The organism is Brevibacterium metallidurans, from assembly GCF_037101285.1.
Taxonomy (GTDB): domain Bacteria; phylum Actinomycetota; class Actinomycetes; order Actinomycetales; family Brevibacteriaceae; genus Brevibacterium; species Brevibacterium metallidurans.
Genome location: NZ_BAAAAF010000001.1, coordinates 112,871 through 170,541 on the forward strand (window position 1 = coordinate 112,871; position 57,671 = coordinate 170,541).

Here is a 57,671-nt window from a genome sequence, read left to right on the forward strand (position 1 = left end):
CCTGCCGACTGCGTGGGAGCCGCGGACTGGGTGGAGGCCGGCTGTGCGGTTGCGGGTGGGGAGGCGGCTGGACGCGCAGGCACGGCCGGGGCTGCACTCGTCGCACCACCACCGCGCTTCGCGCCGAACGAGCGCTTCTTCCCCGACCGGGCCTTCGGCTCCGAGGTGCCGTAGCCGATGAGGTTCGCGCCGCCGCCCTCGATGCCGCCGCCTTCGACCCCGACCGGATCCTCCGAGTCGTCGACGGCCGGCGGCTCGGTCGCAGGCGCCCCATCGTCGGTGCCCCCAGCACCCGACCCAGCAGCGCCGGAGCCCGCAGCCCCGGCAGAGCCACCCGACCCGGCACCCGCCTCGGCGACGGAGAGCAGAGCCTGACCGGCCTCAACGGTGTCACCGGCATTCGCATGCAGCGCGACGATCGTCCCGGCGAAGGGGCACGGAAGTTCGACGACGCTCTTGGCAGACTCGACCTCGACGACCGTCTGGTCGACGTGGACCGTATCGCCCACGGCGACCTTCCAGCTGATGAGTTCCGCCTCGGTGAGGCCTTCTCCCAGGTCAGGGAGGATGAAGTCGCGGGCGCCCGCGTTCGTCACGGCACTCATCACAGCTCCCAGTCCCACGATTCGAGGGCGTCGAGCACACGTTCGGCGGTCGGCAAGTAGAACTCCTCGAGTTTCGGGGACGGGTAGGGCACGTCGAAGCCGGTGACCCGCAGGATCGGGGCGGCGAGGTACGTGAAGTTGCGTTCGGTGACCCGGGCGGCCACCTCGGCGCCGTATCCGCCGAACTGCGCGGCCTCATGGATGACGGCGGCGCGCGAGGTCTTGCGCACCGAATCGGAGACGGTCTCATCGTCGAACGGCGAGAGCGTGCGCAGGTCGATGACCTCGATCGACAGTCCGTGCTCGCCCCCCGCCTCGGCGGCGGCGAGCGCGGTGCGCACGGTGGGCCCGTACGCGAGCAGGGTGGCGTCGGTGCCCTCGCGGACCACCTCGGCGCGGTTCATCGGGGCCGTCGTCACGGGCAGGCTGAGCCTGTCCTTCATCCAGTACCTTGACTTCGGCTCCATGAAGATCACGGGGTCGTCGGAGGCGATCGATTCGCGCAGCAGCGAGTACGCGTCGGCCGGATTCGACGGGGTGACGACGGTCAGACCCGGGGTCGAGGTCCAGTACGCTTCGGAGGAGTCCGAATGATGCTCGACGCCGCCGATGTCCCCAGCGTAGGGGATGCGAATCGTGATCGGCAGGGTGACTCGACCCTTCGTGCGGTTCCGCATCTTCGCGATGTGGGAGACGATCTGCTCGAACGCGGGGTAGGCGTACGCGTCGAACTGCATCTCGATGACCGGGCGCATCCCCGCCATCGCCATGCCGACCGCGGTGCCCGCGATCCCCGACTCGGCGAGCGGGGAGTCCCAGACCCGTTCCGGTCCGAATTCCTTCCGCAGTCCTTCGGTGACCCGGAAGACCCCGCCGAGGCGGCCGACGTCCTCGCCGTAGACGACGACGTTCTCGTCCTCGGCCAGGGCATCGCGCAGCGCCTGGTTGAGGGCCTTCGTCATGGTCACCGAGGTGGGCGCAGAGTCCGTGGGCGCCGAGTCTGCGGGGGCCGTGCCCGTCGGTGTCGTGGTCGTGTCCGTGGTCTCGACGCTCATGCCTCGGATCCTGCGAGTGCTGCGAGTTCGGCCTCGAGCTGGCCCTGCTGCTCGATGAGCGCGGTGCGCTCGGCGGCGTAGACGTAGGCGAAGAGCTCGGTCGGGTCGATCTCGGCTTCCGTGTTCATCGCCTCACGGACGGAGGCGGCGAGGGTCTCCGCCTCCTCGGCGATCGTTGCGACATTCGCGTCGTCGAGGACGCCGCGGGAGCGGAGGAAGGCCTCGAGGCGGGTGATCGGGTCGTACTGCTTCCAGTGCTCGACCTCCTCGGCGTCCCGGTACTTCGTGGGGTCGTCGGAGTTCGTGTGCGACTCCATCCGGTAGGTGAGGCACTCGATGAGGGTGGGGCCGTCGCCTTCGCGGCCGCGTTCGAGGGCTGCCGTGACGGCGGCGAACACGGCGGCGACATCGTTGCCGTCGACGCGGATGCCGGGCATGCCGTAGCCGGCGGCGCGGTCGGCGAGCATCGTCGCGTTCGACTGCTCGCGCAGCGGGGTCGAGATCGCGTACTGGTTGTTCTGGAGGACGAAGACCGTCGGCGTCTGCCACACCGAGGCGAAGTTGAAGGCCTCATGGGTGTCGCCCTCACTGCTCGCCCCATCGCCGAGGAAGGTGAGCGTGCACGCGTCACGGCCCTTGAGCTTGGACGCCATCGCGAATCCGGCAGCGTGGAGAGTCTGCGTCGCCAACGGCGTCGCCGCAGGTGAGGTGTGGTATTCCTGCGGATCGAAGCCGCAGTGCCACTCGCCGCAGAAGGCGGCGAGGATCTCGCCGACGGGCACGCCGCGGGTGAGCAGCGCCGCGGAGTCGCGGTAGGTAGGGAAGAGCCAGTCGTTCGGTGCCAGGGCGGTCGTCGCTCCCACTTCGCACGCCTCCTGACCGGCGGCGGACGGATACGTGGCGAGGCGTCCCTGCCGGGTGAGGTGGGTGACCTGAGCTTCGAACCGGCGCACGAGGACCATCTGACGGTAGAGGCCCGCCAGGGTGCGGTCGCTGGGGATCTCCAGCCCGTTCGTGTCGGTGTCGGTGGGCTTGCCGTCCGGGCCGATGAAGCTGAGGGGCTGCAGCTGCGGCAGCGCGCGGCCGGTGGTGGGAACGTCGATGGTCATGACCTCATGATGACGTGACCGCGATCACCGATCCAGGCCCTGGGAACCGTCACGGACGGGGGCGCCGATCGTCGCGCCAAAGGTGGACGGTGTGCACGATTCGAGGCGGTCGGGGTGGACGTTTGGCAACGGTGTCACGGTGGAAGAAATCTGTTGCGGCGGTCGGATGGTTAGGTTAGGCTGACCTATGAGGCCAACGGGCTCGCCGGCAGTTGACACACCTGCTTGGAGTTCCGTCCCGAGGCCTCACTGTTTCATTCGCACGGAACCCTCGGAGCCGACGTATTGCGCCGTGCCCTCCGGTCGCTGCAGGTGTTGCCGATTCACTGCATCCGACGGGAGGCGACGGTCGTCGCTCCGGGGGTTTCAGCGACTCTCAGCCGTGGGCGCCGGGCCGGTGGCCTTCGGCTTCGTCGAGGATGAGCAGCGACCGCGACGATGTCACGCCCGGCACCTCGTGGATGCGGCGGAGGATGACCTGCGAGAGTGCGGTGTTGTCCGGGGCGTTGACCGTGACGAGAGCATCGATGTCGCCGCTGACCGCCTGGACCTTCTCGACGAAGGGCAGCTCGGCGAGCTCGTCGCGCACCTCGGGCCAGGGGCGCTCGCCGATCTTGACGACGACGACCGCGGTCACGGACATGCCCAGGGCGGTGCGGTCCACCTCGGCGGTGAAGCCCTTGATCGCCCCCGATTCGATGAGCGCGGTGAAGCGTTTGTGCGCCGCCGACCGGGAGATGTGGACGCGTTCGGCGAGCTGCCGGACGCTCAAGCGCGAGTCCTCGACGAGCGCGGCGACGATGCTGCGGTCGATGTCGTCGAGGTCGAAGGACACGGGTGCTCCTTGATGCGCTGTCGCTGGTGCGGTGGGTGGACACCATTCTAGGGCGGACGAGGGTGAGTCCGGGGCGGATGGGGTGCGGGCGCGGAGAGGATCGACCGCCTCGGCGAGGGCGGGATGACGACGATCCGTGAGCTCAGGGGTGCACGGGACCTCGATCCCACGTACACTTAAGTGATCGTTCGTTCAGTACGAGCGATCCGCCGTTCGACGGGGCGACCCGCTGTCGGCGGTGTGGTCTCCACCACGTACCATGGAGGGCGGAGCACCGTCGGGTTCCGCGCGAACCTGACTACCAGACGGCAGTTTCTGAACTGTAGATTATGGTCAGAGACGACTCGCAGCAGGCCTGCCTGCCAGGCGGCGGACCTGCGTCACGAATAAGGAGCCACGTTGAAGATCGCTGTGTTGGTCAAAGAGGTCCCGGACACGTACGGGGATCGCAAACTCGATCTCGAGACCGGTCTGGCGGATCGTGCCGCCTCCGAGGCCGTGCTCGACGAGATCGGCGAGCGCGCACTCGAAGTCGCACTCTCCTACGCCGACGGCCACGACGGCACCGAGATCACCGTCATCTCGATGGCCCCCTCCGGTGCCACGGCCACGATCCGCAAGGGCCTGGCGATGGGCGCCGGCGACGCCGTGCACATCGCCGACGAGGAACTCCTCGGCGCCGACCTCGGCCTCACCGCCGAGGTGCTCGCCGCAGCGATCCGCCGCGGCGGCTACGACCTCGTCGTCACCGGCAACATCTCCACCGACGGCAACGCGGGACTGCTGCCGGCGATGCTCGCCGAGCACCTCGACCTGCCGCACCTGACGAACCTCTCCGCCGTCGAGATCACCGACGGATCCGTCTCCGGCACCCGCGCCGTCGACGGCGGCCAGCAGCAGGTAACGGCCGAGCTGCCCGCGGTCATCTCGATCACCGAGGCGCTTCCCGAAGCCCGGTTCCCCAACTTCAAGGGCATCATGGCCGCGAAGAAGAAGCCGTTCGAGGTCATCGGCCTGTCCGACCTCGACATCGACGCCGCCGACCAGTCGAGGGCTCGCTCGATCATGGTCACCGTCGCCGAGAAGCCCCCGCGCGAAGCCGGTGAGAAGGTCGTCGACGACGGCAACGGCGGTGCCGAGCTCGCCGAATTCCTCATCAAGAACCGTCTGGCCTAAGGAGATCACCCATGTCTGAATTCCCCCAGGACACCATCCTCGTCGCCCTGACGGTCGATCCCGAAGGCGCACTCGAGAAGCCCGCCGCCGAACTCCTCGGCGGTGCCGCCGCGATCGGAAGCCCGGTCGCCCTCATCATCGCCCCCGCCGGAACCGGCGACGCAGCCGCTGAGAAGGCCGCCTCGCTCGGTGCCGTGCAGACGCTCGTCGCCGAGGTGCCCGACGGCAACTCCGCGCTCGGAACCTTCGCCGTCGACGCGCTGACCGCTGCGGCCGAACTCACCGCCCCCGACGCCGTCCTCGTCCCGAACTCGATCGACGGACGCGACCTCGCCGGCCGCTTCGCCGTGCGCACCGGTTCGGCGCTGTCCGTCGACGCGATCGGCGTGAGCCGCGACTCCGAGGGCATCGTCGCCGACCACTCGGTCTACGGCGGCGGCTACACCGCCCAGTCGGCCCCGACCTTCGGCGCCCCCGTCATCACCGTGCGCCTCGGTGCGATCGAGAACCGCGGAGAGGCCCAGGCCGCGAACTCGCAGGTCCTCTCCGTCACCGACTCCGGCAAGCGCGCCGGCCAGGTCACCGCGTTCGAACCCATCGTCGAGACCTCCTCGCGCCCCGAGCTCCGGGGTGCGCAGAAGGTCGTCTCCGGTGGTCGCGGCGTCGGCTCGGAGGAATCCTTCGAGCTCGTCGGCGAACTCGCCGACGTCCTCGGTGCGGCTGTCGGCGCTTCGCGTGCCGCGGTCGACGCTGGGTTCATCGCCCAGTCGCACCAGGTCGGTCAGACCGGTGTCTCCGTGTCCCCGCAGCTCTACGTCGCTCTCGGCATCTCCGGGGCGATCCAGCACAAGGCGGGCATGCAGACCTCGAAGACGATCGTGGCCGTGAACAAGGACGCCGAGGCGCCGATCTTCGACATCGCCGACTTCGGCGTCGTCGGCGACCTGTTCAAGGTCGTTCCGCAGGCCATCGAATCACTGAACGAGAACAAGTCCTGATATGGCAACCTATTCCAGTTCGCTGCGCTCGGGTCTGCCCCGGGTCGAAGGCGGAGACCCCTGGCCCCCGGAGGGCACCATCGGCGAACCCTTGGAAGAGGGCGCGTCGTGGCTGCCGGAGACATCCGACACGGAGGAACTGGATGAAGGTTCCCCCGCCGAGGCGGCCGAGTCCGATGTGACCGAGGCTGAGGAATCGACGGAGACCGTCGCTTCCGCCGACGCGGAGGACTCCGTCGAGGGCTCGACTGAGGAAACAGCTGAGGATTCCTTCGAGGAACCGGCTGATGATTCTTCTGATTCCTCGACCGGTGCTGCCGTCGCCGCGGGTGCCGGTGCTGCCGGAGTCGCCGCTGGCGCTGCGGGTGTTGCCGCGGCCGGTGACGACGATGCTGAGAATTCGGCGGATGCATCTGCTGTCGCTGAACCTGCCGCTCCTGCGGCCGAAGTACCTCTGCGTCGTGGTCTGCCGCGCGTCGAGGGCGGAGAGCCGTGGCCTCCGGAAGGTCTCGCTCCTGCCGGAGCCAAGGCCACCGGTGCTTCTGCTGCGCCCGCAGTGTCGGCCGAAGCCCCCGCTTCCGAAGAGCCAGCTGCCGAAGAGTCAGCGTCCGTCGAGTCGGACGAAGAGTCCTCGGCTGCCCCGGCTGCCGCCGCAGCAACGGCTGGAGTCGGTGCCGTAGCTGGCGCTGCCGTCGCCGCCTCTGCCTCCGACGATGAGTCGACTGCAGAAGAAACTGCCGCCGCTCCGGCTGCTGAATCTGCCCCCGCCGCCGAAGTTCCGCTGCGTCGCGGTCTGCCGCGCGTCGAAGGCGGAGATCCTTGGCCTCCGGAAGGGTTCGCACCCGCCGGAGCCAAGGCCGCAGGCGGTTCGACCGCCGGTGCTGCTCCGGCAGCGGCTGCGCCTGCCGAGAGCACCGCAGAGGAAACCGTTGCTCAGGCCGAAACTCCTTCGGCCGACACTGCAGCCGATTCCACTTCCGAGTCCTCGTCCGCTGCTCCCGCGGCAGCCGCCGCGGCCGGCGCAGGTGCTGCCGGTGTGGCCGCAGCTGCCGTAAGCGGCTCGGGCTCGGGAGAGCTCTCCGATGTTCCGCTGCGTCGTGGACTTCCCCGCACCGCCGGGGGAGACCCCTGGCCTCCGGAAGGCTTCGCTCCGGCAACGGCAGTGAAGACCGCCGGCGCCGGACAGGCCGCCGCCGCAGCACCCGCTGAGGCAGCCAAGCCTGCCGATGATGCTCAGTCGACGGCTGAGACGAAGCAGGATTCGAAGCCGGCCGCCGGTGACGAATCAGGCGAGAAGAAGCCACAGGGTCGACGCACCGGAATCGGTGGTGTCGGTGCCGGGGCGGCAGCCGCAGGTGCGGGAGCCGCTGCAGGTGCGGCGGTCGCTGGTGCGGGAGCCGCCTCTGCGTCGGAGAAGAAATCTGACGAAGCCGAGAAGAAGCCCGCTCAGCGCAAGCCGATGGCGAAGCCTGCGGCGAAGACCGCGGACAAGCCCGCTCAGCGCAAGCCGATGGCCAAGCCCGCCGCGACGAACGACGACAAGGCCGCGGCACGCACCGCGGACAAGCCGGCCGCGAAGACGGCACCGGCCGCAAAGGCCACGTCTTCGGGTTCGGGCAGTACTGCCTCGGCGAAGCCTGCAGCGAAGAAGGAACCGATCATGATCGGTTCGAAGTCGCTGGGGCAGTGGTCCAAACTCGTCGGGCTGGGACTCGGCGGACTCATCGTCGCAGCCGGGATCCTCATCCTCGCCGCGCGCGGAGTCACGACCCTGCCGGGCGTGCCGGAGTTCCTCGAACGCTACCCGGGCGAATACCACATCCCGGACTTCGTCGATCCCGGCTTCCCGGGCTGGGTGCGGTGGACGCACTTCCTCAACATTTTCTTCATGGTGCTCATCATCCGCTCGGGTCTGCAGGTGCGTCACCAGCAGAAACCGCCGGCGTTCTACACGCCGAAGAACGGTGGGAAGAAGATCAGCATCAACCTCTGGCTGCACACGAGCCTCGATCTGCTGTGGCTGGCCAATGGTGTGGTCTTCGTCGTGTTGCTCTTCGTCTCCGGACACTGGGCACGCATCGTGCCGACCAGTTGGGAAGTCTTCCCGAACGCTCTGTCGGCGGCGCTGCAGTACGCCACGATGGAATGGCCGATGGAAGATGCGTGGGTCAACTACAACGCGCTCCAGCAGCTGATGTACTTCATAGTCGTGTTCATCGCCGCTCCGCTGGCCGCGATCACCGGTGTGCGGATGAGCGAATGGTGGCCGAAGGACGCCTCGACGCTGAACAAGATCTACCCGGCGCCGCTGGCTCGGGCGATCCACTTCCCGACGATGCTGTTCTTCGTGTTCTTCATCCTCGTCCACGTGTTCCTCGTGTTCACGACCGGACTTCGACAGAACCTCGGGTACATGTTCGCCGGCACGGACGTGGTCGGATGGGCCGGTCTCATCTGGTTCCTCATCGCGATGGTCGTGGTCGTGGCCGGTTGGTTCGCCGCCAGGCCGCTGCTGCTCGCCCCGATCGCGAATCTCTTCGGACGCGTGTCGAGCAGGTAGGCGGAAGCTCAGGGAGCTTCCGCACCCCGAGCTTTCCTGACCGAAGAGCCAAACTACATATCCTCATGATCGCCGCAACGCCTCGGTTGCGGCGATCATGACGTTTCGCGCGAAATAGGACTACTCGTTGACATGTCGCAATAGTTGACCAACCGATGTGAAGGCCCGTTCGGACGCTTGCACACCCACCAGGAGTTGTACCTATTCGAAAACTGCTCACTACCCATTGGGCGAGCTCGTGCCACTACCGCATGTGCTTATAGCCCAAATTCGTTTGTGATCGCAGCACTCATTCGAGCACTCGCGTGTTGTAGAAGCAGCTTGCCTTTTTCCGCTGTGGCGTCAGCGCCGGACGAGAGGCATCCTGATGCAGGAGTGAGCTCGGGACGGACGGGAAGAATATCGTAATTTGGCAATATGGCCGGAGGGCCGTCGTCGACTTTGGTCATATCAACCTGCTCGGGGAAGAGATGCAACATTAGCGAGGTCTCTAGCACACCGCCATGCTCGAGATCCCACCCAGCGAACCCGTCGGGGTATAGCCTGTCGATTGTGGCATCGTCGACGAAATCCCAGTAGGATAGAAGCATTATCCTTAAGTCCTCGACGCCGGCGGACTTCAATTCTCGGAGTGCTAGATCGGCACCTTCATACAAGAACTGATAGTTCTCAAAATGGCCGTTTATGAAACAGATGTTTGTTGCGCCGTGGCGAGCGAATTCATTTACTAGAGACTTCGCTATCGTTGTGACGACTTCGCCGTCGAGGCTAGTTGTACCCGGCAAATGATTGCCGCCTCCCGACCTCTGCTGAGATTTATATCCGTAGGTGATTGGGGCTGAGACAACGGCCCCGACCTCACGTGCGGTTTCTCCTGCGATCCTCCGAGAAAGAATGGTGTCGACGTGCAGTGGCATGTGTCGACCGTGCTGTTCGATCGAACCCGCAGGTATAAGCACAGGAGCGCCAGCTCTGATCTTTTCTGAGTACGTGAAGGCGTCTAGTTCTTCCATGTATACAGTCAAGTTTTATCCCGTCCTCTATCGTCTTCATGGTCGCAATTGTGTACAAGGGCAACTACACTTCATCGCCGATCTACTTCTGCCCATCGTCATCAAGAGGGATCCCATTCTTGTCAACGTGGTCATCTTCCGGAAGATGTGAAGCGTAGTTGATCGCGATTTCTTCCTGCTCGGTCCGCGCGTTGCGCCCACGTAGTCGTCGAACGAGATTCATGAACATGAGCAAGAGGACGAACGTGAAAGGAAAAGCGCCGATAATGGTGCCCGTCTGGACTGTGTCGACCACAGAAGTGCCACCGACAGTGAGCAGGACGACAGCTACAGTGCCTATGCTTGCAACAAGGACTACTCGAAACCATGGGCCGGACTTCATTGGAGCAGTGACGAACTCTGAGAGCGCGTAAGTCCCTGAATCCAGGCTCGTGACATAATAGGTCGCCACCAATACAGTTGCGATTATCAGAAGAATGCCACCGACTACTGGAACGCCTTGAATCATGGAAAATAGACCGGTAGACGTGTCTTCAGCAACATCAGCTGAGATTGCTCCCTTCGACGCATCGTCGTAGTAGACCGCCGCGCCCCCTAAGATCGCCACCCACACCATGACGATCAAGGACGGGACGATGGTGACTCCCAGGACGAATTCACGAATACTGCGGCCGCGGGATATTCGTGCGATGAACCCTGCGACAAATGGTGAGAAGGCGATGACCCAGCACCAAATGAAGACTGTCCAAGGTCCGTTCCAAGCATCCTGCCAGCTGGGCAACGCTTCTGCTGAGGCCTGAGCTTCCGTCCAGAAGCTCATTGGGACGAAATTCGAAATGAACGAGCCGAATGATTGGGTCATCGTTGAGAGGATGAAGATGGTGGGTCCGAATACCAGGACTCCTACCATTAAGGCAATGCTGAGTATTGAATTTGCCTCACTGACTCGTTTCATTCCTTTGTTGACGCCGAGGAATGCTGACACCATTGTCAGACCTCCGAGTACGGCAATGACAATGAGCCAGACTGCAGCATTGCTCGTTATCCCTGTGAATGATGAGAGGCCAGAAGTGAATTGGAGAGCTGCAAAGCCAAACGAGGTCGCGAGACCGAGAACAGTTGCGATGATTGCGAGTAGTTCGACAATGACCCCGGCGGTGCGACGGGTGCGCAACGGTAAGATATCGGGCTCTTCGCAGCTGAGAGTGTAGTCGGGTTGGGCGCGTCGGTGCCTGGATAGGGGTCGAGGCCCTCCGAGGATGGAAGTTCTGACACTGCCCATCCTGAGGACCTCGACATGGATCACGCTACCTTCGTTCGCCCTGACCTGACCACGTTCTGCCGTCTCGACGAGCTCGGACGGCCGACTCGAACACCTCCGCGGCTCCGCCCTCGGCTTCCGCAACCTCACCCACTACATCGCCCGATCTCTACTCGAGGCCGGCGGATTCAGACCCCGACTACACCCTCAACTGCGATGAGCCACTTTTGTCATCGGACTAACCTGCGGAACGCATCCGATTCGATGACGTCGGGTCGTGGGCGATCCCGCGGTGACGCACTCGACCACGTCCGGGGCGAGGTCCGAGCCGGCGTGCGCGGCATCCGGGAGTCCGGGACACACTGCGTCCCGAACACACTGTGGAAGGAAGTGACATGGTCATCATGGCGATGGGGGCCTCCCCGCGAGAGGCGGCGATCGCAGGGAGCACGTTCCTGCACGACTTCGGCTCGGTCTGGGATGATGCCTGCATGAAGGGTTCGGATTTCCTCTCCCTCGATCCCGCCGCCGCGCCGGTGCGCGGCCGGACCGGATGGCTGGCCGAGCGGCTCCGCGAGGCCATCGCCGCGGGCGCGCTCACCCCGGGAGTCCGCCTGCCCGCGACGAGGGATCTCGCCTCCGAGCTCTCGTTCTCCCGCGGCACCGTCGTCGAAGCGTATCGGCGACTCACCGAGGAGGGACTGCTGTCGACGAACCGGGGCGGGGGCACGGTCGTCGAGGCCCACCTCGGCGCCGGGACCCCGATGCAACCGGGCCCGGGTCAGAGGACACGCCCGGGATCGGGGACGAGCGGAGGTCCAGGGACGGGCGCCAGCTCGGGGGCGGGCCCAGCGCCGACGGGAGCACCGGGCACGGTTCCCCCGGCAGGCCACCTCCTCGACATCTCGAAGGGCGCCCCCGATCTCAGCGCCTTCCCCCGGGCCGCGTGGCTGCGCGCGGAGCGGGCGGTGCTCACCGGGGCCTCTCCCGAGGACCTCGGCTACGCCGACCCGCAGGGAGTGCCCGAGCTGCGGGAGGCCCTCGCCGGCTGGTTGGCCCGCAGTCGCGGTGTCACGGTCGGTCCCGAGCGGATCATCATCACAGCCGGGGTCACCGGCGCCCTCAGCCTCCTCGCCCAGGTGATGCGGGAGCGCGGGGTGAGCGAATGCGCTGTCGAGGACCCCGGTGCCGAGGGCAACCGCCGCATCCTCGGCTTCTGGCTCGACCGCCTCCACCCGGTTCCCGTCGACGCCGAGGGCATGGACGTGGCTGCCCTGACCGCGTCCGACGCCCGCATGGCGCTCGTGACCCCGGCCCATCAGTTCCCCACCGGGGTCACCCTCTCCCCTGACCGTCGCCGCGACCTCATCGCCTGGGCTGAGGCCACCGAGGGCCTCGTCGTCGAAGACGACTACGACTCGGAGTACCGCTACGACCGTGCTCCCGTGCGGGCGATGCACGCGAGCGCGACGGAGCGGATCGTCCACATCTCGAGCCTGTCGAAGGTCATCGCCCCGGCGCTGCGGCTCGGGTGGATGATCGCCCCGAGGCATCTCCACGACGATCTGGTCCGCAGGCGCTGGGCCACCGACCTCGGATCCCCCGCGCTCCCGCAGCTCACGCTCGCCGAGCTCATCACCTCCGGAGTCCTCGAACGACAGCTGCGCAGTCTGCGCAGGCGCCACCGCGACCGCCGCGACGCCGCCGTCGCAGCGATCGGACGCTGGCTGCCGGGCTCCCGCATCGAGGGCATCGCCGCCGGTCTCCATCTTCACGTCGGTCTCCCCGCCGAGGTCGACGACGCCGAGGTGTCCGCCCGTGCCAGGGAGCGCGGCATCGCCGTCCAACCGCTGTCGGCCCTGCGGTTCTCCCCCGGGTCTCCGGGGCTGATCATCGGCTACGGTCCGCATTCCCCGGCGACGCTCGAGCAGGCGATCAGGACGCTCGGGGAGATCGTCTCAGGTTGAGACCGGACCCTCGGGCGATGGGTCACGCTGCGTCAGCCGCACCGTTCACTGCTGGGTGAGCGCGAGCATGGCGGCGAGGCCGACGAAGGTGAGCGCGAAGCCGATGTCGATGCCCCGCATGACGGCCGGCCGTCCGATGACGAAGCGCCGCAGCCAGCCGGCCGCGAAGCCGTAGACGGCGAAGATGCCGAAGGTCAGCCCCATGAAGATCAGTCCGAGCCCGGCCATGAGACCAAGGGTGTCGGAGCCCGTGGGGTCGACGAACATCGGCAGGAAGACGAGGAAGAAGAGGGTGAGCTTCGGGTTGAGCAGGTTGACGAGCACAGCCTGACGGATGATCCTGAGCGGCGCGTCCACCCGAGGAACGCGGTCGACGGCGATCGCCGAGGCGGGGGCGGCGCCCGTGCCGGCGGGGGCGGTGCCGGCGGGGGCGGTGCTTGCAGGGGAAGTCCCGGCGGGGGCGGCGGGGGCGCTGTCTGCAGTGTCTGCCGTGTCGAGGGCGCCCGACCCCCTCCACATTCCCCACGCGACGTAGAGGAGGTAGGCGACGCCGAGCCATTTGAGGACCTGGAATGCGATGGGACTCGCCGCGAGCAGAGCCGCTGCGCCGGTGAGCGCGAGGATCAGGTGAGGCAGGATCCCCAGCGCACACCCGAGGGCCGCGATGAGGCCGGCGCGCGGTCCGCGGGAGAGCGCGGCGGCGATCGTGAACAGGGCGCCGGTGCCCGGCGTTGCGGTGGCGACGATCGACGTCACCCAGAACTCCATACTCATACGTCCAGCGTGCGCGGTTGTTGGACCGGCGAGAAGTGCCAAGCACGTCGCCTCCAAGTGGACCAAATACAGGAAGGCCGGGAGCGCTCGTTGGGGTGGGTCCCGGTCGCGGGGGACGGTGTTCAGCCGAGGTCGCGGGCGACAGCAGCGGGTACCGGAGCGGCGGGAACCGTTCCGTCTGGCGGCGGCGAATAAGCACGGTCGAAACCGAAGCATTTCCCCCGACCGTTGGCCTACGGTCGGTGCCCGAGGAGGGTGACATGGCCACGAAGTATTCGCACGAGCGCATTGAGGCGATGACCGCGGAGGTCCTCGCCGCCGCTGAGGCACTCGGCGTGCCGTTTCTCGCGCCGCATCCCCAGCGTCCCGGTAGGGAACCGGTCGGTCTCACGACGGCCGACGACGGCTATCCGACCGACGACCACGGCCCCACTGCCGGTGACCTCAGCGTCACTGACGGCGAGGACGCAGCCGCGGCCCAGGACCTCGTCACCGCTCTGCTCGAGGCGAGCGCCGAGTGGGGCACCACGACCGGGTGCCGCGCCGTCGGACCGTTCGGGACCTTCCTCGCCGGCATGGTCTCGGGCCCCGAATGCTGCGGCCTCGCAGCCGTCTCCGACCTTGTGCACGCACTCGAACGTGACGACCATCCGGCCGCGGTCAGCTCCGGGCCGGAGACTCTCCACCGTCGGGCCGGGTGAGGGCCTCTTCGACCCGGGCAAGCGCCTCGGCGATCGAGGTGTCCGGGTAATCCGCACGGAGCCGGCCGGCGAGGAAGGCCGCGACGACGGGACTGACCGTGGAGTCCGAATGCTTGATGTGGGAGGCGAACTCGAGGACGGCCGCGACATCTGCCTCCGAGATCGCCAGCTCTGCACCGGCGAGCTCTGTTCCGGCGAGCTCGCGCACCCTCATCACCTCGGCGGGAACCGGACGACGGGCTGAGCGTACGCCTTCGGTGTCGACTGTGCCGCCACCGGTATCGGCCGCGCTGCCGACGGCTGCTCCGTCTTCCCCCGCGAAACCGCCCACGGGTGCTCCGTCCGCCTCGCTGAGCCTCCGGGCGATGCGTTCGTACTCCTCGCGGGTGTCGAAATCGACGACCTCGCTCGGGTCGATGTCGACCGGGGTCACTTCGAGCCCGTCGAAGAGGAGCCGGACCGCCCGGTCCTTCGTCTCCCCGATGTCGTCGAGGCGGTCGATGAGCAGCGACGTCGGCCATGCGGCGCAGAGGAACTGCAGCTTGCCGCGGTCGTCGCTGCCGGCGGCAGGCAGCCCGGACTCCGTGCTCGCGGTCACGAGATCACGCAGATGCGCGGCCGGGATGAGGGGCATGTCGCCGGCGAGGATCACCGTGGTCTCCGCCTCACCCATCGCCCGAACCACCGCATCGATGCCGGCCAGCGGCCCGGAGAACTCCGGGACCTCGCGCACGCTTCGCACTGATCCGGCCTCAGCGTCGGTGAGCCCGTCGGTGGGGCCGGCGACCCACACCTCCGCCTCAGGCAGCGCCGCACGGACGGTGGTGAGGATGCGTGAGATCACCGTCTGCTCGCCGAGGCGGACGCCGGGCTTGTGGACGCCGCCGAACCGTGAGGATCGGCCGCCACTGAGAATCATCACCGTGATCGACATGGCATGATCATACGCTTTTCTACATTTCGTAGAAGAAGGATGCAGGTCAGCTCTGCGGGCGCCGGGGAACCACCTCGGCGGGCACCGAATAAACACGGTCGAAACGGCTCCGCGCGCGATGACTCTGATGACATCGGAGGCGGAGGACCCCTACCTCGAGAAGGACTCACGATGTCTCAGCCCCATCCCCACCCCATGGCCGGAGCACCGGCCGCAACGACCCGCGCGCAGCGGACCAAGGCCCTGGTCTTCGCGACCCTCGGCTTCACGGTGACCTTCTGGGCCTGGTCGCTCATCAGCCCGCTCGGCCCCCGCTTCGTCGAGGAGAAGCTCACCGACGACGCGGCCCTCATCGTCGCGATCCCCGTCCTCGTCGGCTCGCTGGGACGGATCCTCGTCGGCGCCCTCACCGACCGCCTCGGCGGGCGCCTGATGATGCCGTTCATCGCGATGATCACCGTCGTCCCGGTGCTCTTCGTCGGCTTCATCGGACAGTACAACTACACCACCCTCATCATCGGCGGCTTCTTCCTCGGCGTCGCCGGCACGAGCTTCGCCGTCGGCGTCCCCTACGTCAACCGCTGGTTCCCCAAGGAGTCCCGCGGCTCCGCGATCGGCGTCTACGGCATGGGCATGATCGGCACCGCGATCTCCGCATTCACCACCGTGCCCCTGCACAACATCTCCCCGCAGCTGCCGTTCATCGTCGCCGCCGTCGTCCTCGTCGTCTACGCGATCCTCGCCTACACGATGATGCGCAACCCGCCGGACTGGCAGCCCGTGCGCCAGAGCCTCATCGCCACGCTCGGTCGGACCCTGTCGATAAAACTGACCTGGCAGGCGGCCTACCTCTACGCCCTCGCCTTCGGCGGCTACGTCGCGTTCTCCGTCTACCTGCCGACGTTCCTCACCAACGCCTACGAACTCGAACCCGCCGACGCCTCCCTGCGGATGGCCGGATTCGTCATCGTCGCCGTCCTCGCCCGCCCCCTCGGCGGCATGCTCTCCGACCGGATCGGCGCGGTCAAGACCCTCGGTGTGGCCTACTCGCTCATCGCGATCTGCGCGATCGCCCTGTCCTTCGACCCGCAGCACATCGTCGTCTACACCACCGAGTTCATCCTCATGTCCGCCGGCCTCGGCCTCGGCTCGGGAGCGACCTTCGCCCTCATCGCCCAGCGCTCCGACCCCGCCCGGGTCGGCTCGATCACCGGGTTCGTCGGCGCCGCCGGCGGCCTCGGCGGCTTCGTCCCCCCGATCCTTCTCGGCGCCATGTGGTCAGCGACCCAGAGCTACTCCCTGGGTCTGCTCCTCCTCGCCGGCTTCACCGTCCTCGCCCTCCTCGTCACCCTCTGGGTGGGAACGGTCCCCGCCTCCGACCCCACCCCTGCCACCGAGCACCCGGACACCAAGGAGACACGGTCATGACCCCCGAGCACAGGCCGCAGACCGGCACCGACAACTCGCTCATGGATGCGCTCATCGGCAGCCGGAAGCTCTTCACCCCCAGGGCCGCGGTGTCTAAGGACAAGCGCGAGATCCACCTCAAGGGCGGACGCCAGGGCGACTCCTTCTACCGCAACCGCTGGGCGCACGACAAGGTCGTCCGCTCGACCCACGGCGTCAACTGCACGGGTTCGTGCTCGTGGCACGTCTACGTCAAGGACGGGCTCATCACCTGGGAGTCCCAGGCCACGGACTACCCGAGCCCGGGACCCGACATGCCCGAATACGAACCGCGCGGCTGCCCGCGCGGGGCATCGTTCTCGTGGTACACCTACTCCCCCACCCGGGTCCGCTACCCCTACGTCCGCGGCGCCCTGCTGCGGCTCTTCCGCGAAGCGAAGGCCAGCCACGGCGGCGACCCCGTGCTCGCCTGGCAGTCGATCGTCGAGGACCCGGAGAAGGCCCGGCGCTACAAGTCCGTGCGCGGCAAGGGCGGACTCGTGCGCGCCACGTGGGAGGAGGCCGTCGAGATCGTCGCCGCCGCCTACGTCTACACCGTCAAGCACGTCGGACCCGACCGGGCGACCGGCTTCTCCCCGATCCCCGCGATGAGCCCCGTCTCCTTCTCCTCCGGCGCCCGCTTCCACCAGCTCATCGGCGGCTCGATGCTCTCCTTCTACGACTGGTACGCAGACCTGCCGCCCGCCTCCCCGCAGGTCTTCGGCGACCAGACCGACGTGCCCGAGTCCGGGGACTGGTGGAACTCCTCGTACCTCATGATGTGGGGCTCGAACGTCCCCCTCACCCGCACCCCCGACGCGCACTGGATGGCCGAGGCACGCTACCACGGACAGAAGGTCATCGCGATCGCCCCCGACTACGCGGAGAACGTCAAGTTCGCCGACGAATGGCTCGCCCCGGCCACCGGCACCGACGGCGCCCTGGCGATGGCGATGGGCCACGTCATCCTCAAGGAGTTCTTCGTCGAGGAGACCACGGAGTACTTCGACGGCTACGTCCGCTCGTACACCGACCTGCCCTTCATCGTCGAACTCGAGAAACGCGAGGACGGCGCCTTCGTCCCCGGCCGCTTCGTCACCGCCAGCGACCTCGGACCGGAAGTCACCGCCGAAGCCGACACCGAGCACGCCGACTTCAAACCCGCCGTGTGGGACCTCGCCGCCGACGGTCCCGTCGTGCCCAACGGCACCCTCGGCCACCGCTTCTCCGCCGACGGCGAGGGGCGGTGGAACCTCGACCTGGGCGACATCTCTCCCGCCCTGTCGCTGCGCGAGACCCAGACCGCCGAGGCGGGGGCCGGGTCCGCCTCGGCGCCCGCCGAGGCCGTCGAGATCCGCCTCCCCCGCTTCGACACCGCCGGCCAGGGCGAGCGCGACGAAGTCATCCGCGGGGTGCCCGTGCGCCGCCTCGGCGACCGGGTCGTCACCACGGTCTTCGATCTCCTGCTCGCCGAATACGGGGTCGGTCGCGAGGGCCTGCCCGGGCAGTGGCCGCTCAGCTACGAAGACCCGGAGAGCCCCTACACACCGGCCTGGCAGGAGGAGATCACCGGGGTGCCGTGGCAGGCTGCGGCGCGCATCGCCCGGGAGTTCGCGACGAACGCCCGCGACTCCAAGGGTCGGTCGATGATCATCATGGGCGCGGGCACGAACCACTGGTTCCACTCCGACCAGACCTACCGGACGTTCCTCACCCTGACCACCCTGTGCGGCACGCAGGGCGTCAACGGCGGCGGCTGGGCCCACTACGTCGGGCAGGAGAAGATCCGCCCCTTCACCGGCTGGCTGCACCTGGCCAACGCCCTCGACTGGGCCCGGCCGCCCCGGCAGATGACGCAGACGACGTACTGGTACATGCACACCGATCAGTGGCGCTACGACCAGTTCGGCGCCGACATGCTCTCCGCCCGCGCCGGGCAGGGGAAGTTCGCGGGCATGTCGACGGCCGACGCCGTCGCCCAGGCCACCCGGCTCGGCTGGCAGCCGTACTACCCGACGTTCGACGTCAATCCCCTCGACCTCACCGAGGCGGCCGCCGAGGCCGGGAAGTCGAGCGTCGACCACCTCGTCGACGAACTCAAGGACGGCCGCGTGCGCTTCGCCGTCGAGGACCCGGACGCGGAGAACAACTACCCGCGCATCTGGTCGATGTGGCGGGCGAACACCTTGGGCTCCTCGGCGAAGGGGGACCAGTACTTTCTCAAGCACCTCCTCGGCGTGGACAACTCCGTCAGCGCCGAGGAGACACCCGAGCATCTGCGGCCGCGCGACGTCGACTGGAGGGAAGAGGCGCCGCAGGGCAAGATCGACCTGCTGCTCACCCTCGACTTCCGGATGACGACGACGACCCTGCACTCCGACGTCATCCTGCCGGCGGCGACCTGGTACGAGAAGCACGACCTGTCGACGACGGACATGCACCCGTTCGTCAACACGTTCAACCCGGCCATCTCCACGCCCTGGCAGTCGCGGACGGACTGGGAGACGTGGGCGACGATCGCGAAGAAGTTCTCCGAACTCGCCCGCACCCACCTCGGCACCCGCCGCGACATCGTCGCAGTCCCCCTCCAGCACGACACCCCCGATGCGCTCAACACCCCGCACGGGAGGGTCAGGGACTGGAAGTTCGGCGAATGCGAGCCGATCCCGGGGGTGACGATGCCCAAGCTCGTCGAAGTCGAACGCGACTACACGGCCATCCACGAGAAGTTCACGACGATCGGTCCCCTGCTCGAATCCCAGGGCATGACCACCCGTGGCATCCGCTACGAGGTCGACCACCACGTCGAACGCCTGCGGCGGATCAACGGGGTCGAGACGAAGGGCGTGGGCAAGGGGCAGCCGCGCCTCGACACGGACCGGCGGGCAGCGGACTACATCCTCGGCCTCTCCGGCACGACCAACGGACTGCTGGCCACCGAGGGGTTCACCACGCTCGAGCGGCGCACCGGGCGCCGGCTCGCCGACCTGTCCGCCGAACACGAGGGCAAGCAGGTCTCCTTCGAGGACGCCAAGGCCGCCCCCGTGCCGGTCATCACCTCACCGGAGTGGTCGGGGTCGGAGTCCGGCGGGCGACGGTACTCGCCGTTCACGATCAACGTCGAACGGCTCAAGCCGTGGCACACCCTGACCGGGCGCTACCACTTCTACATCGACCACGACTGGTTCCACGAGATGGGCGACATGCTGCCCGCGTTCCGTCCGCCCCTGGACATGAACGCCCTCTTCGGGGAGCCGCGGGTCGGCGATTCCGACGGCACGTCGATCGCCGTGCGCTACCTCACCCCGCACAACAAGTGGGCGATCCACTCGATGTACCAGGAGAACTTCTTCATGATGTCCCTGGGCCGCGGCGGGCAGACGATCTGGCTGAGCGTCGAGGACGCCGAGGCGGTGGGCATCGCCGACAACGACTGGATCGAGGCGATCAACCGCAACGGCGTCGTCGCCGCCCGTGCCGTGGTCTCCCACCGGATGCCGAAGGGAACGGCGTTCATGCACCACGCGCAGGAGCGCACGGTCAACGTCCCTCTGACCGAGACGACGGGTCAGCGCGGAGGCATCCACAACTCGCTCACCCGGATCATGATCAAGCCCACCCACCTCGTCGGCGGGTACGGGCAGCTCGCCTTCGCCTTCAACTACTACGGCCCGACCGGCAACCAGCGCGACGAGGTCACCGTGATCCGCCGCCGCTTCGACCAGAACGTGGAGTACTGATGCACACGATGACGATGGGGAGTGATCAGCGATGAGGATCATGGCGCAGATGGCGATGGTGATGAACCTCGACAAGTGCATCGGCTGCCACACGTGTTCGGTCACCTGCAAGCAGGCGTGGACGAACCGCAAGGGCACCGAGTACGTGTGGTTCAACAACGTCGAGACCCGGCCCGGACAGGGCTACCCGCGCGGGTACGAGGACCAGGAGAAGTGGGAGGGCGGCTGGGCGCTCAGCCGCAGCGGCCGGCTCCGGCTCAAGGCCGGCGGGAAGCTGAAGAAGCTCGCGAACATCTTCTCCAACCCGAAGCTGCCGGGCATCGAGGACTACTACGAGCCGTGGAGCTACGAGTACGACAACCTGCTCTCCTCTCCCGAGCAGCGGAACATCCCCACGGCCCCGCCGAAGTCCCTGCTCACCGGGGAGCGCCTCGACATCAAGTGGTCGGGCAACTGGGACGACGACCTCGGCGGGACGTATGCCAAAGGCGATCTCGACCCGATGCTCAAGTCGATCTCGGACAAGGTCAAGCTCGAGTTCGAAGAGACCTTCATGTTCTACCTGCCCCGGATCTGCGAGCACTGCCTCAACCCCTCCTGCGTGGCCTCGTGCCCGTCGGGAGCGATCTACAAGCGCGAGGAGGACGGCATCGTCCTCGTCGACCAGGACTCGTGCCGCGGCTGGCGGATGTGCATCTCCGGCTGCCCGTACAAGAAGATCTACTTCAACCACCGCACGGGCAAGGCCGAGAAGTGCACATTCTGCTACCCGCGGATCGAGAACGGCGAACCCACGGTGTGCGCAGAGACCTGCGTCGGCCGCCTGCGCTACATCGGCCTCGTCTTCTACGACGCCGACGCCGTCACCGCGGCCGCCTCGGTGCCCGATGAGAAGGACCTCTTCGCCGCGCAGAAGGACCTCATCCTCGATCCGTTCGACCCCGATGTCATGAACGCCGCCGAACGCGCAGGCATCCCGCACGACTGGATCATGGCCGCCCAGCGCTCCCCGGTGTACAAGCTCATCAAGGAGTTCGACCTCGCCCTGCCGCTGCACCCGGAGTACCGGACGATGCCGATGGTCTGGTACATCCCGCCGCTCTCGCCCGTCGTCGACGTCGTCAAGGACTCCGGCTACGACGCGGAGAACGCCGTCAACCTCTTCGCCGCCATCGACGAGCTGCGGATCCCCATCGAGTATCTGGCGAACCTCTTCACCGCCGGGGACACGGACGCCGTCGCCGATGTGCTGCGCCGGATGGCTGCTATGCGGGCGTTCATGCGCGACATCAACCTCGGCGCCGAACCCGATGAGCGCATCCCGCACGCCGTGGGCATGACCCCGGAGGCGATGGAGGACATGTACCGCCTGCTTGCGATCGCGAAGTACGGCGAGCGCTACGTCATCCCCGCCGGGCACTCCGAGCAGGCGCACAGCCTCGAGGGGATCGGCTCCGACTGCCCGCTCAACGCCGAGGGCGGACCGGGCATGGCCGACATCCCCGACATCGACAGCCCCGGGTTCTCAGGCACCTCGGGACTCGAGGATCCGCTGGCCGAACGCGGTGCCGAGGCCCCCGAGCGCTCGCGTCTGCGGGGACGGGTCAACCTGCTCAACTGGAACGGGAAGGGCCGTCCCGACGGGCTCTTCCCCTCGCCCGAGAAACCGCAGGGAGCCTGAGATGTACCGACCGCTCGCCTTCCTGAAGAAGTGGAGAACGCGCGCCGACGAATACGCCGACGGCGGTGAGGGCACGGCCGACGGGCTCGACGAGGCGGGACTGCGCACCGTGTGCGCGGTCGTCTCGTGGCTCATCGACTACCCCGATGAGCAGCTCATGGACCGTTTGCCGCAGATCCGGGCGCTGTTGGCCGCCGCCGATCTGCCCGACGGGATCCGGCAGGACCTCCAGGCCACCCTCGACCACCTCTACGAGGACGACGTCTACCGGCTGAGCGCGGACTACGTCGAGACCTTCGACACCCGGCGCCGCGGCTGCCTGTTCCTCACCTACTTCACCAACGGGGACACGCGACGCCGCGGGCAGGCGCTGCTCGAGATCAAGGAGATCTACCGTGCGGCCGGCCTCGACATGGACGATGTGCAGCTGCCGGACCACCTCACGTGTGTGCTCGAGTTCGCCGCCGGACACGACCTGCGTTCGGGGATCCGGATCCTGCTGGCCAACCGGGCGGGACTCGAGCTGCTGCGGCTGCACCTGACCGAGATCGATTCCCCGTGGGCGGGCGCGCTGCGCGCCCTGTGCGCGATCCTCCCGCCGCTCGAATCCGACGACGTCCACGCCGTGGAGCGGCTGGCCGCCGACGGTCCCGCCGAGGAGACGGTGGGCCTCGACGGACTCGGCGGATACGGGGACGACCCGACCGCCTCGGCGCCGCCGACGATGATGCCCACCGGCACCTGCGGACCGGTGCCCGCCCCCGGACCGGACGGGCCCGTCGGCTCAGGCCGGAACCCCGGCCCGGTCGTGCCTGGGCGGAACTCCGGACCGGTCGGCGCAGCCCCACCCGATGCCCCACTCATTCCGCTCACCGATGTGACAGGAGATCGCTCATGAGCACGCCCACCGTCCTCGACACGATTCTGTGGCTGATCATCCCGTATCTCGCCCTCGCCGTCTTCGTGCTCGGGCACATCTGGCGCTTCCGCCGCGACCGCTTCGGGTGGACGAGCCGGTCGAGCCAGATCTACGAGTCGAAGCTGCTGCGCATCGGCTCCCCGCTCTTCCACTACGGCATCATCTTCGTCTTCCTCGGCCACGTCATCGGACTCGGCATCCCGAAGACGTGGACGGAGGCCGTGGGCATCTCCGACCACGTCTACCACTTCATGGCGATCAGCATCGGCCTCGGCGCGGCGGCGGCGACCGTCGGCGGGCTCGGCCTGCTCCTCTACCGCCGGCGGACGAACACCCGCGTGTTCGGGGCGACGACGCGCATGGACAAGCTCATGTACCTCATGCTCACGATCGTCATCCTCGCCGGCGTGTACTCGACGATCGTCGACTCCGCGATGGGCGGCTACGACTACCGCGAAGGCGTGTCCCGGTGGTTCCGCCAGTTCTGGATGTTCCAGCCCGACGTCATGCTCATGGCGCAGGCCCCACTGGGATTCCAGGTCCACGTCATGGCCGCGATCCTCCTCTTCGCGATCTGGCCCTTCACCCGACTCGTCCACGTCTTCGCCGTGCCGCTCGGGTACCTGACCAGGCCCTACATCGTCTACCGCGCGAAGGACCGGGACAGGCAGCCGGAGAAGCGCGGCTGGGAGCGCATCGACTACTGAGCGGACTCAGCACAAGGCTTCTTGTTCTCCGATCGGGGTCGGCGACGGAAATCGTAGGGCCGCCTCGGCGCGGGTGGGCGATACTGGTGGGGCAGCCGCAGCACCGGAGATCCGAGAAGGAGCAGCCAGAATGACGAAGTTCGATGTGGTCGAGGCGTCCATCGCGACCCTGCGCCAGGCACTCGAGGACGGGGAGACCACCTCGGCGGAGCTCGTCGATGCCTACCTCGAGCGCATCGCCGCCTTCGACGGCCCCGAGACCGAGACGAAGCTCAACTCCGTCATCGTCGCCAACCCCGAGGCCCGCGCCGAGGCGGTCGCCTCCGACGAACGGCGTGCCCGCGGTGAGACGCTGGGCCCGCTCGACGGGATCCCGTACACCGCGAAGGACAGCTACATGGTCTCCGGGCTCACCGTCGCCTCGGGTTCCCCGGCCTTCGCCGATCTCATCGCGCAGAAGGACGCGTTCACGATCGAGAGGCTGCGCGCGGGCGGGGCGATCTGCCTGGGCCTGACGAACATGCCGCCCATGGCCAACGGCGGCATGCAGCGCGGACTCTACGGCCGCGCCGAGAGCCCCTACAACGCCGACTGGCTGACCAGCGCCTTCGCCTCCGGGTCCTCGAACGGATCGGGGACCGCGACGACGGCGAGCTTCGGGGCGTTCGGCCTCGGCGAGGAGACCTGGTCGTCCGGCCGGGCACCCGCTTCACACAACGCCCTCATCGCCTACACGCCCTCGCGCGGGGTGATCTCGGTGCGCGGGAACTGGCCGCTCGTGCCGACGATGGACGTCGTCGTCCCCCACACGCGCTCGATGGCCGACCTCGCCGAGGTCCTCGACGTCATCGTCGCCGACGACACCGAGACCCGCGGCGACTTCTGGCGGGTCCAGCCGTGGGTGGAGATCCCCGCGGCCTCGCAGGTCCGCCCCGACTCGTACTCCGCTCTGCTGCCCGCCGACCGCGAAGCCACGCGGGGCGTGCTCGCCGGCAAGCGCCTCGGCGTGCCGAAGATGTACATCAACGCCGACCCCGAAGCCGGGACGAACCCCGAAGGCGGGATCGGCGGCCCCACCGGGCAGCGCGTCGAGACCCGGGATTCGGTCATCGCCCTGTGGGAGGCGGCCCGCCGTGACCTCGAGGCGGCCGGCGCCGAGGTCGTCGAGACCGACTTCCCCGTCGTGAGCAACTACGAGGGCGACCGTCCCGGGGCGCCGACGATCGGCACCCGCGGCCTCGTCAGCCCCGAGTACCTCGAGAAGGAGATCGTCGACCTCTCGGCATGGTCGTGGGACGACTTCCTGGCGGCCAACGGCGATCCGAACCTCAGCAGCCTCACCGAGGTCGACGGCGCCCTGATCTTCCCGCAGCCCGAGGGCGCCCTGCCCGACCGGTACACGGGCTTCGACGACGACATCGCCGAGTACCCGGAGCATGTGCGCACCCACCCCTACGCCGCGATGACGGACATTCCGCTCCTCGAGTCGGGTGTGCGCGGTCTCGAGGAGACCAGGCGCGTCGACCTCGAGGACTGGATGGACGACAACGGCCTCGACGCCGTCGTGTTCCCGGCCATGGCCGACGTCGGCCCCGCGGACATGGACGTCGACGAGGCTTCGGCCGATCTCGGCTGGCGCAACGGCACGTGGGTCGCCAACGGCAACCTCGTGCCACGGCATCTCGGGATCCCGTCGGTGACCGTGCCGATGGGCACGATGGCCGACACGGGAATCCCCGTGGGCCTGACGATCGCGGGACGCGGCTGGGACGACTCGGCGCTCATCGCGCTGGCCGCCGCCTTCGAAGCCACGGGCGATCGCCGCGAGGTCCCCCCACGCACCCCGCGCGTCTGAGCGCAGCGCCTGAGGGCGTGGCTGAGGGCAGCGCGCCTCTGCACCCCGTTCCGAGGACGCTGAATGTCGATTCCGGACTCGAAAATCGACACCGAGCGTCCTTTAGTCGCGGGCTCCACGACGCCGCTCGCGCTGTGCAGCGGCCCTACGCGCAGTGCTCTGCCCAAGCCCTTCCCACCTCGGCGCGAGGCTGAAATCTTCGGGTGAACTGCGGTCGGGTCTGGCGCAGAAGGCGGCAGTGGTGGAACAGTGGGCATCATGACTGATCTCACCGTTCTCGCCGACCGTGCCGCAGCCCTCCTCGATGCCCACCACCAGGCCAAACCCTTGGTTCTGCCGACAGTGTGGGACGCCTGGTCGGCCACTGCGATGGTCGACGCCGGCTTCACCGCCCTGACGATCGGCTCTCACCCGCTCGCCGATTCGCTCGGCTTCGAAGACGGGGAGAACATGCGCCTCGAGGACGCCCTCGCCGGCATCGCGCGGATCACCGCGTCGGTCGACGTGCCCATCAGCGCGGACCTCGAGTCCGGCTACGACACTCCCGCCCCCGACCTCATCGCCGGACTCCTCGACGCCGGCGCCGTGGGCCTCAACATCGAGGACACCGTCCACAGCGAAGGCCGCCTGCGCAGCGCCGAGGAGCACGCCGAGTACATCGGCGACCTGCGCCGAGCCGCCGAGGCCCAGCGCGTCCACGTCGTCATCAACGCCCGCACCGACATCTTCAAGTCACCTGAGGGATTCGACGATCCCACCGCCGAGGTGATCCGCCGCCTGCAGCTGTGCGCGGAGACCGGCGCAGACTCCGTCTACCCCGTTGCGATGCCCGACACGGAGACCCTCAAGCGGGTCGTCGCCGAAGTGCCGCTGCCCCTCAATGTCACCGCCCGTCCCGTCGAAGGAGCGATCCCCGACGGACTCGGGCTCAGCCAGCTGACGGAGATCGGCGTCAAGCGGGTCTCCTTCGGCCCGCTCCTCCAGGCAGCCATGCGCCCGCAGTTCGCCGAGCTCACGCAGAGCTGGCGCTGACCACCACCTCGGCGACGGAATCCGACGACATCCCCGTCGCCGCCCCTGAGTGCACCACCCCTTCAACCCCATACAGCACCACAACGAGGAGATGCTATGCCTGAGAATGCCCGTGAAGGTCAGCCCGTCTGGATCGACTACGTCTGCCAGGACTTCGACGCGATGAAGAACTTCTACACGGAGATCTTCGGCTGGGAGATCGTCGACCAGGGACCCGATTTCGGCCACTATCACATGGTCCGCAAGGACGGCGTCGACGTCGGCGGCTTCATGCGTGCGATGAACATGGACGGGACCCCGAGTCCTGAGATGCCCACCGCGTGGTCGCTCTATCTCAACACGAAGGACATCGCCCACACGTATGCGAAGGCCATCAGCGATGGTGCCGCCGAGGTGGTCGGACCGATGGCGGTCGGACCGCTCGGTCAGATGGCCGTCGTCGTCGATCCCACCGGCGCCGCGGTCGGCATGTGGCAGGCGGGCGAGTTCACCGGGTTCGAGACCCCGCTCGTGCCGGGCACACCCGTGTGGTTCGAACTCATGACGACGAACTACGACGCCGCATGCGAGTTCTACGTCGACGCCTTCGACTTCAACCTCGTCGAAATGGAGGGCCAGGACATCAAGTACGCGACGAACGGCGGCAATGAGATGGCCGTGGCCGGCATCTGCGACGGAAGCCAGTGGGTGTCGAACTCGTTCTGGCGCACGTACTTCAACGTCGCCGATGTCGATGCGACGGCGGCGCAGATCGTCGAGCTCGGCGGGTCAGTGCTCGATGGCCCGATGGATTCGGAGTTCGGTCGCGTCGCCACCGTCACCGATCCCGAAGGCGCGACGTTCCAGCTTCACCAGGACCTCTGACACACGCTCGTCAGGCGGTATTCGACGATGACCGACGTTCCCGGTCCTGATGCTGATGGCACGCCCGTCGCGCAGTCTCGCCCCGACCGTTCGCTCGACCGCGAACGCTGGGCGAGTCTGCGGCGACGCTGCCTCAGCCTCGGGACCGGGGAGTTGGTTGCGGCCGCCGTCTTCGCCCTCTTCCTCGGGTTCGGACTCGATCCGGTCGCCTACGACGATGAAGTCGATGCCCTATGGTTCGCGTTGGGACCGCTGCTCTTCATCCTCGTGCAGGCGGGGATCTACTGGCTGATCGTGCGCGCCTGCGTTCCACAGCCTCTGCCGCCCGGGGTGGCTGCGGTCTACCGTGTCCTGCGCGTACTCAACCCGTTCGTCCTCGCAGCAGGAGCTGTCGGCATCGTGCTCAGTCTTGACGGACCGACGCCGGCGATCGTGCTCTTCGCCGGGATCTGGCTCTTCGGGGTCATCGAATACGTCAACTACTTCATCGTCCGGCTCGCCTACCCGGTCTCGAGTTGGCTGACCGAGGTCGGCCAATGGAGCACGCCGCGACTGGTCCGCGACATCCGCATCCCTCGCGGCTGAGGCGCGTCCGCCTCGTTGCGCGCCTGACGCCTCACCCCCTCATCGCGAGTGCGAACGGCAGCACCGCACTCGCACCGGCCTGGCGCAGCTGCCGGGCGGCGATCGCCATGGTCCACCGTGAGACGATCTCGTCGTCGACGAGGAGGACGGACCTGCCGGCGACCGCCCCGGCGACCTCCGGGGGAACGACGAACGCGTCGTGAAGATCCTTGACGCGGAAGGCACTGTTGACATCGGGCGTGCCGTGGTCGTGGACCTGGAGCAGCTCACCGCCGTCGATGAGCCGTCCGGCGGCGGCGAGGTTCGCCGCCAGCGAGCGCACGGTCACCGGGCGGCGAGCACTCGGGATCGAGACGACGACTTCGGGACGCTGCGCCCAGTCCCACCCGCCGAGCACCTCGAGGCACCATTTGCCGATCTGCGCGGGCACCTCGGCGTCGGGTGCGTCGGCGGCGAGGAACTCCCGCAGCACCTGCCCCTGCCCGAGGTCGCTGAGGCGGGCGATGACGCGTCCTTCCTCGGCAAGTTCCTCGGCGGGGATCCGACCTTTGAGGGACACCCCGATGTTCGCCATGCCGCTGGGCCAGGTGCTGCGCGCTTCGATGGGCAGTCCGATCCGGTGGAGCGTTCCGGCGGTCTCGCGTCGGCGCTCCTCGGAGATCTCCGCCGACCACCACTGCCCCGCGCAGTTGTCGCAGCGTCCGCACGGCTGCGGATCGGGGTCGTCGAGCTGGCGGATGAGGAACTCCATCCGGCATGCCCCGGTCGTCTCGTAGTCGAGCATCGCCTGCGCTTCGGCGGCGCGCACCTCGGCGACCTTCTCATAGCGCTCACGGTCGTAGGTCCAGCCGCGCCCGGTCGAGACGTATCCGCCGCGGACCTTTTCGACGGCCTCCTCGACCTCGAGGGTCTTGAGCAGCAGCTGCAGGCGGGTGCGCTTCGTGCCCACGAGCGTCTCCAAGCGGGCGACGGACAGGGGACCGTCCGCCTCGGCGAGGGCGGTGAGCACGGCATCGGCGTCGGCCTGGCTCGGCATCGACGCGGTGGCGAAGTACTCCCAGATCTCCGCATCCTCGGATCCGGGCAGGAGGAGGACGTCGGCGGAGGCCGTGGCGCGACCGGCACGGCCGACCTGCTGGTAGTAGGCGACGGCCGAGGACGGGGCACCGACGTGGACGACGAAGCCGAGGTCCGGTTTGTCGAAGCCCATGCCCAGCGCCGAGGTGGCCACGAGCGCCTTGAGCCGGTTGTCTTTGAGCTGCTGTTCGAGTTCGGCCCGCTCCTCGGCGTCCGTGCGGCCGGTGTAGGCGCGGACCTCGTGGCCTTGGTCGCGCAGGATCCGGGTGATGTCCTCGGCGGCGCTGACCGTGAGCGTGTAGACGATGCCCGACCCGGTGAAGTCGCCGAGGTGGGAGCTCAGCCACGCGATCCGCGCGCCCGGGTCGAGGCCGGGTTGGACGCCGAGGCGGAGGGAGTCACGGGCGAGTTCGCCGCGGACGACGGTGGTGTGCTCCCCGAGCTGCTCGGCGACGTCGTCGACGACGCGGGTGTTCGCCGTCGCCGTGGTCGCGAGCACCGGAGTATCGGCGGGCAGTTCGGCGAGGATGTGGCCGATGCGCCGGTAGTCGGGCCGGAAGTCGTGGCCCCAGTCGGAGATGCAGTGGGCTTCGTCGACGACGATGAGGCCGAGGATGCGCATGAGGTGCGGGAGCACGTCGTCGCGGAACTGCGGGTTGTTCAGCCGCTCCGGGGACACGAGGAGGACGTCGATGCTGCCCGAGCGCAGGTCATCGAGCACCCCGTCCCATTCGGTGAGGTTCGAGGAGTTGAGTGTCGCCGCGCGGACTCCGGCGCGGGAAGCGGCGTCGATCTGGTCGCGCATGAGGGCGAGCAGCGGCGAGATGATGAGGCTGGGTCCGGCGCCGGCCGCGCGCAGCAGCCGGGTGGCGACGAAGTAGACCGCGGATTTGCCCCAGCCGGTGCGCTGGACGACGAGCACCCGCTTCTTTCCCTCGACGAGGTCGCGGATCGCCTCGAGCTGGCCGTCCCGGAATCGGGCGTCCGGGTTGTTCGTCAGCTCCGCCAGGGCGGTCTGCGCGTGGGCGTCGAAGTCGGTGAGCAGGGAGTTCTCCGTCATGCGCCCAGTCTAGGCGGGGGCACTGACACGGCCGCGGTCACCGCCTCGGCGGCACCCAGCCGGACCTCGGCTGCGTGGTCGGACGCGCACCGACCACCGCCTCGGCGAGATCACCGCAGGGCGACGCTGACGCCGAGGGAGGCGAGGACTCCGAACACGACGCCCCAGAGGATGATCGAGATGATCTGCCAGAAGGCGACGACATTGCGGTTCGCTCCGAAGCCCACCATCGCCATCGAGGTGATCTGGGAGGGCAGCACCGTCTGGCCGAGGAGGGAGACGCCGGGGACGCCGAACCTGTCGAACATCCTCTTCAGCCGCTCCCGCCGGTGCGAGATCGGCTTCTCCTTGCCCTTCGTCGCCTTGTCGCGGATGGCTCCGGCGCCGTAGACGAAGGCGAGCATCGAGATGGTGTTGCCGATGACGGCGACGAGGACCGCGACGACGGGGTTGAGGCCGATGGCGACGCCGATCGCCGACCCGAAGTAGGACTCGACGAAGGGGATGGCCGAGACGATCATCACGCCCAGCCACTGCAGCCAGTCGGGGAAGGAATCGGCGAAGGACTGAATGCTCTCGATCATGATGCGGCTCCACTCTCTTGGATTCGGGTCTCTGGGATGCAGACCTCGGGATTGCGGGGTCGATATGGTGTCTAGTACAGCGTACTAGTACACTGTACTATACGCAATGGGTACAGTGATTGCTCGGAGAGGAGAACCGATGTCCCGGCGCGATGAGATCATCGATGCGGCGATCCGCCTCGCGGAGTCCGCCCCCGCAGGCGAGAACCGCCTGAGTGTGCGAGCCGTGGCGAAGGAGGCCGGGATCGGGGCCTCGACGCTGCGCCACTACTTCCCCACGCAGGGTGCGCTCTATCAGGAGGTCGCCAGACGCTCGCTGCAGAACGTCGTCCAGGACTTCTCGATCCGCGACTCGAGCCGCGATCCCGCCGAACGCCTCCTCGAGTGCTGCAGCCAGTTCCTCATCACGCACGAGCATCGCGACGCCCAGCTCGAACTGTGGTTCGCGATGCACCTCAACGCGATCGGCCCCAATCCGCGCGAGGGGTCGCATTCCCTCCTCGAGCACGCCCACGACATCACCTACGACAGCCTGCATCGGTGGCTCGGCATCCTCGCCGAGGAGGGGCATCTCGACCCCGCCGAGGTGGCCCCCAGTGCGACGATCCTCTTCACCGCGATCGACGGTATGGCCCTCCACGCGATCATCACGCCCGAGCGCATGACCGTCGACGCAGTGCGCGCCCATGTCACGTGGCTGATCGGGAAGATCCTCGGCTGATCGGGCCGCACCTGAGCTGGGCGTGAGCCTCGGCGGACTCAGCGCATCTGTGCCGCGGCCCGGCCGAGCGCCTCGGTGAGGCGGGCGAGCCTGTCCGAGGCGAGCGTCCAATGGTGCCAGTAGAGGGGGACGTCGACGCCGGGGTCGGCGGTGATGGGCACGAGGTCGGCGTCGATGCCCTCGAGCTGCATGACGGGGATCATCCCCCAGCCCACACCCGCGGCGACGGCGGCGGCGAACTCCGCCGAGCTCGGCACGACCGACATCGGCGGGACCGTGGCGATGCCTCGGCGGGCGAGGAAGTTCAGCTGGAGGTCATCGTCCCGGCCGAAGTTGACCATCGGCAGGGTCGCCAGGTCCACCTCGGCGGGGGTGGGGGAATCCGGGTCCGACCCGAATCTCGCGAGCAGTCCCCGGGTGGCGACGGCGAGGTAGCGCATCGATCCGAGGTGTCGGACCTGGGTGCCGTACGCGCTCGACTCCGCCGAGGTGATCGTCCCGAGCACCTCCCCCGAGGTCAGCAGCGGCACGGCCTTGTCCTGGTCGACGATGTCGAGGCGGATGACGACGTCGTCCCAGTCGGCCACCTCGGCGAAGACGGGACGGAACCAGGTGGCCAGGGAGTCGGCGTTGACCCCGATCCGCAGCACCGTCGGCTCACGCCTGGCGCCGGGGTCTCGGGGCGCACCCTCGCGGGCGTCGGCGGCGATGCCGTGGAGGCGGTCCATGGCCTCGGATTCGAGGAGCTCGACCTGGCGGGCGTAGCGGAGGACGGCCGCGCCGGCCTCGGTCACGGTGATCGGGTTGGTGCGGCGCATGAGGACCTGGCCGAGTCGGGACTCGAGGGCGCGGATGCGCTGACTCGCCGCCGAGGCGGTGATGCCGAGGACGAATCCCGCGCCCTCCACGGTGCCTTCGTCGACGGCGGCGGCGAACGCGCGGACATGATCGAGGTGCATGAAGCTATTCTGCATCAGATGTAGATTCCGTTGGTTTTCTTCACGATGGGATCGTCCTAGTCTGGCCGCATGGTCACTCATCTCCTCAGCGGACTCCTCGCCGGCTGGTCGCTCATCATCGCCGTCGGTCCGCAGAATGCGCTCGTGCTCCGGCAGGGGATCCGGCGTGAACACCTCGGCGTGGTGCTCACGATCTGCATCGTCGCCGACATCCTGCTCATCGGGGCAGGCGCGGTGGGGATCGGCGCGATCGTGCTGCTGGCACCGTGGGCGCTGGAGATCCTCCGCTGGCTGGGCGTGGCCTACCTGCTGTGGTTCGCGTGGACGAGCCTGCGTTCAGCGAGGGAGGCGAGCGGTCTGACCGCCGACACCGAGCAGCGCGGCCTGCGCTCGATCATCGCGACCACGCTGGCCCTGACGTTCCTCAATCCCGGGGTCTACCTCGACACCGTCGTCATGCTCGGCAACCTCGCCAACCAGCAGGGTCTCGGCGGGGTGCTGCCGTTCACGCTCGGGGCGATGCTCGGATCGGTCACGTGGTTCCTCGGCATCGGCCTCGGCGCCCGGTCGTTGTCGGGCCACCTCGCACGGCCCCGAGTGTGGCAGGTCCTCGACGTCGTCATCGCCGTCGTCCTCATCATCCTCGCCGTGCGGCTCGCGCTCGGGTAGGGGCGGGCGTTCCGGGTGCACCCTGCCTCGCCGAGGATGCCGCGTCAGGGGGCCGCGCTAGTGTCTGTCGCATGGATCCTCGAGTGAGCCTCCCCCTGAGATCGGTGGCAGCGCACGCCCATTCCCCACCCGATCTTCCTGGTTGGCTGGCCGGGATCCCGGCCGTGCGCGATCTGCTCGAGGGATTCGAGTTCGAAACCACGACGATCCTCATCGGCGAGAACGGCTCAGGGAAGTCGACGATCATCGAGGCGATCGCAACGGCGCTCGAACTCCCCCACGGCGGCGGGACGGCGTGGGAGGTGCGAGACCACGGCGAGACGGCGCCTGCACTCTCTGATCACCTGCAGATCATCAAAGGTGCGACGACCAATCGCGATGGCTTCTTCCTCCGCGCTGAGACGATGCACGAGAGCATGGTCCACCTGCTCGAGATCGGCGCGGAACGAGGACACCGACTCGTCCACAAGTCCCACGGAGAGATGTTCGTCGACATGCTCACCGGAGTGTTCACCGATTTCGGTCTGTGGATCCTCGACGAGCCGGAGAGCGCACTGTCGTTCACGGCGTCGCTCACCCTGCTCCAGATCATCCGCGAACGCGAGCGCGCAGGTCTGCAGACGGTCATGGCCACCCACTCCCCCATCCTCGCGAGTGCCGCGGACGCTCGTGTCGTCGAGCTCGGCGACTGGGGCATACGGGATTCGACGTGGGAGGACCTCGAGATGGTCGCTCATTGGCGGCGCTTCCTCGACGACCCTCGCCGCTATACCCGGTTCTTCGACGAGGACTAGCCGAATGGTGGCTTCTGTGTGATCGTGCCGATCATCGAGCACAACCCACCACGGGAGCGACGGCAAGGCGGGTGCCCGCCGAGGATGTCGCGTCAGGGCCGGCGACTAACCTCGAGTGCCACAGGGACAGCCGCGGCTCTGACTGCGGCAGGCTCGAATCGCGCAGCGACGATGTCGAGTCTCACAGCGAGAGGCTCGGGTGGAGCTGTGTGAGGGTGACCATGCGCTTGCGGCTGCACACGAGAACCGTGGCAAGGAGGCAGATGACCGTCATGAACAGCAGCACCGCTGCCGACTGCGCCGCGATGAACAGGTCACCGCCGGCGATGAGAGTGCGCAGTCCCGTCACCGCGTAGGTCATCGGCAGGAACGGGGAGATGACCTGGAAGATCACCGGGGCCGTCTCGACCGGATAGGTTCCTCCGGCCGAGGCGATCTGGATCATCAGCAGCACGAGTGCGATGAGCCTGCCGACACCCCCGAGCGCCGCTACGCAGAGCTGGTGCACCGAGTGGAAGCAGGCCGCGACGAGGATCGAGAACACGAGGGTGCCGAACCATGCCCCGGCGGAGAAGTCGAGGGCGAACCACAGCACCCCGTAGAGGACGGCGACCTGCGCGATGCCGAAGAGGAGACCCGGCACATAGCCGGCCCATGCGATCCGGTTCGACTTCGCCGTCGAGGCGAGCGCACGGTACGGGATGGCGTTGAGCACCATATAGGTGATCATGCCGCCGATCCACAGGGCCAATGAGATGAAGAACGCGGCGAGCCCTTCGCCGTAGGTGCTCACGGCGTTGTTCTTCACCTTCTCCGCATCGACGGGGACGGCGACGACGTCGGAGCGCTTCTCGCGGTCCTCCTTGTCGTACGTCGGAATCTGCTCGGCACCCTTGGTCAGGCCGTCGGCGAGCTCTCCCGACCCGTCGTCGAGCTTGCCCGCACCCTTGTCGAGGTCCGTTGCGCCCTTGGCCAGCTGCGAGGACCCGTCTTTGAGCTGCCCGACGCCGTCCTTCGCCTTCGCGGTGCCGTCCTTGAGGGCGACCGCGCCGTCGTGGAGATCGCCTGCACCCTTTGCGAGGTCGCCTGCCCCCTTGTCGAGCTTGACGAGACCCGAATGGAGGTCGCTCGCGCCATCGGCGACCTGCTGTGCACCGTCGTCGAGCTGTCCGATCTTCTTGTCGGCGTCGCGGATCTTCTTCATCACTCCGTCGACGGCGTCCTTGACCGGCTTCTCGAGCCCGCGGGCGTCATCGACGGCGGTCGTGGCCCGATTGTGTGCGGAGTCGAGGTCGTCACCCAAGGCACCGACCTCCTCGGCGAGCTTGTCGACGTTCGGATCGTCGGGATAGTCCTTCTGCAGCTGCCTGATCCGGTCCTCGATGTCTCCGCTCACCGTGGTCCGAGCGGAGTCGAAGTCGCTGGCCGCGTCGTCGAGCTTGGGACGAGCGCTCTCGACGAGGTCGTCGGCCTTGCCCTTGAGATCCTCGGCCTTGTCGGTCGCATCGTCGGCGACACCGCGAAGCTGACTTGTACCATCGGCCACCTGGCCGGCGCCCTTCTCGAGCTTCTTCGCCCCCGATTCGGCATCGCCGGTGCCCTTCGCGAGAGTGTTCGCACCGGTCTCGAGGTCACCTGCGCCCTTCGCGAGCTTCCCGGCCCCCTCGTCGAGGTCGCCGATGCCCTTCTGCAGGTCCCCCACACCCTTGTCGAGGTCGTGCGCGCCCTTGGCGAGCTTGCCCGAACCGTCATGGAGTTGCACGGCACCGTCGTGGAGGTCGTTCGCCCCGTCGGCGGCCTTGGCCATCGAGGACTGGATGTCGTTGAAGCCGACGTAGACCTGGGAGACGTACTCCGAGGTCGTCGTCTCGTTCAGCCCGGCCTTGATCTGGGCGAGCACGGTTCCCGAGAGCTGTCCGACGATGAAGCTGTGCGCGTCGTCGGTGCGCAGCTCGAGCCCGGCCTGTTCGGGATCGTCGCCGCCGGTGGAGACGAGCTGCTTCGAGAAGTCCGAGGGGATCTCGAGGATCGCGAAGTACTTGCCCTCGGCGAGGCCGTCCTTGGCCTCCTGCGCCGAGGTCTCCTGCCAGTCGAATCCGCCTTCGCCCTTCGGGGTGATCTTGTCGACGAGCTCATCGCCGGCGTTGAGCCTCTCTCCGTCGGAGTTCGGCTTCTCCGCCCCGGTGTCCTCGTTGACCACGGCCGCCTGCAGACGGTCGAGGTGACTGGTGGGGTCCCAGTTCGAGGCGAGGTAGAGGCCGCCGTAGATCGCCGGGATGACGGCGACGACGATCATCGCCAGGCGCGTGATCGTATGCCGTTTGAACCGTGTGAGTTCGAGCCAGGGGAGAGAGAACATCGGTTTCCACCTTCACGGGAATCTGAGTGACGGAGGTCGATCGCGGACGAGGGCCCGCGGAATCGAGAGGATCAGGGGGTCAGGTTGAGTTCGGTCACCGAGGTGGGCCGCACCTCGGTCTTCAGCTGGGCGAATGCGAGGTCGATCTCGGAGGAGTCCTCGCACGTGACGATGAGGGTGAGGGGTCTGCGCGGATGCCGGTCGCGGCGCAGCTCCTGGTAGATGAGGAGCGCGGCCCAGGCGCGGGCGCGGTCCTCGCGTTCGCGGAGGAAGTCGATGTTGTCGACGACGACGATCGGCTTCTGCGCGAGCGTCGCGAGGCCGAATTCGAGGAGGAACTTCTGCAGCTCGCTGAGGTCGGAGACGAAGGTGTCGCCGTCGGCGTCGACGAGGAAGTCCGCGCTCTTGGCGTCGCTGGTGGTGAAGGTGTCCGAGGGGAGGCGGTCGATCACCTCGGTGGCGGTGTCGAAGGTCGACCGGATGAGGTCGATGACCTCGCGCAGGGACTTCTTCGACACCCACGGCTTGTACCAGGGCTGGAGCATGATGAGTCGTTCGGCGATGTGCTGGGCGACGGTGAAGTCGTTCTCGAGGTCCGTCAGTCCCGCGACATGGCCGATCGAGACGGTCTCGCGCACGGCCCTCGCCTGCTTGCGGATGTCGAGGTCGAAGACGTGACCCTCGCCGGAATCGACGCGCATCCGTCCGGCGATCGAGAGGAGCAGCGAGGTCTTGCCCGATCCGGCGGCTCCGCGGATGATCGCGAGCGCTCCCGATTCGACGGTGAGGTCGATGTCGGAGAAGACCGGTCCCCTGCTGCCCGACATCCCCCAGTCGCGCAGCGTCACTGCGGCGTCGGCGGTGTCGTCGGTCGTGTCCTCGGTTCCACCGGCGAGCGTGTGCGAATCGCTCTGCATTGTCCTGCTCCCTCACCTCGTCGCGGGCACCGCTCCGTTGTCGCCGATGTCCGTGTGAGTCGATGTTCCATCGCTGCCGCATGCGTGCTCGCAACTGTCGGAACGCCGACCGGACGAGCTCTCGTTCTTCTGCACATTACGGCAAACATGCGGCCTTGTTGCCGCGGCGGGCCCCTCCCGCCAAGTTACCAATAGGTAACTATACGGTTGGAAACTGGGAATCCGCCAGGTCCGGCGGGCAGATGTCTGCAATCCCACAGTCTGCTCGGTCGGGACCGGACTGCGGTCGGGAGCAGGGCACTGGGCCAGCAGATCGGCGGCCACCCACGGGAAGCGGGCGGGCAGACCGACGGCCGGCACGGGGCTGGGCGGGCAGACCGGCGCCTGGGCGAACAGATCAGCGACAGCCTGCGGGGAACCGAGCGTACCGACCGGCGGCAGTGGACGACCGCGCTGGGTCAGCGCCTCCGGACACAGCGAAGCGGCCGGTGACCGCGGGAGACCTCCCGCGATGACCGGCCGCCGCAGCTCACAGCGCCTGTCCGGCTCAGACGTCGAAGCGACGGCCTTCCGGCTTGGACGGCATGAGGGTGAGCACGAGGAGGATGATGCCGCCGACGAACGGGATCAGACTGAGGAAGAAGAACGGACCGGCGAGGTTCGCATCGTGGAGGCGACGCCAGGTGAGAGCCAAGGTCGGGACGAGGAAGGCGAGGGCGATGATGAGCAGGAGGATGCCGCCGATCATCGCCAGTGCCGCACCGCCCGGCGAGGGGTCGGCCGCCGGGGTGCTGTAAGGCGAGTACGACGTCGATGCCACCGTCGCCGTCACCATCGACAGGCCGATCGAGTAGAGGATCCCCGGCACGAGCATGATCAGTGCCTGGAACAGCACAACCCACCAGTACTCGCTGCGCGAGGCACGGCCGGTGAAGACCGAGAACTTCTTGAAGAAGCGGCGGACGGCCTGGCCGAACGATGCTCCATAGAGGGGACGGGAGAGGTCATCGGGGCTCTTCGCACCGTCGAGGTCCGAACCGAAGACGGCACCGGGGCCGGGGCCGGGGCCGACGCCGTCACCGGCGCCGTAGGCGTTGTTCGCGTCGTAAGACATGATGGCTTCCTTTTCGAGGGGATGATCCACCCGGCCGGAAGTGACCGGATGGGTGGTCTGCTGACACCATTCTTGCATCCAGCACACAGGATTGACACATAGACATGTTCCCGTCCTGGAACAGACATCCAGCTCCTCGCGACGGCGCACACGCTGATGCGCCCGGCGATCGCACCCTCTGGCGGGGACGACGACCACGATGTCGGCACCCGCAACCCCGCCCCGAGGCTCACCCCTCGACTCCGGAGACTCCCCCCTCAACTCCTCGGACAGACGGCGACGGTCCCGCAGAGACCTCGTCGGAATGAATATCCGGACGAGGTGCCTACGGGACCGATGCTCCTGGTCAGGACCGGTACTCCTGGTCGAGACCGATGCCCTTGATCAGGGCAGTGTCACGACGGATTCAGGACAGACCCATCACCCTCGGTCCAGAGACCCCTACGCTCACGCATCACCGCCGGTGATCGCGTACGCCTCGTCGACCGGGGACTCCTCGAGGTGGCCGTCGATGCGCCGCAGTGCCTTCCAGCCCAGCGCAAGGACGACGATGGAGAGGATGACAGCTCCGGCGCCGAAGACGTACGGCGCGCCGGCGCCGATGCTCTCCGAGACAGTGCCTGCGACGATCGGGGCCATCGCGCCGCCGATGAAGCGCACACCCGAGTAGGCGCCGGAGGCGACGGGCCGAGGCAGCTCGCTGACCTCCATCGCCGATTCGGTGAACACGGTGTTGAGGATGCCGAGCACGAGTCCGGCGGCGATGACGCAGACGATGAGCCCGACGAACGAGTTCACCAGGAAGGCCATCGCGGCGAGCAGCGCGGCCATGACGACGAGAACCATGATGAGCGTGGTCCGCCGCTTGAAGTGCTTGGTCAGCAGCGGTGCGCCGAACACCGAGGTGATCGCCAGGCAGATGCCCCAGCCGAAGAAGACGTAGCCGAGCCCCATCGCCCCGAAGTTCTCGATCCCCATCCGCTCAGCGGCCGCCTCGACGGGGAAGGGGCTGTAGGCGAGGAGGATGAAGAACGCGAAGTTGTAGAGGAGGGCGGAGGCGGCCATGACGGCGATGCCCGGGTGGGCGAGAGCGCGGAAGGTGGCTCCGATGTGGACCGGATCGCCGTCATCCCTGATCGCCGAGCCTTCGGACTTCGGATTCGGCAGCAAGGTGACGATGGCGATGAAGCCGATCGCCATGAGGGCGGTGGTGCCGAAGAACGGTCCGCGCCACGAGATCCCGCCGAGCAGTCCGCCGATGAGCGGTCCGGTCGCGATGCCGAGCCCGAGGGCCGCCTCGTAGAGGATGATCGCCTTGTCAGCTCCTCCGGCCGCCGCACCGACGACCGCCGCCAGCGCCGTGGACAGGAACAGGGCGTTGCCGAGTCCCCACCCGGCACGGAAGCCGATGATCTGGTCGACGCTGCCGGAGAGACCGGCGAGCGCCGAGAACGCGATGATGAGCACGAGTCCGATGAGCAGCGTGGTCTTCGTCCCGATCCGCGAGGAGGCGAAGCTTGTGAAGAACATGACGCCGCCGGTGATGAGCAGGTAGCTCGTGAAGAGCAGCATCGACTGGGCCGGCGTGGCCTCGAGTTCGCGTGAGATCGCCGGAAGGATGGGATCGACGAGGCCGATGCCCATGAAGGCGATGACGCAGGCGAAGATGACCGCCCACACCGCCTTCGGCTGTCTGAGGATGGACCCTTCGTTCACGTCCTGGGAATCACCGTGTGTCACGCTCATCGTCTCTCCTGCTTGCCCTTTCCGTTGTCGGTTGTGTCCGTGGTCGATGCGGCCTCGCCGTCGGTGAGCTCGTCCGTGATCGTCCCGGGAAGAACGGGCACGCCGTCATCCCCCGGGGTCCCGAAGGCCTCATTGTCGACGCCCTCGTCCCGGTCGACCGGGTGCTCGTTGTGGAGGTACTCGCCGACGAGTCCGAGCGCGCGATGGACACGCAGTCGATCCTCGGCGCTGAGACCCTCGAAGTAGGGCACCATCTGCTCGGTCATGATCGTCCGGTACTTCGCCAGCCTCACCCGACCGAGGTCGGTGAGCGAGAACTGGGATGCTCGGCGATCGGTCGGGCTGGTCTCGCGGACGACGAGCCCCTCGTCCTCGAGCCTGGCGAGCAGCTTCGTCGCCGCCGGCTGCGAGGACAGGTAGCCCTGAGCGAAGTGACCGACGCGAACGGGCTGGTACTGCTCGACCACTGCGAGTGCTCGCAGGGTGACGAGCTCGCTCTCATTGCCGATGAGCCTCCGAAACGCCCTGGTCAGGCGCGTGGAGACGACGACGAGAGCACGTACGAGCTCTTTCGGGTCCACATCTTCCATAACTCGTTTATATACCTTGGTTATGTAAATGCGCAACTGCGGTCTCGACCCTGGCGATGCGCCACCCGTCCTGGCACTGCGCGACTCTGACATTGCGCGACCCAGGCGACGCGCGACCGCCACTTATCCCATGTGACGGACGTCATGGTCGGTGCCTGAGACCGCGTGCTAGCCTGTTCCCAACATGTTCCGGGGACGGTGAAATTCCGTGCCGGCGGTGACAGTCCGCGACCCGAGCGCAGAAATGCGATCGGCTGACTCGGTGAGATTCCGAGACCGACAGTAAAAGTCTGGATGGGAGGAACATGGCGACCGCGGTCGTCGTGCCTGCGTCTTCCGACGCACCAGTCCGACACCCGTGGACCGCGATGGCTGCACCCGCACGCTCCTCCCTCCCGGCACCTGACCGGGAGGTTTTTCTATGCATGCGACGTCCGAGGAATCGGCGACGTCCGAGGAGACGGCGGCGATGGCTGCCGCGCTTGCCGCTGCCAGTGACGGTCACAGAGGCGCGAATCCCCTGGTCGGAGCCACCATCCTTGCCCCCGACGGACGCACCGTCACCGGCCGCCACCTCGGCGCCGGCACCCCTCATGCCGAAGTCGATGCGATCGCCGCCGCCCGCCGAAACGGATTCGACCTCACCGCCTCCACGCTCCTCGTCACCCTCGAGCCCTGCGCCCACACCGGCCGGACGGGTCCGTGCACGCAGGCGATCCTCGACGCCGGCATCCCCGATGTCGTCTTCGCCCTCCCCGACACGACCGCGCTGGCCGGCGGCGGTGGGCAGATCCTCGCCGAGGCGGGCGTCCGGGTGCGCTCGGGGCTCGGCGCTGCGGAGTCGGCCCAGCTCAACGCCCGGTGGAGGACCGCTGTCGGGAGCGGGCGACCCTTCGTCACGGCGAAGATCGCGCAGAGTCTCGACGGGAAAGTCGCCGCCGCCGATCGCACGAGCCGGTGGATCACCTCGGCGGCCTCCCGTGAGCACTCGCACCGCCTGCGCGGCACGGTCGATGCGATCCTCGTCGGCACCGGCACGGTGGCCGCCGACGATCCCCGCCTGAGCGCGCGCGACGCGGACGGCGAGCTCCTCGACTCGCAGCCGATCCCCGTGGTCATGGGCATGAGCGAACTGCCCGCCGACTCGCACCTGGCCGCTGATCCCGCGACCGTGCACCTGCGCACCCGCGACGTCGACACGGCCCTGCGCGACCTTCACGACCGCGGAGTCCGCCACCTCCTCGTCGAGGGCGGGCCCCAGCTGCTCGGGGAGTTCTTCACCGCCGACGCCGTCGACGAGGTCCTCTGCTACCAGGCACCCGTCCTCCTCGGCGACGGTCTGCCGAGCGTCGCCGGACTGGGCGTCTCCACCCTCGCCGAGGCGGTCTCCCTCGTCCCCGACGACACCGCGATCCCAGCGGTGTCCGTGCTCGGACCCGACGTCCTCCTCCACTTCGCCACGGGAGGTTCGCAATGACGACGCTCAGCCGCCCACTCGCCTCACCCCACCGCACACCGTCACAGGAGGAACCCGTGTTCACCGGAATCATCGAAGGCATCGGCCGAGTCGTCGACCTCGAGGCACGTGAGGATTCGGCCGTGCTCACCCTCGACGCGGGCGACATCGTCGCCGACCTCGAGCAGGGCGGGTCTCTGGCCGTCAACGGCGTGTGCCTCACCTCGATCCTCGCCGAGGCGGCTGGAGACGCTGCAGGTTACGCGGCGGGCGCGGACGATCCGGCAGGCGATCCGCCTGCCTCCGGCCGGTTCGTCGCCGAGATCATGGGCGAGACCCTGCGCCTGACAGGCATCGGGGCTCTCACCGCCGGAGATGAGGTCAACCTCGAACGGTGCACCCCGGCCAGCGGGCGCTTCGACGGCCACGTCGTCCAAGGCCACGTCGACGGGCTCGGCAGCGTCATCGCCCGCACCGACCACCCCGAGTGGACGACGCTGCGCATCGGCATTCCCGCCGACCTCGCCCCCTTCACAGCCGTCAAGGGATCGATCGCCCTCAACGGCGTCTCGCTCACGGTGACCGCGGTATCGGACCCGCCCGAGCGTGAGGGGCACACGGCCGCGGACGCCGAAGCGTGGGTCGAGGTCGGGCTCATCCCCGCGACCCTCGCGCACACGACGTTCGGGCGCAGCCGCCTCGGCGATCCCGTCAATGTCGAGGTCGACGTCATCGCGAAGTACACGGCCCGCCTCCTCGCCTTCGCCCCACCCGACGGGGCCGCCACCACCGCACCCACTGCCACCCCGTCCACCACCGACAACCGAGGAGTCGATCATGACTGAGACCTCACCCACCACGGCAGCTCTCGCGACGGACCGCGCCGCCGAAAGGCCCACGGCTCGCCTCGATACGATCGACCGGGCGGTGGCCGAGATCGCCGCGGGACGGCCCATCGTCGTCGTCGACGACGAGGATCGCGAGAACGAAGGCGACCTCATCATCGCCGCCGAGCTCGCCGACGCCGAGACGATGGGCTTCATCGTCCGCCACAGCTCGGGCGTCGTGTGCGCACCGATGACCGCCGACCGGGCCGCCGCCCTCGACCTGCCGCCCATGGTCGCAGCGAACGAGGACCCGAAGGGCACCGCGTACACGATCAGCTGCGACGCCGTCGGAGTGACGACGGGCATCAGCGCAGCCGAACGCGCCCTCACCGGTCGCATCCTCGCCTCTGCGCGCCCGGACCCTGCCGCGATCACGCGCCCCGGACACGTCTTCCCCCTCATCGCCAAGGACGGCGGTGTGCGCGAGCGACCCGGCCACACCGAGGCAGGGGTCGAGTTCGCGCGCCTCGCCGGCGCCCGCCCGGTGGCGATGATCGCCGAGGTGGTCCACGACGACGGGTCGATGATGCGCTTCGACGCCCTGCGCGACTTCGCCGATGAACACGATCTCGTCATGGTCTCGATCGAACAACTCATCGCCCACCTCGGCGACGCCGACCGCCCGGACGAGGAAGCCTCATCGACTCCGGGCTCGGGTGCACCCACCACGCCTGCGCTGCTGCCGACCCTCGTCTCCGAGGCGAGTGCGGACCCCTCCGACGAAGTGCCGCTGCCGACGAATTACGGCAGCTTCAACGCCCGCGCCTTCACGGTCGACGGGCAGGACCACCTCGGCGTCTACACGAGCCTCGACAGCGATGCGGCTCCGCTCGTGCGCGTCCACTCGGAGTGCATGACCGGGGACGTCTTCGGTTCGCACCGCTGCGACTGCGGGGAGCAGCTCGATCGGGCGATGCACACGATCGCCGAGGAGGGAGGCGCGATCATCTACCTCACCGGGCACGAAGGCCGCGGCATCGGCTTGAGCAACAAGATCCGCGCGTACGCGCTCCAGGACGCCGGCCTCGATACGGTCGACGCGAACCTGCGACTCGGGCTCAGCGATGACGCCCGCGACTACCGGGCCGCCGCTGCGATCCTCACGGAGATGGGCCTGACCCGGATCCGCCTGCTGACGAACAATCCCGCGAAGACCCGGGCGCTGGAGAACCTCGGGATCACCGTCGAGGCGGTCGTGCCGCTGGAGGTTCCGTCGCGGCCGGAGAACGCGCGGTACCTCGCGACCAAGCAGACGCGCATGCACCACACGCTGCATCTGGCCTGCTGAGAAGCACGCCTCACCGCTCACCGCCTCAGCACCAGATACCACCCACTTCACCACGACGCAGCATCAAGGAGATTCACTCATGGCCCACTTCGGCGCACCCGACATCACCCTGGCAGAAGGCGACTTCACCGTCGCGATCGTCGCCGCCTCCTGGCACACCGAGGTCATGGACGGCCTCATCGCCGGCGCACAGCGCGCGGCCGCCGACGCAGGGGCGCGCACGACGCTCATCCGCGTCCCCGGCAGTTTCGAACTCTCCGTCGCCGCCGCCCGTGTGGCCGAGCACTTCGACGCCGTCGTCGCCCTCGGCGTCGTCATCCGCGGCGGCACCCCGCACTTCGACTACGTGTGCTCGGCGGCCACCGACGGACTCAACCGCGTCGCCATCGACTCCGGCCGCCCCGTCGGCTTCGGGCTCCTCACCTGCGACACCGAAGAGCAGGCACGTGACCGCGCGGGCCTTGAGGGCTCACGCGAGGACAAGGGCCACGAGGCGATGACGGCGGCCCTGGCGACCGCCTCGGCGCTGGCGCCCTACCCGCTCTGAGCCCGCCGCCCACGGTCACCAGTGGTCGGCACCCGAAGTCACCAGTGACCAGCAGCGCTGTCACCAGTGGCCGGCACCCGCGGTCGCCCCTGGCTGACGCCGCATTCACCACTGGTCGGCCCCGGCCGCGGGAAGGATTCTGGACGCTGAGTGTCGATTCAGGTGCCTCGAATCGACACTCAGAGTCCAGAAACCGCGTCGCACGCGAGGTGCGCGAGGTAGGCGAGGTGCGCGCCTCACGCGGGGTGCGCGGGGTGCACGCCTCCCGCGGGGTACGCGAAGTGCGCGCCTCCTGCGGCGACGGCGCGCGGACGAAGCCGCCCGGGCTGGCCTCAGAAGAGCTGGCGGACGTTCGTGCGGGCGAGGTCGATGAGCTCATCACCCTTGCCCGAGAGCACCGTGCGGATCGCGTAGAGCGCGAAGCCCTTGGCCTGCTCGGCCGTGATCGACGGCGGCATCGACAGTTCCTGGCGCTCGGTCGTGACGTCGAGGACCGCAGCCCCGTCGTGGTTGAGGAACTCGGTGACGACCGCGGGCAGGTCCTTCGACTTCTCGACGCGGAAGCCCTTGATGCCGACCGCCTCGGCGATGGTGGCGAAGTTCGGGTTCTCGAGGTCGGTGCCGAAGGTGACGAACCCGGCGGCCTTCATCTCGAGTTCGACGAAGTTGAGCGAGGAGTTGTTGTAGACGACGACCTTGACCGGCAGGTCGTTCTGGGTGAGCGTGATGAGTTCGCCGAGGAGCATCGCCAGTCCCCCGTCACCGGCGAGCGCGATGACCTGCCGTCCCGGGAACGCGGCCTGGGCGCCGACGCTCTGGGACAGCGCATTGGCCATCGACCCGTGGCTGAAGGACCCGATGAGGCGGCGCCTGCCGTTCATCGTCAGATACCGTGCCGCCCACACGACGGGTGAGCCGACGTCGGGGATGAACACCGCGTCGTCGGTGGCCGCCTCGTCGATGAGCTTCGTCAGGTACTGCGGGTGGATCGTCCGCTTCGACGGGGTCGCGAGCTCATCGAGGTCCTTGCGGGTCTTCGCGTAGTGCTTCGTCGCCGACTTGAGGAACGAACTGCTGCGCCCGGTGCGGATGAGCGGGAGCAAGGCCTCGATCGTGTCGGCGACCGTGCCGGCGAGCGCGATGTCGACCTTGGTGCGCTTGCCGATCTGCGAACCGCGGACGTCAACCTGGATGACGGTCGCCTCGTCGGGATAGAACTGCTGGTAGGGCAGGTCGGTGCCGAGCATGAGCAGGGTGTCGCACGACTTGAGCGCATGGTAGCCCGAGGAGAAGCCGAGCAGACCTGTCATCCCGACATCGAAGGGGTTGTCGTATTCGACGAACTCCTTGCCGCGCATCGTGTGGACGATCGGGGCCTGGAGGGCATCGGCGATGGCGATGAGCTCGGAGTGGGCGCCCTCGGTGCCGGCTCCCGCGAGGATCGCGACCTTCTTGCTGCCGTTGAGCGCTGCGGCCGCGTCGGCGATGAGCGGTTCGGCGGGGATGACGCGGGAGGGGTAGAACGAGATCTTCTCCGCCTCGGCGTGGATGTCGGCGAGGCCGACGTCGCCGGGGATGACGAGCACGGCGACGCCGCGCTTCTCGACGGCCTCCCGCATCGCGATGCGCAGCAGGCGCGGCATCTGCGAGGGGTGGGCGACGTGTTCGACGTAGACGCTGCACTCGCGGAAGATCTCCGTCGGGTGCGTCTCCTGGAAGTAGTTCGACCCGATCTCCTCGCTGGGGATGTGCGCGGCGATCGCGAGCACGGGCACGCGGGAGCGCTGGGCGTCGTAGAGGCCGTTGATGAGGTGGAGGTTGCCGGGTCCGCAGCTGCCGGCGCACACCGCGAGCTCTCCGGTCAGGGCCGCTTCACCGCTGGCGGCGAAGGCCGCGCCCTCCTCGTGGCGGACATGGACCCATTCGAGTTCGGGGTTGACCCGCAGGGCGTCGGTGAAGCCGTTGAGCGAGTCACCGGGGATTCCGTAGACCCGCTTGACTCCGCTCTCGACAAGGGTGTCGACGATGTTCCTGGCGACGGTGGGCATAATGCTCCTTCGGTCGGACACGGCCACCGGAGCCTTGGTCTGCGCCCCGGTGAGAGGCATGGACTGCTGCTGTCAGTCTAGACCTGAGCCCTGCCGCCGAAGGTGTGAGTGCGGCGACACCTCGAGTGCCGGAGCCGGGGCCCGCCGAGGCGGTCGTCAGCTCACGGCCGCGTGTGCCCGGTGCTCGGCGATCGACTTCTTCTCGTCCTGGTTGATGATCGCGAGGAAGACGACGGCGAGGAGGCAGAGGGCGATGAGGAGGGCGAAGGTGAGGTCCCACCCGAAGTTGTGGACGACCAGTCCGACTCCGCTCGAGGCCATCGTCGCGCCGAGGACGTAGCCGAAGAGTCCCGTGAAGCCGGCCGCGGTTCCGGCCACGTTCCGCGGGGACAGATCGAGCGCCTGCAGCCCGATGAGCATGACGGGACCGTAGATGAGGCCGCCGATCACCGTCACCGTCGCGAGCGGGATCCAGAGGGGAACATCGGCGGGGGCCAGCCAGTACACGGCGGTCGCGGCGGCCACCGCGATCATGAAGACGATGCCCGTGATCGAGCGGTTGCCGCGGAAGACCTTGTCGGAGAGCCAGCCGCAGAGGATCGTGCCGACGATGCCGGCGAGTTCGAACAGCGAGAAGCCGGCGATGCCCCCGGTGAGGCTGGCATTGCGCACCTCGGAGAGGTAGACGGGCGTCCAGGTGAGGATCCCGTAGCGCAGCGCATACACGCAGACGTTGGCCAGGGCGAGGAGGACCATCGTCCGATTGCGCAGCACGTACTTCTCGATCGTCTGCCAGGTGCTCAGCGTTTCGGCCTCGTGCGCGTCGGCTTCGACCTTGGCCGGGTCGTCCCGGTACTCCTCGATCGGGGGCAGTCCCTGCGATTCGGGGGTGTCGCGGATCATGAGGAAGGCGAAGAGGGCGACGGCGAGGGCGACGAGCGCCGGCAGCCAGAAGACGGACCGCCAGTCGTCACCGGTGAGCTGGAGGCCGAGTGCGGCGAGGACGCCGACGAAGAATCCGCCGACGTTGTGGGCGACATTCCAGATCGAGGTCTTGATGCCCCGCTCGCTCGTGGAGAACCAGTGGACGAGGACGCGCCCGCTTGGCGGCCAGCCCATGCCCTGCACCCAGCCGTTGACGAACATCACGATCGCGAACATCGCGATCGACGACGACAGCCAGGGCACGCCGGCGATGAGCAGGTTCGCCACCGCCGAGAGTGCGAGGCCGATCGGGAGGAACAGGCGGGCGTTGGACCGGTCGGAGACGATCCCGGAGAAGAACTTCGAGAACCCGTAGGCGATGAGTGCCGCGTTCGCGATGATCCCCAGTCCGACGGGGTTCATCCGACCTTCGTCGATGAGCAGGCTGCCCACGAGGGGGACGTTGTTGCGGATGAGGTAGAACCCCGCATAGCCGACGAAGATGCCCATGAATACCTGCGCCCGCAGCCGGGGGTACCGTCGCGCCACCTCGTCTTCGGGCAGCCGCGGTGCCGGGCTCGGCGCTGCGAGCCATCCCAGACCGGACCTCAGTCGCTCTCCCACAGATTCCCCTTCTGTTCACATTCAGGACACCTAATGTTCACAGTCAGCCCAGAGGAATTCAAACGGGATCCACCGGGTCAACGCGGGAATGGGGCAGAGGTCACAGTCGCGCGGACTGAGGCGGGATCGAGAGCGCAGCGGCAGACCCGGGGCACGACGCGACCCACCGGGGTCAGACGACGCTCTCGCGCGCAGGGCCTGACCGGCGACTCGGTCAAACTCGCCGTACGGTGCACGTGTAAAGCACGTTTGACGCGTACGCCTGACATGTAAAATTTCTCCCACTTTTTTTACACGTCAGGCGTACGAGGAAATGCACTTTACATATGTGGACAGCTTCAGAACCGTACAACGACCTTCCACGACCACCGACAACGGCTGCTTCACCTTCTTTCGCGGCCGCCTGCAGAACCTCGGAGCGATTAGGTGGCGATCGGACCGGCCAGCCGACCGGTGTGCGGTCCGGGGTTCGTCCACCCGCAGATCCCGGTGGGCAACGGGTGGGCAAAGGACGCAGAGGCGGGACGAAGGGCAGCCCCGGCCCCCTCAGGCCTGTCCGCGCTCGAAGTAGTCGACGATCTCCGGGTCGAGCTGTGGGATGGGCAGCGCCGAACCGCCTCCGCGCAGGGACGCCGTCGCTTGGAACCCGACCGCCACGGCTTCGCGGGCGGCCACCGGCGAGGTCTCCGTCGTCCCGCCGTCGCGGGCGAAGCGGAGGAACTCCCCGATGAGGTTCGGGTCGGCCCCGCCGTGACCGCCTTGCTCGCCGGCGACCCTCACGGTCTCGTCCGGCGGGGCCGACCCGTCGTGTCTGCGGTCCCAGATGCCGATGGCATCGCCGTCGTCGTCGCCGAAGTTCTCGATCCGCCCGCGAGTGCCGATGACCGTGTAGTTGCGCCAGTAGTCCGGGGTGAAGTGGCATTGTTCGTAGCTCGCGAGCACTCCGTTGCGCAGGGTCATGTTCACCTGCGAGACGTCCTCGACGTCGATGACTTCGCTCAGCCCCGTCTGCGTCTCCGGCGGCCAGGTGCCGACGTCGAACCACTCCCCCATGCGCCGCTGCGAGTTGTCCGCCCGGTCGGCGATGTCGCCGTAGACGGTGAGCGCTCCCATCGCCGCCGTCGAGCGCGTGAACGCCCCGGCCAGCCAATGGATGACGTCGATGTCATGGGCGCCCTTCTGCAGGAGCAGCCCCGTCGACTTGCTGCGGTCGGCGTGCCAGTCCTTGAAGTAGTAGTCCCCGCCGTTGCCGACGAAGTGCCGACACCACACGGCCTTGACCTGCCCGATCCGACCGGAGTCGATGATGTCCTTCATCGTCCGCATCGCCGGCATGTGCCGCATGTTGTGCCCGACGTAGAGCCGGGTGCGGGTGCGTGCGGCGGCCGCGAGGATCGCGTCGGCATCCTCGATCGTCGTCGCCAGCGGCTTCTCGCAGAACGTCGGGATCCCCGCCTCGAGGCATGCGATCGCCACGGGGGCGTGCGCGAAGTCAGGGGTGAGGACGAGGACGGCGTCAATGCCCGAGGACAGCAGCTCGCCGAGGCTGTCCGTGACCGTCACCCCGGGGATCCGCGCGGCGGCGTCCCGGCGTCCGCGTTCGCTGATGTCGCAGACGATCGTCACCTCGTGCCCGTTCTCGGGTGCGTGCGCGTACCTGGTGAGGCTGGCCCGCAGACCGAACCCGACGATCCCGATCCTCATCGTCGCCTGCTGCGTTGTCGTCGTCGTTCTCACCGTGTCTCCTCCGGGGTCGTCGTGGGGTGCGCTGTCGTGGTCAGGGAGAGTGCGGCGGGGACCTCGGCCGCGAAGTGGCAGGCCGCAGTGTGCGTGCCGGCCGGCTGTGCTGCGGTCGTTCCCGCCGAGGCGGTGCTCGAAGCGTCTCTCGCCGAGGCGGACCCGGAGTCCTCCCCCGCCGAGGCGGTCCCGGAGTCCTCCCCCGCCGAGGCGGTCCCGAGTTGAGCGCTCTCCCCCGAACCCGCGTCGTCCGGCCGCCCGGACCCCGAGCTCCTGCCCGCGATGGTCACCGGCTGCGGCACCGTCGTCGCGCAGATCTCCGTCGCCATCCAGCACCGGGTGCGGAAGCGGCAGCCCGAGGGCGGGTCGATCGGCGAGGGCGGGTCCCCGCTGAGGACGACATGCTCGCGCTCGATCCCGCGCCCGGTCCGCAGCTCCGGCGCCGCGGAGAGCAGCGCCCCTGTGTACGGGTGGGAGGTGTTCTCGTAGACCTCACGGGTCGGCCCGGTCTCGACGACCCGACCGAGGTACATGGTGAGGATCCGGTCGGACATATGTTCGACGATCTGCAGGTCGTGGGCGATGAAGAGGTAGCTCATACCGAACTCGCGCTGCAGGTCGGCGAGCAGATTGACGATCTGCGCCCGCACGGACACGTCGAGGGCCGAGACCGCTTCGTCGCAGACGAGCAGCCGCGGTTCGAGCGCGATCCCGCGGGCGATGCCGATGCGCTGCTGCTGGCCGCCGGAGAACTGGTGCGGCAGTCGGTCGGCGTGATCGGGGTTGAGTCCGACGAGTTCGAGGAGCTCGCCGACCTTCGCCCGCCGCCGCTCCGGGGAGACGAGGCCGCGATGGATCTCGAAGGGCTCGCCGACGATCCTGCCCACCGTCTTGCGCGGGTCGAGCGAGGCCGACGGGTCCTGGAAGATCAGCTGGATGTTCCGCCGCATCTCCTTCCGCTCGGCCTTCCCCAACCGGGTGACGTCCTCACCGGAGAAGAGGACCTGCCCGGAACTCGGGGCTTCGAGGCCGGAGACGATGCGGCCGAGCGTCGACTTCCCGCACCCGGACTCCCCGATGACCCCGAGGGTCTCCCCGTCGCCGAGGCGGAGGCTGACATCGTCGAGGGCGCTGACGATCCGATGCGGTCCGATCGGCAGGGGGCGCTTGAGCCGGTAGGTCCGGCTGACATGGCGGAGTTCGAGCAGCGGCGTCGCCGCTTCCGCAGCTGTCGCGGTGCGCGTGTGCGTCATCGTCGTCGTCACAGGAGTGCCACCCTCTCACTCAGCCAGCAGGCGCTCGTCCGGCCCGGTCCCACCGGTTCGCGGGCGGGCAGCTGACTGCACGCCTCGGCGGCGAACTCGCATCGCGGTGCGAACGCGCACCCGGCGGGCAGGTTGAGCAGGTCCGGCGGGGCGCCGGCGATCGCGGGGATGCGCTCCCCCTTCGCCACCTCGGCGCCCATCGACCGGGCCAGACCCCGGGTGTAGGGGTGGGACGGGGAGGCGAGCACCTCGGCGGTGGGACCGCTCTCGACGATCCGGCCCCCGTACATGACGATGACCTCATCGGTGACCTCTCGGACGACGTTGATGTCGTGGGTGATGAGGACGAGGCTCATCCCGCGGGCCCGCTGCTGTTCGCGCAGCAGGTCGAGGATCTGGGCCTGGACGGTGACGTCGAGGGCGGTCGTCGGTTCGTCGGCGATGAGGACGTCCGGGTCGAGGGCGAGCGCCATCGCGATGACGATGCGCTGCCGCATGCCCCCGGAGAACTGGTGCGGGAAGTCCCTGGCCCGGGCCTCGGGGTCGGGGATGCGCACCCGCCGCATCATCTCCACCGCCGCCGACTTCGCGGCCTTCCGCCCCATCCCTCGGTGGACGCGGTAGAGCTCCGCGATCTGCCGCCCGACGGGATGGACGGGGTTGAGCGCGGAGAGCGCATCCTGGAAGACCATGCTGATCGTCGAGCCGATGACCGACCGGCGGGTGCGTTCGGGCATGCCGATGAGCTCCACCTCGCCGAGGCGGACCGACCCGGATCTGATGTGTGCCGGCGGGGTGGGCAGGAGTCCCATGATCGCCGAGGCGGTCACCGACTTCCCGGACCCCGATTCGCCGAGGATGCCGACCGCCCTGCCCGCGGGCACCGCGAAGTCGACGGAGTTGACCGCGCGCACGGTGCCGCGGGCGGTCGCGAACTCGACGACGAGGTCGGAGACCGTGAGCGCGGGGGACATGGCGACGCCGGGCGGAAGAGTGGACGGATTGGGGGCGGTCGCCTCGGCGAGGGGATCGGTCATCGGCCCTCTCCCTTCGGGTCGAGTTCGTCGCGCATCGCCTCACCGAAGAGGACGAACGCGAGCACGGTCACGGACAGGAAGACGGCGGGGAAGACGAGCAGGTGAGGCACGGTGGAGATGTACTCGCGGGCCACGGAGAGCTGGAGTCCCCACGACACCGACGGCGGGGTCAGCCCGATGCCGATGAACGTCAGGCCCGCCTCGGCGCCGATCGCCCCACCGATGCCCAGGGTCTGGAGGACGAGGAGCGGAGTGAGGGCGTTGGGGACGATGTGGGTGAAGATCAGCCGGGAGTCGCTGCCGCCGAGGACCCGGGTGGCCTGGACGAACTCGCGGTCGCGGATCGAGAGGACGGAGGCGCGCATGAACCGCACGCCGCCGGGCCACGCGAAGAGGGCGAGGGCGAAGGCGACGGTGAGGATCGAGCGTTCGGAGAAGAGCTGGAGGATGACGATCGCGGCGAGGATGAACGGCAGACCGAAGGCGATGTCGCAGACCCGGGAGATGATCATGTCGACCCAGCCGCCGTAGAACCCGGCGAGGGCTCCGAGGACCGCGGAGACGACGAACGAGGCGACGGAGACGAGGAGGCCGACGACGATCGAGGCGCGGGCGCCGTAGATGACGTTCGTGTAGTAGTCGCAGCCCTGCGGGTCGTAGCCGAACCAGTTCTGCGCCGAGGGCGGGAGGTTGCTGTTGAGGATGTCGCAGCCGGTCTGCGGGCCGGGACCGAACCCGGTGAAGATCTGCGGGAACGCGGCCATGAGGATCATCATGAGCACGAGGCTCGCGGAGATGACGAGGCGGGGCCGGCGCAGGAGCCTGCGCATCCGGGTGCCCTTGAGCGTGGTCTGCTTCGAGACGGGAACGGCGGTGATCTGCTGGGTCATACTCGCACCCTCGGGTCGATGAGGCCGTACATGAGGTCGACGGCGAGGTTGAACAGGAGATAGGCGATGACGAGGAAGGTCGCGATGCCGACCACGGTCGTGCCCTCCTTGTTGTTGATCGCAGCGACCATGAGCTGCCCGATGCCGGGAATGTTGAAGATCGCCTCGATGATCACGGTGCCCCCGAGCATCCCGGCGAGGCTGAGTCCCAGGTACGTGGACACGGGGATCATCGTGTTGCGCAGGGCGTGGCCCCAGATGCGGCGTTCGGGGCTGAGCCCCTTCGCCATGGCGGTGCGCATGTAGTCGGTGCGGAGCACGTCGACGAGGCTGGTCCGGGTCAGCCTGGCCAGTCCCGCCGAGGATTCGACGGCCATGACGAGGGCCGGGAGGATGAACGCCATCGGCCAGCCGGCTCCGATGCCCGCCGGATCGACCCAGTTGAGCCTGATCCCGAACAGAGTCTGGGCGCCGAGGGCGACGACGAAGCCGGGCACGCCGATGAAGAACACCGTGAAGAAGAGCGCGAAGTGGTCGGCGGGACGGTTGTGCTTGAGCCCGGAGTAGATGCCGATGAGCAGGCCGATCGCGAGTTTGAGCACCCACGCGGTGAGTCCGAGCTGCAGGGTCACCGGGAGGCGTTCGGCGATGAGCCCCGCCACGGGACGGCCGAAGAGGTCGATGCCGAGGTTGCCCTGGAGGAGCCCGAGCATGTACTTCCCGTACTGGATGAGGAACGGGTCGTTGAGGTTGTAGGCCTCGCGGATCTGGTTGACCGTCGAGGCCGGCAGCGGCCGCGACCCGGTGATCGCGGCGATCGGGTCGCCGGGCATGAGGAAGGTCAGCGCGTAGATGATGAAGGTCGAACCGATGACCACGGGGATCATCTGCAGGACCCGACGCACGGTGTAGGCGAGCATCAGGCCCCCTGGACCACGGTGTCCGCGACGAGGGCGAGCGGATCGTCGAGGACCCTGGCCACCATCGTCGCCGCCGCATAGAGGGTGAGGTTCATGAGGTGGCCGTTGGAGACGACGACGCGCTCGGCGGCATCGGACCCGATGACGGACTCAGCCCCCACCCCGACGCGGATGTCCGCGAAGTGGGCGGGCACCTCGGCGGGGGAACCGGCGATGACGAGGCGGCCGGGATCGTCGAGGTCGAACAGGGCGGCGGCCATGCAGCTGATCGCGCGGTTGCGTTCGACGATGAGAGCCGCGGCCGTGGCATCCCCGGCCGCGGCCGCGTCCACGAGGCCCTCGAGGGAGCTGATCGTCGACAGCCCTGCGTTCCGGGCTTGGGCGATGAGGCCGTCGTCGCTGGCCGCGGCACCGAAGCACCCGGTGCGGCCGCAGCGGCACGGCACGTTCGAACCGGGGACGACGAAGTGGGCGATCATCCCCGCCCGGTGGGTGGCGCCGCTGCGGATCGCACCCTGCCGGACGCTGATGCAGCCGACGTCGGAGGCGACGGCGAGGAGGAGGAAGTCATCGGTCTGACGGCCCACCCCGTAGAGCAGTTCCCATTGAGCTGCGGCGCGGACATTGTGCTCGAAGACGACGGGTCCGGTGAGCGCCTGCCGGAACGGGGTGAGGACGTCGAGGTCGGACCAGCCGGCGCTCGGCTGGTCGACGACACGGCCTTCGCGCACATCGACGTGACCGCCCGTGGCGATCCCCGTACCGAGGACCTCCCCGGGTGCGCGAGAGGCGAGGAGCTCCTGGGCGGCAAGGACGACCTTCGCGATCGCCGCAGGCCCGTCGAGGTCGACGTGGGGCACGAGCTGGGAGGTCCGCTCCGTGCCGTCGAGGCCCATGATGCTCAGACCCGTCACCCGCGGCCCCAAGTGGATGCCGAGGACAGACCGGGTCTCCGGGTCGACGGCGAGCGGAACCCGGGGCCTGCCCAGGCTGCCCGACTTCGAGTCGCGTCCGTGGAGGAGGCCCGCGTCGATGAGCTCTCCGGTCAGGTTCGTCACGGTCGGGGCGGAGAGTCCCACCTCTTTGGCGATCTCGGACCGGGAGCGGCCGGGGTTGAGCAGCACGTGGCGGAGGATGAGGCCGGTGTTGCGCTGCTTGAGTCCGATGAGCGGTTCCCGGCCGTCGGTGTCAGCAGGCATAGCCGGCCCGGTAGAACTGGATGTCGCCCTGGACTTCGTTCATCGCCGCGCACTGGGAGCGCAGTCCGTAGTCCTTGGGGATGAACAGCGGGACGGCGGGCAGGTCGGCGAGGATAAGCTCCTCGGCGTCGGCGAAGAGCTGGTTGCGCTTGGCCGGGTCCTGTTCTCCGCGGGCCCGGGTGAGGAGGTCGTCGACCTTCGGATTGCTGTACTGCGTGACCTCGTTGCCGTCACCGCCGGTCTGATACTGGCTGAGGAACTGGTCGGGGCTCTTGTACGTCCAGCCCCACAGCCCGTAGGTCGCGCCTTCGAGCTTGCCGGTGGTCCGCTTCTCCGAGAGCTCGGTCGGCAGGACGGGATCGAGTTTGACCTCGATGCCGAGGTTGTCCTGGATCTGGCGGACGACGGCCTGGATGACCTGGTCGCTGCCGCCGCTGGCGTAGGAGATGGTCAGAGTGCCGGAGAAGCCGGACTTCTCGAGCAGCTGCTTGGCCTGGGCGGGGTCGAAGGTGCACGATTCGCAGGCACCCTGCTGGTAGGCCTCGAGGCTGGGCGGCAGCAGCGAATCGGAGGGCTGGCCCTGGCCTTTGAGGAGGGCGTCGACGATCTTCTGCCGGTCGATCGACATCGACACGGCCTTGCGGAAGTCGGGGTCCTTGTACTCCTCGAGGTAGTCGGGGAACTGGAGCGAGTACTGCTTGCTGCCGGTCTTCACCTCGTAGATCGCGTCCTCGCCGACGTCGTTCTTCGCCTTCTCGACGATCTGCGGGGTCGTGTTGCGCATCATGTCGAGGTTGCCGGCGGTGAAGTCGGTGTAGGCGGCGTCCTTGGCGGTGTAGATCTTCGCGACGAGTCTGTCCGCACCTCCGGAGAACGCCTGGCCGCCGGGGAAGTCCGCCCACTTCTCGAGTTCGACGGCGACGCCGTTGTCCCACGAGGCGAACTTGTACGGTCCGTTGCCGATCGGGTTCTTCTCATACCCGTCCGGGTCGTCGAACGCGGCCTGCGGCAGAGGGCAGAGCGGGTTGGTCGACAGGAGCATCGGGAAGTCGGAGTTCGGGGCGTCGAGGGTGACCTCGATGGTCTTCTCATCCGGGGTCGTCACCCCGGAGAGCTCCTTCGCCTTCGGTTCGCCCTCGGCGGGATTGAGGTCCTCGTAGCCGACGAACGTCGTGAACGAACCGTTGCCCTGCCATGCGTTGGGCCCGTACGCGGTCTTGTTCCACGCGTCGACGTAGGAGGAGGCGGTGACCGGGGTGCCGTCCTGGAACGTCCACCCGTCCTTGAGGGTGATCGTCCACTTCGTCGAGTCCTCGGATTCGACGGATTCGGCGACGAGGGGTTCGTAGTTCTGCGTCTCGACGTTCATCTCCATGAGGTTCGCGCACAGCGCCATGCCGATCTGCGAGCCGGGTTCCTTCTGCGGGAGGATCGACTTCGGTTCGCTCGTGTTGAACGACAGCGATCCGTCGCCGGCGGGTGCCGATCCGGTACCGCCCGATGCGCATCCGGAGAGGATCAGGCTCGCCGAGGCGGCAAGGGCAGTGAGGGTGAGCAGGTGACGTGTCGTCGTCATTGACGTTTCCTTCGGTCCGTTCGTCTGTTCGTCTCTGAACTCGGCCGGCTGTCCCCGGTCCGGGCGGTGCGAGGTGGTGCGACGTGGTGCGCGGTGCTTGCTGGTGCGTGGTGCTCGCTCGTGCGGCGTGCTTCTCGCTGGTGCGAGGCGCGGAGTCCGGCGCATGCGCTCAGGCTCAGCGTGGCGGCCGTCACAGCCGCTTGAAAAGTTAGTTTATCTATTGAAAAAACAAAGTCAACAGCGAATTTCGTCTGTCTCTCAGGCTGAGATGGCGGGTCACGTCCGCGCGGAGAGCACGGTCGCGGCGGTGAGGAGTCCGGCCATCGTCACGGCCATGAGCGAGTAGCTGCCGAGCACCTCGGCGAGCGCGGGACCGGCCACCGGGGCCAGGGCAGTGCCTGCGGTGATGGGGGCGACGAAGACCCCGTTGATCGCCCCGAAGTGGGTCGTCCCCCAGCGGTCGGCGACGGCGGTGGCCTGGAAGAGCGTCATGCAGCCGCGCACCCCGCCGGTGACCATGGCGATGCCGATGATCAGCCAGACCGGGCCGGGGACGAGGGCGATGAGCCACAGTCCGAGCGCCCCCGAGGCGAAGAGGATGACGGTGCGCGTGCGCGCCGAGGTGTGCCGCTCGATGCTCGGGTAGCCGAAGCGCCCGGCGACCTGGCCGAAGCCGACGAGGCCGAGCGCGAACGCGGCCAGCCCGTATGCGGCGCCGCGTTCGGTGAGCACGGGGATGATGTTGATCGTCACCGCGAACAGGGAGAACGTCGCCGCCGCGACCGCGAGCTGCAGGAGGATGAAGCGCGGTGCCCGGGTGACGGTGCGGATCTCCGCCCGGGTCGGCCTGCGGGTGGTCGCGGCCG

General features: G+C 68.0%; 47 protein-coding genes and 1 riboswitch (2 of these 48 running past the window's edge). Of the genes, 21 read left to right on the forward strand and 26 right to left on the reverse strand.

Annotated elements, in window-relative coordinates:
* From AACX88_RS00530 to AACX88_RS00545, 4 genes are all read right to left on the reverse strand, one after another.
* Positions 1-605 carry the beginning of a dihydrolipoamide acetyltransferase family protein gene (locus tag AACX88_RS00530; RefSeq protein ID WP_339391148.1) on the reverse strand. 1,072 nt of this gene lie to the left of the window's left edge, so 605 of the gene's 1,677 nt are visible here — the first part of the coding sequence; the start codon lies at positions 603-605; its stop codon lies off the left edge, out of view.
* A complete protein-coding gene (locus tag AACX88_RS00535; RefSeq protein ID WP_339391149.1) occupies positions 605-1,660 on the reverse strand; it encodes an alpha-ketoacid dehydrogenase subunit beta in 1,056 nt (351 codons plus the stop codon). Before AACX88_RS00535 ends, AACX88_RS00530 begins: the two co-directional genes overlap by 1 nt.
* Entirely contained in the window at positions 1,657-2,769 is a 1,113-nt protein-coding gene (gene pdhA / locus AACX88_RS00540; protein WP_339391150.1) for a pyruvate dehydrogenase (acetyl-transferring) E1 component subunit alpha, read from the reverse strand. Before pdhA ends, AACX88_RS00535 begins: the two co-directional genes overlap by 4 nt.
* A gap of 376 nt (positions 2,770-3,145) precedes the next feature.
* Positions 3,146-3,604, reverse strand: coding sequence for an Lrp/AsnC family transcriptional regulator (locus AACX88_RS00545; protein WP_339391151.1), 459 nt, complete (start codon positions 3,602-3,604; stop codon positions 3,146-3,148).
* A 399-nt stretch (positions 3,605-4,003) separates the two neighbouring features.
* Here AACX88_RS00545 and AACX88_RS00550 point away from each other — a divergent pair, with 399 nt between their 5' ends.
* From AACX88_RS00550 to AACX88_RS00560, 3 genes are read left to right on the forward strand one after another with little or no spacing between them, the layout of a single operon-like run.
* Positions 4,004-4,780 carry an electron transfer flavoprotein subunit beta/FixA family protein gene (locus tag AACX88_RS00550; RefSeq protein WP_339391152.1) on the forward strand — a complete coding sequence of 259 codons (777 nt, stop codon included), beginning with the start codon at positions 4,004-4,006 and terminating at the stop codon, positions 4,778-4,780.
* 11 nt (positions 4,781-4,791) lie between these two features.
* Positions 4,792-5,778, forward strand: coding sequence for an electron transfer flavoprotein subunit alpha/FixB family protein (locus AACX88_RS00555; RefSeq protein ID WP_339391153.1), 987 nt, complete (start codon positions 4,792-4,794; stop codon positions 5,776-5,778).
* Position 5,779: 1 nt separating this feature from the next.
* Positions 5,780-8,338 carry a cytochrome b/b6 domain-containing protein gene (locus AACX88_RS00560; protein WP_339391154.1) on the forward strand — a complete coding sequence of 853 codons (2,559 nt, stop codon included), beginning with the start codon at positions 5,780-5,782 and terminating at the stop codon, positions 8,336-8,338.
* A gap of 257 nt (positions 8,339-8,595) precedes the next feature.
* Here the strand turns inward: AACX88_RS00560 and AACX88_RS00565 are convergent, their stop codons facing one another.
* Complete coding sequence (locus tag AACX88_RS00565; RefSeq protein WP_339391155.1) at positions 8,596-9,351, reverse strand: creatininase; 756 nt, start codon at positions 9,349-9,351, stop codon at positions 8,596-8,598.
* Positions 9,352-9,433: 82 nt separating this feature from the next.
* Positions 9,434-10,633: a BCCT family transporter gene (locus tag AACX88_RS00570; RefSeq protein WP_339391539.1), complete on the reverse strand. Its 1,200-nt coding sequence runs from the start codon at positions 10,631-10,633 to the stop codon at positions 9,434-9,436.
* A 374-nt stretch (positions 10,634-11,007) separates the two neighbouring features.
* On the opposite strand from AACX88_RS00570, the gene pdxR reads away from it, so the two are divergent.
* Positions 11,008-12,579, forward strand: a complete 1,572-nt coding sequence (pdxR, locus tag AACX88_RS00575; RefSeq protein WP_339391156.1) for a MocR-like pyridoxine biosynthesis transcription factor PdxR — start codon at positions 11,008-11,010, stop codon at positions 12,577-12,579.
* Between the two features lie 45 nt (positions 12,580-12,624).
* On the opposite strand, the gene AACX88_RS00580 is transcribed toward pdxR, so the two are convergent.
* Positions 12,625-13,353, reverse strand: coding sequence for a LysE family translocator (locus tag AACX88_RS00580; RefSeq protein WP_339391157.1), 729 nt, complete (start codon positions 13,351-13,353; stop codon positions 12,625-12,627).
* 260 nt (positions 13,354-13,613) lie between these two features.
* Here AACX88_RS00580 and AACX88_RS00585 point away from each other — a divergent pair, with 260 nt between their 5' ends.
* Entirely contained in the window at positions 13,614-14,054 is a 441-nt protein-coding gene (locus AACX88_RS00585; protein ID WP_339391158.1) for a hypothetical protein, read from the forward strand.
* On the opposite strand, the gene AACX88_RS00590 is transcribed toward AACX88_RS00585, so the two are convergent.
* The gene (locus tag AACX88_RS00590) at positions 14,014-14,988 is read right to left on the reverse strand and encodes a molybdenum cofactor guanylyltransferase (RefSeq protein ID WP_339391159.1); all 975 of its coding nucleotides are present in this window, start codon (positions 14,986-14,988) and stop codon (positions 14,014-14,016) included. The two genes, AACX88_RS00585 and AACX88_RS00590, sit on opposite strands and share 41 nt — an antisense overlap.
* Before the next feature lie 171 nt (positions 14,989-15,159).
* On the opposite strand from AACX88_RS00590, the gene AACX88_RS00595 reads away from it, so the two are divergent.
* The 9 genes from AACX88_RS00595 (at position 15,160) to AACX88_RS00635 (ending at position 27,817) form a co-directional block, all read left to right on the forward strand.
* Entirely contained in the window at positions 15,160-16,416 is a 1,257-nt protein-coding gene (locus AACX88_RS00595; RefSeq protein WP_339391160.1) for an MFS transporter, read from the forward strand.
* A complete protein-coding gene (locus tag AACX88_RS00600; RefSeq protein ID WP_339391161.1) occupies positions 16,413-20,174 on the forward strand; it encodes a nitrate reductase subunit alpha in 3,762 nt (1,253 codons plus the stop codon). The genes AACX88_RS00595 and AACX88_RS00600 overlap by 4 nt, the downstream gene beginning before the upstream one ends.
* 31 nt (positions 20,175-20,205) lie before the next feature.
* Positions 20,206-21,855, forward strand: coding sequence for a nitrate reductase subunit beta (narH, locus tag AACX88_RS00605; protein WP_339391162.1), 1,650 nt, complete (start codon positions 20,206-20,208; stop codon positions 21,853-21,855).
* Between the two features lies 1 nt (position 21,856).
* Positions 21,857-22,753: a nitrate reductase molybdenum cofactor assembly chaperone gene (gene narJ / locus AACX88_RS00610; RefSeq protein ID WP_339391163.1), complete on the forward strand. Its 897-nt coding sequence runs from the start codon at positions 21,857-21,859 to the stop codon at positions 22,751-22,753.
* A complete protein-coding gene (gene narI / locus AACX88_RS00615; RefSeq protein WP_339391164.1) occupies positions 22,750-23,481 on the forward strand; it encodes a respiratory nitrate reductase subunit gamma in 732 nt (243 codons plus the stop codon). The genes narJ and narI overlap by 4 nt, the downstream gene beginning before the upstream one ends.
* A gap of 130 nt (positions 23,482-23,611) precedes the next feature.
* Positions 23,612-25,336, forward strand: a complete 1,725-nt coding sequence (locus AACX88_RS00620) for an amidase (RefSeq protein ID WP_339391165.1) — start codon at positions 23,612-23,614, stop codon at positions 25,334-25,336.
* A gap of 258 nt (positions 25,337-25,594) precedes the next feature.
* Positions 25,595-26,368 carry an isocitrate lyase/PEP mutase family protein gene (locus AACX88_RS00625; protein ID WP_339391166.1) on the forward strand — a complete coding sequence of 258 codons (774 nt, stop codon included), beginning with the start codon at positions 25,595-25,597 and terminating at the stop codon, positions 26,366-26,368.
* A gap of 96 nt (positions 26,369-26,464) precedes the next feature.
* Entirely contained in the window at positions 26,465-27,232 is a 768-nt protein-coding gene (locus AACX88_RS00630) for a VOC family protein (protein ID WP_339391167.1), read from the forward strand.
* A 27-nt stretch (positions 27,233-27,259) separates the two neighbouring features.
* The gene (locus tag AACX88_RS00635) at positions 27,260-27,817 is read left to right on the forward strand and encodes a hypothetical protein (RefSeq protein WP_339391168.1); all 558 of its coding nucleotides are present in this window, start codon (positions 27,260-27,262) and stop codon (positions 27,815-27,817) included.
* Positions 27,818-27,848: 31 nt separating this feature from the next.
* On the opposite strand, the gene AACX88_RS00640 is transcribed toward AACX88_RS00635, so the two are convergent.
* Positions 27,849-29,954, reverse strand: coding sequence for a RecQ family ATP-dependent DNA helicase (locus AACX88_RS00640; protein ID WP_339391169.1), 2,106 nt, complete (start codon positions 29,952-29,954; stop codon positions 27,849-27,851).
* 110 nt (positions 29,955-30,064) lie between these two features.
* A complete protein-coding gene (locus AACX88_RS00645; protein WP_339391170.1) occupies positions 30,065-30,538 on the reverse strand; it encodes a hypothetical protein in 474 nt (157 codons plus the stop codon).
* A 139-nt stretch (positions 30,539-30,677) separates the two neighbouring features.
* On the opposite strand from AACX88_RS00645, the gene AACX88_RS00650 reads away from it, so the two are divergent.
* Positions 30,678-31,259: a TetR/AcrR family transcriptional regulator gene (locus AACX88_RS00650; protein WP_339391171.1), complete on the forward strand. Its 582-nt coding sequence runs from the start codon at positions 30,678-30,680 to the stop codon at positions 31,257-31,259.
* A 38-nt stretch (positions 31,260-31,297) separates the two neighbouring features.
* Here AACX88_RS00650 and AACX88_RS00655 read toward each other — a convergent pair whose 3' ends face one another.
* Complete coding sequence (locus AACX88_RS00655; protein ID WP_339391173.1) at positions 31,298-32,233, reverse strand: ArgP/LysG family DNA-binding transcriptional regulator; 936 nt, start codon at positions 32,231-32,233, stop codon at positions 31,298-31,300.
* 54 nt (positions 32,234-32,287) lie between these two features.
* Here AACX88_RS00655 and AACX88_RS00660 point away from each other — a divergent pair, with 54 nt between their 5' ends.
* Both AACX88_RS00660 and AACX88_RS00665 read left to right on the forward strand, forming a co-directional pair.
* On the forward strand, positions 32,288-32,887 hold the full coding sequence (locus AACX88_RS00660) for a LysE/ArgO family amino acid transporter (protein ID WP_339391174.1): 600 nt from the start codon (positions 32,288-32,290) through the stop codon (positions 32,885-32,887).
* Between the two features lie 71 nt (positions 32,888-32,958).
* Positions 32,959-33,681, forward strand: a complete 723-nt coding sequence (locus AACX88_RS00665) for an AAA family ATPase (protein WP_339391175.1) — start codon at positions 32,959-32,961, stop codon at positions 33,679-33,681.
* 181 nt (positions 33,682-33,862) lie between these two features.
* Here the strand turns inward: AACX88_RS00665 and AACX88_RS00670 are convergent, their stop codons facing one another.
* The 5 genes from AACX88_RS00670 to AACX88_RS00690 form a co-directional block, all read right to left on the reverse strand.
* Complete coding sequence (locus AACX88_RS00670; RefSeq protein WP_339391177.1) at positions 33,863-36,040, reverse strand: YhgE/Pip family protein; 2,178 nt, start codon at positions 36,038-36,040, stop codon at positions 33,863-33,865.
* A 71-nt stretch (positions 36,041-36,111) separates the two neighbouring features.
* Positions 36,112-36,957, reverse strand: a complete 846-nt coding sequence (locus AACX88_RS00675; RefSeq protein WP_339391178.1) for an ATP-binding cassette domain-containing protein — start codon at positions 36,955-36,957, stop codon at positions 36,112-36,114.
* Positions 36,958-37,504: 547 nt separating this feature from the next.
* Positions 37,505-38,071, reverse strand: coding sequence for a DUF805 domain-containing protein (locus tag AACX88_RS00680; protein WP_339391179.1), 567 nt, complete (start codon positions 38,069-38,071; stop codon positions 37,505-37,507).
* Positions 38,072-38,518: 447 nt separating this feature from the next.
* On the reverse strand, positions 38,519-39,817 hold the full coding sequence (locus tag AACX88_RS00685) for an MFS transporter (RefSeq protein ID WP_339391180.1): 1,299 nt from the start codon (positions 39,815-39,817) through the stop codon (positions 38,519-38,521).
* Positions 39,814-40,407, reverse strand: coding sequence for a MarR family winged helix-turn-helix transcriptional regulator (locus AACX88_RS00690; RefSeq protein WP_339391181.1), 594 nt, complete (start codon positions 40,405-40,407; stop codon positions 39,814-39,816). Before AACX88_RS00690 ends, AACX88_RS00685 begins: the two co-directional genes overlap by 4 nt.
* Positions 40,408-40,588: 181 nt before the next feature.
* Positions 40,589-40,717: riboswitch (FMN riboswitch) on the forward strand.
* Between the two features lie 111 nt (positions 40,718-40,828).
* On the opposite strand from AACX88_RS00690, the gene ribD reads away from it, so the two are divergent.
* The 4 genes from ribD (at position 40,829) to ribH (ending at position 44,585) form a co-directional block, all read left to right on the forward strand.
* Positions 40,829-41,884 carry a bifunctional diaminohydroxyphosphoribosylaminopyrimidine deaminase/5-amino-6-(5-phosphoribosylamino)uracil reductase RibD gene (ribD, locus tag AACX88_RS00695; protein WP_339391182.1) on the forward strand — a complete coding sequence of 352 codons (1,056 nt, stop codon included), beginning with the start codon at positions 40,829-40,831 and terminating at the stop codon, positions 41,882-41,884.
* A gap of 56 nt (positions 41,885-41,940) precedes the next feature.
* A complete protein-coding gene (locus AACX88_RS00700) occupies positions 41,941-42,708 on the forward strand; it encodes a riboflavin synthase (protein WP_339391183.1) in 768 nt (255 codons plus the stop codon).
* The gene (gene ribA / locus AACX88_RS00705) at positions 42,701-44,038 is read left to right on the forward strand and encodes a GTP cyclohydrolase II (RefSeq protein ID WP_339391184.1); all 1,338 of its coding nucleotides are present in this window, start codon (positions 42,701-42,703) and stop codon (positions 44,036-44,038) included. The genes AACX88_RS00700 and ribA overlap by 8 nt, the downstream gene beginning before the upstream one ends.
* Positions 44,039-44,117: 79 nt before the next feature.
* Positions 44,118-44,585: a 6,7-dimethyl-8-ribityllumazine synthase gene (ribH, locus tag AACX88_RS00710; protein ID WP_339391185.1), complete on the forward strand. Its 468-nt coding sequence runs from the start codon at positions 44,118-44,120 to the stop codon at positions 44,583-44,585.
* Positions 44,586-44,917: 332 nt separating this feature from the next.
* On the opposite strand, the gene poxB is transcribed toward ribH, so the two are convergent.
* The 10 genes from poxB to AACX88_RS00760 all read right to left on the reverse strand — a co-directional run.
* Positions 44,918-46,633, reverse strand: coding sequence for a ubiquinone-dependent pyruvate dehydrogenase (gene poxB / locus AACX88_RS00715; protein WP_339391186.1), 1,716 nt, complete (start codon positions 46,631-46,633; stop codon positions 44,918-44,920).
* 156 nt (positions 46,634-46,789) lie between these two features.
* Positions 46,790-48,181, reverse strand: coding sequence for an MFS transporter (locus AACX88_RS00720; RefSeq protein WP_339391187.1), 1,392 nt, complete (start codon positions 48,179-48,181; stop codon positions 46,790-46,792).
* Between the two features lie 546 nt (positions 48,182-48,727).
* A complete protein-coding gene (locus tag AACX88_RS00725) occupies positions 48,728-49,885 on the reverse strand; it encodes a Gfo/Idh/MocA family protein (RefSeq protein ID WP_339391540.1) in 1,158 nt (385 codons plus the stop codon).
* Positions 49,886-49,914: 29 nt separating this feature from the next.
* Positions 49,915-51,183 (reverse strand): ABC transporter ATP-binding protein, encoded by a 1,269-nt coding sequence (locus tag AACX88_RS00730; RefSeq protein ID WP_339391188.1) that lies wholly within the window; start codon positions 51,181-51,183, stop codon positions 49,915-49,917.
* Positions 51,180-52,220, reverse strand: coding sequence for an ABC transporter ATP-binding protein (locus AACX88_RS00735; RefSeq protein WP_339391189.1), 1,041 nt, complete (start codon positions 52,218-52,220; stop codon positions 51,180-51,182). The genes AACX88_RS00730 and AACX88_RS00735 overlap by 4 nt, the downstream gene beginning before the upstream one ends.
* On the reverse strand, positions 52,217-53,110 hold the full coding sequence (locus tag AACX88_RS00740; protein ID WP_339391190.1) for an ABC transporter permease: 894 nt from the start codon (positions 53,108-53,110) through the stop codon (positions 52,217-52,219). Before AACX88_RS00740 ends, AACX88_RS00735 begins: the two co-directional genes overlap by 4 nt.
* Complete coding sequence (locus AACX88_RS00745; protein WP_339391191.1) at positions 53,107-54,030, reverse strand: ABC transporter permease; 924 nt, start codon at positions 54,028-54,030, stop codon at positions 53,107-53,109. Before AACX88_RS00745 ends, AACX88_RS00740 begins: the two co-directional genes overlap by 4 nt.
* A complete protein-coding gene (locus AACX88_RS00750) occupies positions 54,030-55,229 on the reverse strand; it encodes an ROK family transcriptional regulator (protein WP_339391192.1) in 1,200 nt (399 codons plus the stop codon). The genes AACX88_RS00745 and AACX88_RS00750 overlap by 1 nt, the downstream gene beginning before the upstream one ends.
* Complete coding sequence (locus AACX88_RS00755) at positions 55,219-56,805, reverse strand: peptide ABC transporter substrate-binding protein (RefSeq protein WP_339391193.1); 1,587 nt, start codon at positions 56,803-56,805, stop codon at positions 55,219-55,221. Before AACX88_RS00755 ends, AACX88_RS00750 begins: the two co-directional genes overlap by 11 nt.
* Before the next feature lie 276 nt (positions 56,806-57,081).
* A protein-coding gene (locus AACX88_RS00760; protein ID WP_339391194.1) for an MFS transporter crosses the window boundary here: on the reverse strand, positions 57,082-57,671 show its 3' portion. Its footprint extends 574 nt past the window's final position; the window shows 590 of its 1,164 coding nt (coding positions 575-1,164); its start codon lies off the right edge, out of view; its stop codon occupies positions 57,082-57,084.

Bases quoted from the DNA above. Each gene is read 5' to 3' on its own strand.
- AACX88_RS00655 (WP_339391173.1), bottom strand. From the start codon at position 32,233: ATGCAGAATAGCTTCATGCACCTCGATCATGTCCGCGCGTTCGCCGCC.
- AACX88_RS00660 (WP_339391174.1), top strand. From the start codon at position 32,288: ATGGTCACTCATCTCCTCAGCGGACTCCTCGCCGGCTGGTCGCTCATC.
- AACX88_RS00555 (WP_339391153.1), top strand. From the start codon at position 4,792: ATGTCTGAATTCCCCCAGGACACCATCCTCGTCGCCCTGACGGTCGAT.
- AACX88_RS00570 (WP_339391539.1), bottom strand. From the start codon at position 10,633: ATGGGCAGTGTCAGAACTTCCATCCTCGGAGGGCCTCGACCCCTATCC.
- AACX88_RS00600 (WP_339391161.1), top strand. From the start codon at position 16,413: ATGACCCCCGAGCACAGGCCGCAGACCGGCACCGACAACTCGCTCATG.
- AACX88_RS00635 (WP_339391168.1), top strand. From the start codon at position 27,260: ATGACCGACGTTCCCGGTCCTGATGCTGATGGCACGCCCGTCGCGCAG.
- AACX88_RS00650 (WP_339391171.1), top strand. From the start codon at position 30,678: ATGTCCCGGCGCGATGAGATCATCGATGCGGCGATCCGCCTCGCGGAG.
- ribD (WP_339391182.1), top strand. From the start codon at position 40,829: ATGCATGCGACGTCCGAGGAATCGGCGACGTCCGAGGAGACGGCGGCG.
- AACX88_RS00680 (WP_339391179.1), bottom strand. From the start codon at position 38,071: ATGTCTTACGACGCGAACAACGCCTACGGCGCCGGTGACGGCGTCGGC.
- AACX88_RS00725 (WP_339391540.1), bottom strand. From the start codon at position 49,885: ATGAGGATCGGGATCGTCGGGTTCGGTCTGCGGGCCAGCCTCACCAGG.
- AACX88_RS00595 (WP_339391160.1), top strand. From the start codon at position 15,160: ATGTCTCAGCCCCATCCCCACCCCATGGCCGGAGCACCGGCCGCAACG.
- AACX88_RS00665 (WP_339391175.1), top strand. From the start codon at position 32,959: ATGGATCCTCGAGTGAGCCTCCCCCTGAGATCGGTGGCAGCGCACGCC.
- AACX88_RS00630 (WP_339391167.1), top strand. From the start codon at position 26,465: ATGCCTGAGAATGCCCGTGAAGGTCAGCCCGTCTGGATCGACTACGTC.
- narJ (WP_339391163.1), top strand. From the start codon at position 21,857: ATGTACCGACCGCTCGCCTTCCTGAAGAAGTGGAGAACGCGCGCCGAC.
- pdhA (WP_339391150.1), bottom strand. From the start codon at position 2,769: ATGACCATCGACGTTCCCACCACCGGCCGCGCGCTGCCGCAGCTGCAG.
- AACX88_RS00750 (WP_339391192.1), bottom strand. From the start codon at position 55,229: ATGCCTGCTGACACCGACGGCCGGGAACCGCTCATCGGACTCAAGCAG.
- AACX88_RS00640 (WP_339391169.1), bottom strand. From the start codon at position 29,954: ATGACGGAGAACTCCCTGCTCACCGACTTCGACGCCCACGCGCAGACC.
- AACX88_RS00580 (WP_339391157.1), bottom strand. From the start codon at position 13,353: ATGAGTATGGAGTTCTGGGTGACGTCGATCGTCGCCACCGCAACGCCG.
- AACX88_RS00755 (WP_339391193.1), bottom strand. From the start codon at position 56,805: ATGACGACGACACGTCACCTGCTCACCCTCACTGCCCTTGCCGCCTCG.
- AACX88_RS00565 (WP_339391155.1), bottom strand. From the start codon at position 9,351: ATGGAAGAACTAGACGCCTTCACGTACTCAGAAAAGATCAGAGCTGGC.
- AACX88_RS00685 (WP_339391180.1), bottom strand. From the start codon at position 39,817: ATGAGCGTGACACACGGTGATTCCCAGGACGTGAACGAAGGGTCCATC.
- AACX88_RS00590 (WP_339391159.1), bottom strand. From the start codon at position 14,988: ATGTCGATCACGGTGATGATTCTCAGTGGCGGCCGATCCTCACGGTTC.
- poxB (WP_339391186.1), bottom strand. From the start codon at position 46,633: ATGCCCACCGTCGCCAGGAACATCGTCGACACCCTTGTCGAGAGCGGA.
- AACX88_RS00670 (WP_339391177.1), bottom strand. From the start codon at position 36,040: ATGTTCTCTCTCCCCTGGCTCGAACTCACACGGTTCAAACGGCATACG.
- AACX88_RS00645 (WP_339391170.1), bottom strand. From the start codon at position 30,538: ATGATCGAGAGCATTCAGTCCTTCGCCGATTCCTTCCCCGACTGGCTG.
- ribA (WP_339391184.1), top strand. From the start codon at position 42,701: ATGACTGAGACCTCACCCACCACGGCAGCTCTCGCGACGGACCGCGCC.
- ribH (WP_339391185.1), top strand. From the start codon at position 44,118: ATGGCCCACTTCGGCGCACCCGACATCACCCTGGCAGAAGGCGACTTC.
- narH (WP_339391162.1), top strand. From the start codon at position 20,206: ATGAGGATCATGGCGCAGATGGCGATGGTGATGAACCTCGACAAGTGC.
- AACX88_RS00560 (WP_339391154.1), top strand. From the start codon at position 5,780: ATGGCAACCTATTCCAGTTCGCTGCGCTCGGGTCTGCCCCGGGTCGAA.
- AACX88_RS00625 (WP_339391166.1), top strand. From the start codon at position 25,595: ATGACTGATCTCACCGTTCTCGCCGACCGTGCCGCAGCCCTCCTCGAT.
- pdxR (WP_339391156.1), top strand. From the start codon at position 11,008: ATGGTCATCATGGCGATGGGGGCCTCCCCGCGAGAGGCGGCGATCGCA.
- AACX88_RS00535 (WP_339391149.1), bottom strand. From the start codon at position 1,660: ATGAGCGTCGAGACCACGGACACGACCACGACACCGACGGGCACGGCC.
- AACX88_RS00620 (WP_339391165.1), top strand. From the start codon at position 23,612: ATGACGAAGTTCGATGTGGTCGAGGCGTCCATCGCGACCCTGCGCCAG.
- AACX88_RS00745 (WP_339391191.1), bottom strand. From the start codon at position 54,030: ATGCTCGCCTACACCGTGCGTCGGGTCCTGCAGATGATCCCCGTGGTC.
- AACX88_RS00690 (WP_339391181.1), bottom strand. From the start codon at position 40,407: ATGGAAGATGTGGACCCGAAAGAGCTCGTACGTGCTCTCGTCGTCGTC.
- AACX88_RS00740 (WP_339391190.1), bottom strand. From the start codon at position 53,110: ATGACCCAGCAGATCACCGCCGTTCCCGTCTCGAAGCAGACCACGCTC.
- AACX88_RS00675 (WP_339391178.1), bottom strand. From the start codon at position 36,957: ATGCAGAGCGATTCGCACACGCTCGCCGGTGGAACCGAGGACACGACC.
- AACX88_RS00585 (WP_339391158.1), top strand. From the start codon at position 13,614: ATGGCCACGAAGTATTCGCACGAGCGCATTGAGGCGATGACCGCGGAG.
- AACX88_RS00735 (WP_339391189.1), bottom strand. From the start codon at position 52,220: ATGACCGATCCCCTCGCCGAGGCGACCGCCCCCAATCCGTCCACTCTT.
- narI (WP_339391164.1), top strand. From the start codon at position 22,750: ATGAGCACGCCCACCGTCCTCGACACGATTCTGTGGCTGATCATCCCG.